The organism is Streptomyces olivaceoviridis, from assembly GCF_014650115.1.
Classification (GTDB): Bacteria; Actinomycetota; Actinomycetes; order Streptomycetales; family Streptomycetaceae; genus Streptomyces; species Streptomyces olivaceoviridis.
Window position 1 is genome coordinate 1 of the sequence record NZ_BMUI01000016.1, and the last position, 57,671, is coordinate 57,671.

49 protein-coding genes, 2 pseudogenes and 1 riboswitch (1 of these 52 running past the window's edge) are annotated in these 57,671 nt (G+C 73.3%); of the genes and pseudogenes, 36 read left to right on the forward strand and 15 right to left on the reverse strand.

Features of this window, described 5'->3' with window-relative positions; translation table 11 throughout:
* From IE273_RS26700 to IE273_RS26765, 14 genes and pseudogenes are all read left to right on the forward strand, one after another.
* The coding region (locus IE273_RS26700; protein ID WP_189817728.1) for a non-ribosomal peptide synthetase at window positions 1-998 on the forward strand (998 nt) is incomplete at its 5' end.
* Entirely contained in the window at window positions 995-8,515 is a 7,521-nt protein-coding gene (locus tag IE273_RS26705; RefSeq protein ID WP_189817729.1) for a non-ribosomal peptide synthetase, read from the forward strand. The genes IE273_RS26700 and IE273_RS26705, both read left to right, overlap by 4 nt.
* 57 nt (window positions 8,516-8,572) lie before the next feature.
* The gene (locus tag IE273_RS26710) at window positions 8,573-8,779 is read left to right on the forward strand and encodes an MbtH family protein (RefSeq protein WP_189817730.1); all 207 of its coding nucleotides are present in this window, start codon (window positions 8,573-8,575) and stop codon (window positions 8,777-8,779) included.
* Between the two features lie 2 nt (window positions 8,780-8,781).
* Window positions 8,782-9,789: pseudogene (locus tag IE273_RS26715) on the forward strand (ATP-binding cassette domain-containing protein); the annotation flags it as partial.
* A gap of 197 nt (window positions 9,790-9,986) precedes the next feature.
* Entirely contained in the window at window positions 9,987-10,850 is an 864-nt protein-coding gene (locus IE273_RS26720; protein ID WP_189817732.1) for an ABC transporter permease, read from the forward strand.
* A 172-nt stretch (window positions 10,851-11,022) separates the two neighbouring features.
* On the forward strand, window positions 11,023-11,274 hold the full coding sequence (locus IE273_RS26725) for an acyl carrier protein (protein ID WP_189817733.1): 252 nt from the start codon (window positions 11,023-11,025) through the stop codon (window positions 11,272-11,274).
* A gap of 5 nt (window positions 11,275-11,279) precedes the next feature.
* Complete coding sequence (locus IE273_RS26730) at window positions 11,280-12,536, forward strand: beta-ketoacyl-[acyl-carrier-protein] synthase family protein (RefSeq protein WP_189817734.1); 1,257 nt, start codon at window positions 11,280-11,282, stop codon at window positions 12,534-12,536.
* A complete protein-coding gene (locus IE273_RS26735; RefSeq protein WP_189817735.1) occupies window positions 12,533-13,660 on the forward strand; it encodes a beta-ketoacyl synthase N-terminal-like domain-containing protein in 1,128 nt (375 codons plus the stop codon). The genes IE273_RS26730 and IE273_RS26735 overlap by 4 nt, the downstream gene beginning before the upstream one ends.
* Window positions 13,657-14,385 (forward strand): 3-oxoacyl-ACP reductase FabG, encoded by a 729-nt coding sequence (gene fabG / locus IE273_RS26740; RefSeq protein ID WP_189817736.1) that lies wholly within the window; start codon window positions 13,657-13,659, stop codon window positions 14,383-14,385. The genes IE273_RS26735 and fabG overlap by 4 nt, the downstream gene beginning before the upstream one ends.
* An 11-nt stretch (window positions 14,386-14,396) precedes the next feature.
* Window positions 14,397-16,088, forward strand: a complete 1,692-nt coding sequence (locus IE273_RS26745) for a phytoene desaturase family protein (RefSeq protein ID WP_229887581.1) — start codon at window positions 14,397-14,399, stop codon at window positions 16,086-16,088.
* A gap of 54 nt (window positions 16,089-16,142) precedes the next feature.
* A complete protein-coding gene (gene sbnB, locus IE273_RS26750) occupies window positions 16,143-17,186 on the forward strand; it encodes a 2,3-diaminopropionate biosynthesis protein SbnB (protein ID WP_189817738.1) in 1,044 nt (347 codons plus the stop codon).
* Between the two features lie 130 nt (window positions 17,187-17,316).
* Complete coding sequence (locus IE273_RS26755) at window positions 17,317-17,772, forward strand: MaoC family dehydratase (protein ID WP_189817739.1); 456 nt, start codon at window positions 17,317-17,319, stop codon at window positions 17,770-17,772.
* A gap of 155 nt (window positions 17,773-17,927) precedes the next feature.
* Window positions 17,928-19,250 (forward strand): sensor histidine kinase, encoded by a 1,323-nt coding sequence (locus tag IE273_RS26760; RefSeq protein ID WP_189817740.1) that lies wholly within the window; start codon window positions 17,928-17,930, stop codon window positions 19,248-19,250.
* A complete protein-coding gene (locus IE273_RS26765) occupies window positions 19,214-19,858 on the forward strand; it encodes a LuxR C-terminal-related transcriptional regulator (RefSeq protein WP_058081634.1) in 645 nt (214 codons plus the stop codon). Before IE273_RS26760 ends, IE273_RS26765 begins: the two co-directional genes overlap by 37 nt.
* 102 nt (window positions 19,859-19,960) lie before the next feature.
* Here IE273_RS26765 and IE273_RS26770 read toward each other — a convergent pair whose 3' ends face one another.
* A complete protein-coding gene (locus IE273_RS26770; protein WP_189817741.1) occupies window positions 19,961-20,563 on the reverse strand; it encodes a hypothetical protein in 603 nt (200 codons plus the stop codon).
* Between the two features lie 236 nt (window positions 20,564-20,799).
* On the opposite strand from IE273_RS26770, the gene IE273_RS26775 reads away from it, so the two are divergent.
* From IE273_RS26775 to IE273_RS26800, 6 genes are all read left to right on the forward strand, one after another.
* Complete coding sequence (locus IE273_RS26775; protein ID WP_014674506.1) at window positions 20,800-21,654, forward strand: bifunctional methylenetetrahydrofolate dehydrogenase/methenyltetrahydrofolate cyclohydrolase; 855 nt, start codon at window positions 20,800-20,802, stop codon at window positions 21,652-21,654.
* Complete coding sequence (locus IE273_RS26780) at window positions 21,644-22,117, forward strand: DUF3017 domain-containing protein (RefSeq protein ID WP_189817742.1); 474 nt, start codon at window positions 21,644-21,646, stop codon at window positions 22,115-22,117. Before IE273_RS26775 ends, IE273_RS26780 begins: the two co-directional genes overlap by 11 nt.
* 147 nt (window positions 22,118-22,264) lie before the next feature.
* Window positions 22,265-23,434, forward strand: coding sequence for a sensor histidine kinase (locus IE273_RS26785; protein WP_189817743.1), 1,170 nt, complete (start codon window positions 22,265-22,267; stop codon window positions 23,432-23,434).
* A 35-nt stretch (window positions 23,435-23,469) separates the two neighbouring features.
* The gene (locus tag IE273_RS26790; protein ID WP_189817744.1) at window positions 23,470-24,135 is read left to right on the forward strand and encodes a response regulator; all 666 of its coding nucleotides are present in this window, start codon (window positions 23,470-23,472) and stop codon (window positions 24,133-24,135) included.
* 83 nt (window positions 24,136-24,218) lie between these two features.
* Entirely contained in the window at window positions 24,219-26,066 is a 1,848-nt protein-coding gene (locus tag IE273_RS26795) for an XRE family transcriptional regulator (protein ID WP_189817745.1), read from the forward strand.
* A gap of 373 nt (window positions 26,067-26,439) precedes the next feature.
* Window positions 26,440-27,429, forward strand: coding sequence for a malate dehydrogenase (locus IE273_RS26800; protein ID WP_189817746.1), 990 nt, complete (start codon window positions 26,440-26,442; stop codon window positions 27,427-27,429).
* 249 nt (window positions 27,430-27,678) lie between these two features.
* Here IE273_RS26800 and IE273_RS26805 read toward each other — a convergent pair whose 3' ends face one another.
* Complete coding sequence (locus IE273_RS26805; protein ID WP_189817747.1) at window positions 27,679-28,524, reverse strand: LolA-like protein; 846 nt, start codon at window positions 28,522-28,524, stop codon at window positions 27,679-27,681.
* 190 nt (window positions 28,525-28,714) lie between these two features.
* Between IE273_RS26805 and IE273_RS26810 the strand changes: the two genes are divergently transcribed.
* The 5 genes from IE273_RS26810 to IE273_RS26830 are packed head-to-tail and all read left to right on the forward strand — an operon-like array spanning window position 28,715 to window position 35,907.
* Window positions 28,715-30,235, forward strand: coding sequence for an aldehyde dehydrogenase family protein (locus IE273_RS26810; protein WP_189817748.1), 1,521 nt, complete (start codon window positions 28,715-28,717; stop codon window positions 30,233-30,235).
* A 45-nt stretch (window positions 30,236-30,280) separates the two neighbouring features.
* Window positions 30,281-31,810 (forward strand): GMC family oxidoreductase, encoded by a 1,530-nt coding sequence (locus IE273_RS26815; RefSeq protein ID WP_189817749.1) that lies wholly within the window; start codon window positions 30,281-30,283, stop codon window positions 31,808-31,810.
* Window positions 31,807-33,018 carry a quaternary amine ABC transporter ATP-binding protein gene (locus IE273_RS26820; RefSeq protein ID WP_189817750.1) on the forward strand — a complete coding sequence of 404 codons (1,212 nt, stop codon included), beginning with the start codon at window positions 31,807-31,809 and terminating at the stop codon, window positions 33,016-33,018. The genes IE273_RS26815 and IE273_RS26820 overlap by 4 nt, the downstream gene beginning before the upstream one ends.
* Entirely contained in the window at window positions 33,018-34,952 is a 1,935-nt protein-coding gene (locus IE273_RS26825; RefSeq protein WP_189817751.1) for an ABC transporter permease, read from the forward strand. The genes IE273_RS26820 and IE273_RS26825 overlap by 1 nt, the downstream gene beginning before the upstream one ends.
* 1 nt (window position 34,953) lies before the next feature.
* Window positions 34,954-35,907 carry an ABC transporter substrate-binding protein gene (locus IE273_RS26830; RefSeq protein WP_189817752.1) on the forward strand — a complete coding sequence of 318 codons (954 nt, stop codon included), beginning with the start codon at window positions 34,954-34,956 and terminating at the stop codon, window positions 35,905-35,907.
* 6 nt (window positions 35,908-35,913) lie between these two features.
* Here the strand turns inward: IE273_RS26830 and IE273_RS26835 are convergent, their stop codons facing one another.
* A complete protein-coding gene (locus IE273_RS26835) occupies window positions 35,914-36,654 on the reverse strand; it encodes an isocitrate lyase/PEP mutase family protein (protein ID WP_189817753.1) in 741 nt (246 codons plus the stop codon).
* Complete coding sequence (locus IE273_RS26840) at window positions 36,651-37,151, reverse strand: carboxymuconolactone decarboxylase family protein (protein WP_189817754.1); 501 nt, start codon at window positions 37,149-37,151, stop codon at window positions 36,651-36,653. Before IE273_RS26840 ends, IE273_RS26835 begins: the two co-directional genes overlap by 4 nt.
* Before the next feature lie 46 nt (window positions 37,152-37,197).
* Between IE273_RS26840 and pdxR the strand changes: the two genes are divergently transcribed.
* Window positions 37,198-38,634, forward strand: a complete 1,437-nt coding sequence (pdxR, locus tag IE273_RS26845) for a MocR-like pyridoxine biosynthesis transcription factor PdxR (protein ID WP_189817755.1) — start codon at window positions 37,198-37,200, stop codon at window positions 38,632-38,634.
* Window positions 38,635-38,719: 85 nt separating this feature from the next.
* Here pdxR and IE273_RS26850 read toward each other — a convergent pair whose 3' ends face one another.
* Window positions 38,720-39,541, reverse strand: coding sequence for a DMT family transporter (locus IE273_RS26850; RefSeq protein ID WP_189817882.1), 822 nt, complete (start codon window positions 39,539-39,541; stop codon window positions 38,720-38,722).
* Between the two features lie 161 nt (window positions 39,542-39,702).
* Between IE273_RS26850 and IE273_RS26855 the strand changes: the two genes are divergently transcribed.
* Together IE273_RS26855 and IE273_RS26860 are read left to right on the forward strand one after the other, a co-directional pair.
* Window positions 39,703-40,110: a hypothetical protein gene (locus IE273_RS26855; RefSeq protein ID WP_189817756.1), complete on the forward strand. Its 408-nt coding sequence runs from the start codon at window positions 39,703-39,705 to the stop codon at window positions 40,108-40,110.
* A gap of 13 nt (window positions 40,111-40,123) precedes the next feature.
* Window positions 40,124-41,308 (forward strand): glutathionylspermidine synthase family protein, encoded by a 1,185-nt coding sequence (locus tag IE273_RS26860; protein ID WP_189817757.1) that lies wholly within the window; start codon window positions 40,124-40,126, stop codon window positions 41,306-41,308.
* Window positions 41,309-41,548: 240 nt separating this feature from the next.
* On the opposite strand, the pseudogene IE273_RS26865 reads toward IE273_RS26860, so the two are convergent.
* A pseudogene (locus tag IE273_RS26865) lies at window positions 41,549-42,120 on the reverse strand (TetR/AcrR family transcriptional regulator); the annotation flags it as partial.
* 80 nt (window positions 42,121-42,200) lie between these two features.
* Between IE273_RS26865 and IE273_RS26870 the strand changes: the two are divergent.
* Window positions 42,201-42,662, forward strand: a complete 462-nt coding sequence (locus IE273_RS26870) for a nuclear transport factor 2 family protein (RefSeq protein WP_189817759.1) — start codon at window positions 42,201-42,203, stop codon at window positions 42,660-42,662.
* Window positions 42,663-42,679: 17 nt separating this feature from the next.
* Here IE273_RS26870 and rocD read toward each other — a convergent pair whose 3' ends face one another.
* Window positions 42,680-43,888, reverse strand: a complete 1,209-nt coding sequence (gene rocD, locus IE273_RS26875) for an ornithine--oxo-acid transaminase (protein ID WP_189817760.1) — start codon at window positions 43,886-43,888, stop codon at window positions 42,680-42,682.
* 103 nt (window positions 43,889-43,991) lie between these two features.
* Window positions 43,992-44,080: riboswitch (ZMP/ZTP riboswitch) on the forward strand.
* Between the two features lie 34 nt (window positions 44,081-44,114).
* Here rocD and IE273_RS26880 point away from each other — a divergent pair.
* The 3 genes from IE273_RS26880 (at window position 44,115) to IE273_RS26890 (ending at window position 47,415) form a co-directional block, all read left to right on the forward strand.
* Window positions 44,115-45,569 (forward strand): glycine hydroxymethyltransferase, encoded by a 1,455-nt coding sequence (locus IE273_RS26880; protein WP_189817761.1) that lies wholly within the window; start codon window positions 44,115-44,117, stop codon window positions 45,567-45,569.
* Between the two features lie 101 nt (window positions 45,570-45,670).
* Window positions 45,671-46,681, forward strand: coding sequence for a tryptophan--tRNA ligase (trpS, locus tag IE273_RS26885; RefSeq protein WP_189817762.1), 1,011 nt, complete (start codon window positions 45,671-45,673; stop codon window positions 46,679-46,681).
* Between the two features lie 149 nt (window positions 46,682-46,830).
* Complete coding sequence (locus tag IE273_RS26890; RefSeq protein ID WP_189817883.1) at window positions 46,831-47,415, forward strand: 2'-5' RNA ligase family protein; 585 nt, start codon at window positions 46,831-46,833, stop codon at window positions 47,413-47,415.
* Here the strand turns inward: IE273_RS26890 and dprE2 are convergent.
* The gene (dprE2, locus tag IE273_RS26895) at window positions 47,412-48,167 is read right to left on the reverse strand and encodes a decaprenylphospho-beta-D-erythro-pentofuranosid-2-ulose 2-reductase (protein WP_189817763.1); all 756 of its coding nucleotides are present in this window, start codon (window positions 48,165-48,167) and stop codon (window positions 47,412-47,414) included. The genes IE273_RS26890 and dprE2 overlap by 4 nt on opposite strands.
* Before the next feature lie 85 nt (window positions 48,168-48,252).
* Between dprE2 and IE273_RS26900 the strand changes: the two genes are divergently transcribed.
* Window positions 48,253-49,164, forward strand: coding sequence for a YihY/virulence factor BrkB family protein (locus IE273_RS26900; RefSeq protein WP_189817764.1), 912 nt, complete (start codon window positions 48,253-48,255; stop codon window positions 49,162-49,164).
* Here the strand turns inward: IE273_RS26900 and IE273_RS26905 are convergent.
* Entirely contained in the window at window positions 49,112-50,359 is a 1,248-nt protein-coding gene (locus tag IE273_RS26905; protein WP_229887583.1) for a D-alanyl-D-alanine carboxypeptidase family protein, read from the reverse strand. The two genes, IE273_RS26900 and IE273_RS26905, sit on opposite strands and share 53 nt — an antisense overlap.
* 91 nt (window positions 50,360-50,450) lie before the next feature.
* Between IE273_RS26905 and IE273_RS26910 the strand changes: the two genes are divergently transcribed.
* The 3 genes from IE273_RS26910 (at window position 50,451) to IE273_RS26920 (ending at window position 54,276) form a co-directional block, all read left to right on the forward strand.
* Window positions 50,451-50,690, forward strand: coding sequence for an SCO4848 family membrane protein (locus IE273_RS26910; protein WP_014674532.1), 240 nt, complete (start codon window positions 50,451-50,453; stop codon window positions 50,688-50,690).
* 445 nt (window positions 50,691-51,135) lie between these two features.
* Window positions 51,136-52,485, forward strand: a complete 1,350-nt coding sequence (locus IE273_RS26915; protein WP_444545926.1) for a metallophosphoesterase — start codon at window positions 51,136-51,138, stop codon at window positions 52,483-52,485.
* 246 nt (window positions 52,486-52,731) lie between these two features.
* The gene (locus IE273_RS26920) at window positions 52,732-54,276 is read left to right on the forward strand and encodes an ABC transporter substrate-binding protein (RefSeq protein ID WP_229887584.1); all 1,545 of its coding nucleotides are present in this window, start codon (window positions 52,732-52,734) and stop codon (window positions 54,274-54,276) included.
* Here IE273_RS26920 and IE273_RS26925 read toward each other — a convergent pair whose 3' ends face one another.
* From IE273_RS26925 to IE273_RS26950, 6 genes are all read right to left on the reverse strand, one after another.
* On the reverse strand, window positions 54,277-54,894 hold the full coding sequence (locus tag IE273_RS26925; RefSeq protein WP_189817768.1) for a Uma2 family endonuclease: 618 nt from the start codon (window positions 54,892-54,894) through the stop codon (window positions 54,277-54,279). It abuts the gene before it with no gap.
* A 90-nt stretch (window positions 54,895-54,984) separates the two neighbouring features.
* Window positions 54,985-55,731 carry a TetR/AcrR family transcriptional regulator gene (locus IE273_RS26930; RefSeq protein ID WP_189817769.1) on the reverse strand — a complete coding sequence of 249 codons (747 nt, stop codon included), beginning with the start codon at window positions 55,729-55,731 and terminating at the stop codon, window positions 54,985-54,987.
* 9 nt (window positions 55,732-55,740) lie between these two features.
* The gene (locus IE273_RS26935; protein WP_189817884.1) at window positions 55,741-56,259 is read right to left on the reverse strand and encodes a thiol-disulfide oxidoreductase DCC family protein; all 519 of its coding nucleotides are present in this window, start codon (window positions 56,257-56,259) and stop codon (window positions 55,741-55,743) included.
* Window positions 56,260-56,264: 5 nt separating this feature from the next.
* A complete protein-coding gene (locus IE273_RS26940; protein WP_189817770.1) occupies window positions 56,265-56,672 on the reverse strand; it encodes a hypothetical protein in 408 nt (135 codons plus the stop codon).
* A gap of 95 nt (window positions 56,673-56,767) precedes the next feature.
* Window positions 56,768-57,178 carry a VOC family protein gene (locus tag IE273_RS26945; protein ID WP_189817771.1) on the reverse strand — a complete coding sequence of 137 codons (411 nt, stop codon included), beginning with the start codon at window positions 57,176-57,178 and terminating at the stop codon, window positions 56,768-56,770.
* A 243-nt stretch (window positions 57,179-57,421) separates the two neighbouring features.
* Window positions 57,422-57,671: the 3' portion of a hypothetical protein gene (locus IE273_RS26950; protein ID WP_189817772.1), read on the reverse strand. 113 nt of this gene lie beyond the right edge of the window; 250 of the gene's 363 nt are visible here — the last part of the coding sequence; the start codon falls outside the window, past its right edge; its stop codon occupies window positions 57,422-57,424.

Here is a 57,671-nt window from a genome sequence, read left to right on the forward strand (position 1 = left end):
GGTATCCGCATGTGCCGGTGATGAACGCGTATGGGCCGACCGAGTGCTCGGACGATGTCACCCATGCCGTCATCCGGGCCGGTGACCCGCTGGGCGCCCGTGTCCCGATCGGCTCGGCCGTCCGCAACACGTGCCTGTATGTGCTGTCGGACGAGTTGCAGCCGGTGCCGGTGGGTGTGCCGGGTGAGTTGTATGTCGGTGGGGCGGGCGTCGGCCGGGGGTACCTGGACGATCCGGCACGTACGGCCGGGACCTTCGTTGCGGACCCCTTCGGGCCTGCCGGGACGCGGATGTACCGCACCGGGGACCGGGTGGTGCAGCGGGCGGACGGTCAGCTGGAGTTCATCGAGCGGCGTGACCACCAGGTCAAGATCCGGGGGCGCCGGGTGGAGACGGGTGAGATCGAGGCGGTCATCCGTTCCCTGGAGGGTGTGACGGACGTGGCGGTGGCCGTGCTGCCCGACGCTTCCGGCAACCCCCGCCTGGTCGGCTACCTCACCGGACCGGGCGTCGATGCCGACCAGGTGCGCTCGGAACTCGTCCGGCTGCTCCCGTCGTACATGATCCCGGCGTCCTGGCTGGTGCTGGAGGCGCTGCCGCTGACGGCCAACGGCAAGCTGGACCGCAAGGCGCTGCCCCGGCCGGCCCTGGCCGGGCAGGAGGCCAAGCGGGCGGCGGGCAACGACCGTGAGCGGGTTCTGTCCGGGATCTTCGCCGATGTCCTCGGGGTCACCGAAGTGGGCGTGGACGAGGACTTCTTCGCGCTCGGCGGTGACAGCATCCGCTCCATCCAGCTGGTCAGCCGGGCCCGCGCCGCCGGGCTCGCCCTGACCACCCGCGACGTCTTCGAACGGCGCACGGTCACCGACCTCGCCCGCGCCGCCACCGAGGCGCCCGCCGAAGAGGCCGCAGCGCCGGAGCCCGCCGACCCGCTCATCACCCTGTCCGCCGAAGAACTCGCCGACCTCGAACTTGAGTTGAGTGAGGACCTGACGTGACCGAATCCAGCACCGGGTCGAAGATCAGCGCAGTGCTTCCGCTCTCGCCGCTGCAACAGGGGCTGCTCTTCCTGTCCTCGTACGACCGCGCGGCGACCGACCACTACGTCCTCCAGTTCACCGCGGACATCGAGGGCGACGGCACCGAACTGGAACGCAGGCTGCGGGCCGCCTCGGCCGCGCTGCTGCGCCGGCACCCGAACCTGCGGGCCTGCTTCCGGCACCGCAAGAACGGCGAGCCGGTGCAGATCGTGCTCCGCGAGGACGACGTGACGCCCGAGTGGGCCGTGCACGACCTCACCCGGCTGCCCGCCGGGGAGCGGTCCGCCGCGGCGGACCGGCTGGCGCGGGAGGACCGCGGGCGCCGGATCGACCCGGCCCGCCCGCCGCTCATGCGGTTCAGCCTCGTCCGGCTCGGTGAGCGCAGCCACCGGCTGGTGTGGTCGGTGCACCACATCCTGGTCGACGGCTGGTCACTGCCCCTGGCGGTACGCGAACTCACCCTGCTCGCCGGCCGGTCCGGGGAACCGCCGGCGCCCGCGCCGTTCAGCTCCTACCTCGCCTGGCTCGGCACCCGCGACAAGAACGCGGCGCGCGGTGCCTGGGCCGACCTGCTGCGCGGGCTCGACGGTCCCGTCCGGGTCGCCCCCGACGCCACCGGCGCCGGGGAGCCGCCCGTCGAGGCCGAGGCGGTCCTGCCGCGCGAGCACACCGGCGCGCTGCTGGCGTGGAGCCGGGCACAGGGACTCACCCTCAACTCCGTGGTGCAGGGCTGCTGGGCGCTGCTGCTCGGCCGGCTCACCGGCCGTGACGACGTCGTCTTCGGCGCCGTCACGTCCGGGCGGCCCGCCGAGGTGCCGGACGTCGAGTCGATGATCGGGCTGTTCGCCAACACCCTGCCCGTGCGGGCCGACGTACGGCCCGGGCGGCCGGCCGGTGAACTCTTCCGGGACCTGGCCCGGCAGCAGGTCGCGATGATGCCGCACGAGCACCTGCCACTGGCCGAGGTGCAGGCCGCCTGCGGCATCCAGGGCGAACTCTTCGACACCGTCCTCGCCTTCCAGAACTATCCGCTGGACGAGGAGGAACTGCACCGCGGCACCGGCGGCACGGTCTCCGCCGCGCGGGTGCACGCGGCCACGCACTACCCACTCCACCTGACCGTGCTGCCAGGCGAGAGCCTCGGGCTGCGGCTGTCGTACCGGGCGTCGGCGCTGGGGGAGGGCGCCGAGGCCGCGCATCGGCTGCTGGACCGGCTGGTCCGCACCCTCGCCGAGGTGGCCACCACCCCGGACGCCCCCCTCGCCCACCTCGGCGCCCTGGACCCGGCGGAAGAACACCGCATCCTCACGGAGTGGAGCACCACGCCGGTCCCTGTCGGGCTGTCTGTCGCCGGCGCCGCCGGGACTGCCGAGACCGTCGAGGCCGTCGAGGCCGTCGAGGTCGGCACCCCCGGGACGACCCTTGCCGCCCGGTTCGCCGCCCAGGCCGCCCGTACCCCCGATGCCGTTGCCGTCACCGATCACACCGGGGTGCGGCTCACCTACCGTGAGCTGGACGAGCGGTCGAACCGGCTGGCCCACCTGATCGCGGCTCGCGGGGCCGGTCCGGAGGACTTCGTCGCCGTGGCCCTGCCACGCGGGTCCGAGCTGATCGTCGCCGTGCTCGCGGTGCTCAAGGCGGGCGCCGCCTACCTGCCGCTCGAACCCACGCACCCGGCCGAGCGCGTCGCCCACACCCTGCGGGACGCCCGCCCCGCGCTGCTGCTGACCACCACCGGGACCGCGCTGCCCGGCCCGGCGGACGTGCTCGGCCCGGTCCGCGTCGACCTCGACACGGACGCCGTCGGCGCCGAGGCCGCCGCCCACCCGGTCACCGCGCCCGAGCCCGCCGCCCTCACCCCGGACCACCCCGCCTACGTCATCTACACCTCCGGCTCCACCGGCCGGCCCAAGGGCGTGGTCGTACCCCACCGGAACGTGATCCGGCTGCTGGACGCCACCGACGGCTGGTTCGGCTTCGGCCCGGACGACGTGTGGACCCTCTTCCACTCCATCGCCTTCGACTTCACCGTCTGGGAGCTGTGGGGCGCGCTGCTGTACGGCGGGCGCCTGGTCGTCGTACAGCACGACGTGGCCCGCTCGCCCGACGCCTTCCTGGACCTCCTCGCGGCCGAGCGGGTCACCGTCCTCAACCAGACGCCGTCGGCCTTCTACCAGCTGATGCGCGCCGACGCCGACCGGCCGCGCGACCTCGCCCTGCGCCACGTGGTGTTCGGCGGCGAGGCGCTCGACCTCGGCCGGCTCGCCGACTGGTACGCCCGGCACCCGGACGGCCCGCGCCTGGTCAACATGTACGGCATCACCGAGACCACCGTGCACGTGTCGTACCAGGAGCTGGACCGGGACCTCGCGGCGGCCGGCCGGGGCAGCGTCATCGGGCGCGGCATCCCGGACCTGCGGGTGTACGTCCTGGACAGCGCGCTGCGGCCGGTGCCGGCCGGTGTGCCCGGCGAGCTGTACGTGGCCGGCCCCGGGCTGGCCCGCGGCTATCTGGGCCGGCCCGCGCTGACCGCCGGACGGTTCGTGGCCTGCCCGTACGGCGAGCCCGGCGCGCGCATGTACCGCACCGGCGACCTCGGCCGCCGGCGGTCCGACGGCACCCTCGAATACCTGGGCCGCGCCGACGAACAGGTGCAGCTGCGCGGGTTCCGCATCGAACTCGGCGAGATCGCCACCGTGCTGGGCCGGCACCCCCGGCTGGCCGAGGTGGCCGTCGTGGCCCGCGAGGACCGGCCCGGCGACCCGCGCCTGGTCGCCTACGCCGTCCCGCACGACCCGGACGGCGGCCCCTCGGACCGCGAACTGGCCGCCGAGCTGCGGGCGTTCGCCGCCGAGCGGCTGCCCGACCACATGGTGCCCGCGGCCGTCGTACGGCTGCCCGCGCTGCCGCTGACCGCGAACGGCAAGCTCGACCGGCGGGCCCTGCCCGCGCCCGTCTACACCACCTCCGACCGCGCCCCGCGCACCCGCGAGGAGGCCGTCCTCTGCACGGTCTTCGCCGCGGTCCTCGGGCTCGAACGCGTCGGCGTGGACGACGACTTCTTCGCCCTCGGCGGTCACTCGCTGCTCGCCACCCGCATCGTCAACCGGGTCCGCGCCGAACTCGACGCGCGACTGGAACTGCGGGACCTGTTCGAGGCCCCGAGCCCCGCCGCGCTCGCCGCCCGGCTGACCGGCGCCGCGCCCGGCCGGCCCGCGCTGACCCCCCGGCCGCGCCCGGCGGTCGTCCCCCTGTCCCACGCCCAGCAGCGGCTGTGGTTCATCGAGCGGCTCGGCGCGCCCGGCGGGCTCTACGCCATCCCGCTCGCGGTCCGGCTCACCGGCCCGCTCGACGTCCCCGCGCTCCACGCGGCGCTGCGCGACCTCGTCGCCCGTCACGAGGCACTGCGGACCGTGTTCCCGGCGCGCACCGCCACCCGTGCCGCCACCGGCCCCGGTGCCGGGCACCCCCCCGTCCCCGGCACCGGTCCGGCGGACGGCGTCGGCCCGGCCGAACAGCGGGTGCTCGCGCCGGCCGACGCCTGCGTGCCGCTGCCCACGAGCGCCGTCGACGAGGCCGGGCTGCCCGCCGCGCTGGCCGCGGAGGCCGCCCGCGGCTTCGACCTGGAGACCGGGATCCCGCTGCGCGCCCGGCTGTTCGCGCTCGGCCCCGACGAGCACGTCCTGCTGCTCGTCCTGCACCACATCGCCGGCGACCGCTGGTCCCTCACCCCGCTGCTGCGGGACCTGACCGCCGCCTACGCGGCACGCGGCGCCGGGCACGCGCCCGAACTGCCGCCGCTGCCGGTGACGTACACCGACTTCACGCTGTGGCAGCGCGACCTGCTCGGCGACGCGGACCAGCCGGACAGCGAACTCGCCCGCCAGCTCTCCTACTGGACGACGGCCCTCGCCGGCCTGCCCGAGGAACTGCCGCTGCCCCGCGACTTCCCGCGCGGCGTCCGCGCCGGCCACCGGGGCGGCACCGAGCGCGCCGTCCTGCCGGAGGAGCCGGCCGCCCGGCTGCGGGAGCGGGCGGCCGAGTGGAACGTCAGCCCGTTCATGGTGCTCCAGGCGGCCCTCGCCGCCCTGCTCACCCGGCTCGGCGCGGGCACCGACATCCCGCTCGGCACCCCCGTGGCGGGCCGCGCCGACGAACGCCTCGACGACGTGGTCGGCATGTTCGTCAACACCCTGGTGCTGCGTACCGACACCGCCGGCGACCCCGGCCTGCGCGCGCTCGTCGACCGGGTGCGCGCGTGGGACCTGGCGGCCTTCCGGCACCAGGACGTGCCGTTCGAGAAGCTGGTGGAGGTCCTCAGGCCCGAGCGGTCGCCGGCCCGGCACCCGCTGTTCCAGGTGATGTTCGCCTTCCAGCAGCAGGCCTTCCGGCAGCCGGAGACGGTCACCGGCCCCGCCGGGTCGGCCGGGCTCGCGGTACGGCCCGAGGAGGTGCCGTCGGCCACCGCCAAGTGGGACCTGTTCTTCCAGTTCACCGAGGCGGGGCCCGGCATCGAGCTGGCCCTGGAGTACAGCGCCGACCTGTTCGGACCCGGCACCGCCCGGAGCATCGCCGACGCCTGCGTACGGCTGCTCGGTGCCGCGCTGGCCGACCCGGACCGCCCGCTGTCCCGGCTGGACCTCCTCGGCGCCGAGGAACGCGCCGCGCTGCTGGCCCACGGCACGCGCCGCACCGGCACGCCCGCGGCCACCCTCACCGAACCGGTCGCCCGGCGGGCCGCCGCGACCCCGGACGCGGTCGCCCTCGTCCACCGGGACCCGGCAGGCCGGATCGTCCACACCGGCTACGGAGAGCTGTGGGACGCCGCCGGCCGTCTGGCCCGGCTGCTGACCGACCGGGGCATCGGCCGCGGCGACCTGGTCGCGCTGTGCCTGGAACGCGGCCCGGCCACGGTGACCGCGCTGCTCGGCATCGCCCGCTCCGGCGCCGCCTACCTGCCGCTCGACCCCGCCTACCCGGCCGACCGGATACGGGACACGCTCACCGACGCCGGGGCCCGCCTGCTGCTCACCGAGGCATCCCTGACCGCCCACTGCACACGGGCCGCCACACCCGGCGCCGAGGAGCACGCGCGGGGCGCCGCATCCGGCGTCGGGGAGTCCGTCGCCGAGGAGCACGCACGGGCCGCCGCCTCCGGCGACCGGGACTCCTCTGCCGGCCAGGGCGCGCGGGCCGCCGGTTCCGGTGTCGAGGTCGTCGTCCTCGACGCGCCCTGCACCCGGGAGGCCCTGGCCGCGCTGCCCGGTGACGGGCCGGACGTGCCCGCGCCGCACCCCGACGACCTGCTGTACGTCATCTACACCTCGGGCTCCACCGGCCGCCCCAAGGGCGTGGCCGTCTCCCACCGGGCCGCCGCACGCCTGGTGCACGGGCTGCCCGAGCTGCGGTTCACCGCCGACGACACGTTCCTGTACTTCGCGCCGGTCGCCTTCGACGCCTCCACGTTCGAGATCTGGGCCCCGCTCGCGCACGGCGCCCGGCTCGCGGTCTGTCCGCCGGGACCCGCGGACCCCGAGGCGCTCGGCACGTTCCTGCGGCAGGCCGGGGTGACCGTCGCCTTCCTCACCACCCAGTTCGTCAACGCCGTCGCCGACACCCGGCCGCGCGCCCTCGCTCCGCTGCGCGCCCTGCTCACCGGCGGTGAGGCCCACTCCCGCGACCACCTGGACCGGCTGCGGGCCGCGCTGCCGGACACGGCGGTGTACAACGTGTACGGCCCCACCGAGACCACCACGTTCGCCACCCTCCAGGACACCGCGGACGCGGTCGACGCCCCGGCCGGCGTGCCCATCGGCCTGCCGGTCGGGGACACCGGCGCCTACGTCCTGGACGAGGCACTGCGACCGGTGCCGCGGGGGGTGGTCGGCGAGCTGTACCTGACCGGCCCCGGGCTGGCCCGCGGCTATCTGGGCCGGCCCGCGCCGACCGCCGGACGGTTCGTGGCCTGCCCGTACGGCGAGCCCGGCGCGCGCATGTACCGCACCGGCGACCTGGTGCGCTGGGACGCCCGTGGCCGGATCGACTACGTGGGCCGCGCCGACCACCAGGTCAAGATCCGCGGCTACCGCATCGAACCCGGCGAGATCGAACGCCGGTTGACGGCGCACCCGGCCGTCGCCCGGGCCGCCGTCCTCGCCCCCGCCGACCCCCTGGGGCGGCGGCAACTGGTCGCCTACGTCGTCCCCGCCGCCGGCGGGCCCGCGCCCGAGCCGGACGACCTGCGCCGGCACCTGGCCCGCGCGCTGCCCGACTACATGGTGCCGGGCGCCTATGTGCCGCTGCCGGAGCTGCCGATGACCGTCAACGGCAAGCTCGACGTCGCCGCCCTGCCGCCCGCCCCGGCCCGTCCCGCCGGCTCCGGCGCCGTGCGTCCGCCCCGCACCGACGCCGAGCGGCGGCTGTGCGCGGCCGTCACGGAGGTGCTCGGCGTGCCGGCGGGCCCCGACGACTCGTTCTTCGCGCTCGGCGGCGACAGCCTGAAGGTGATCCGCCTGGTCAACACGGCCACCGCGGCCGGCCTGCGCGTCACACTGGCGTCCGTCTTCGAACACCGCACGCTGGAGGCGCTGGCGGCGAGCGCCGTGACCGGGGGCGGGACCGCCGGCCGGCACCCCGCCCCGGAGACCGCCGGCGCACTCGCCGGCCAGGGTGCCGTCGACCTGCTCGGGCCCGTGCTGCCCATCCGCTCCGCCGGTACTCTGCCGCCGCTGTTCTGCGTGCACGGCGGGCTCGGCTTCGGCATCCCGTTCGCCGCGCTCGCCGAGCACCTCCACCCCGAGCGGCCCGTGTACGCCCTCCAGGCCCGTGGTCTCGGCGACGACGGCCCGCTGCCCGGCAGCGTCGGCGAGGTCGCGGCCGACTACCTGGCGCGGATCAGGGCCGTACAGCCGCACGGCCCGTACCACCTGCTCGGCTGGTCCTACGGCGGCATCGTCGCCCACGAGATCGCGGCCCTGCTGCACGCGTCCGGCGAGCAGGTCGCCCACCTCGCCAACCTGGACGCCTACCCCGACGACGGGCGCGGCGTCCACCCCACCGACGCGGAGTTCCTCGCCGACTTCCTCGCCGAGGCCGGCGTCGACAGCACGGGCCTGGACCGGCTCGACCCGGCCGCCGTCGCCGCCCACCTGGCCCGCACCGGCGGCCCGCTCGCCGGGCTCGGCCAGGCCACCCTGGAACGGCTGCTCGTGGTCATGCGCAACCATCTCGACCTGGTCCAGCGGCACACCCCGACCCGTTTCGACGGCTGCCCGACGACGCTGTTCCGGGCCGCCGACGGGCTCTCCGCGGAGGAACGCGCGCTGAAGACCAAGAGCTGGGAGCCGTACCTGGGCCGGCCCGTCGAGACGCACGACGTGCCCTGCGGCCACCAGCAGATGCTGCGGCCCGTCCCGGCGGCGCTCATCGGCGCCGCCGTGGAGCGCCGGCTGGGCGCCGTCGCCGCCGCCCGCTGACCCGACGCCGTACCACCCACCGACCGTCCACCACCGTCCGAGATCTGGAGACCCGCCATGGCCAATCCCTTCGACAACGAAGACGGCACCTTCCTCGTCCTCGTCAACGACGAGGGGCAGCACTCCCTGTGGCCGTCCTTCGCCGCCGTGCCCGACGGCTGGCGCGTGGTCCTCGACGCCACCGACCGCGCCTCCGCCGTCGCCTACGTGGAGAGCAACTGGACCGACCTGCGCCCGCTGAGCCTCCAGCGGCAGGCGGGCTGACCGTGGCCGCGTCCGACACGGCGATCCTCGCCGAGGGGCTGGGCAAGAGCTACCGCTCCCACACCGCGCTGCACGGCATCGACCTGGCGGTGCCGGCCGGCACCGTCCTCGGGGTCCTCGGCCCCAACGGCGCCGGCAAGACCACCACCGTGCGCATCCTCGCCACCCTGGTGCGGCCGACCGGCGGCCGGGCCATCGTCGCCGGGTACGACGTGGTCCGCGAGGGCCGGGAGGTGCGCCGGCGCATCGGCCTGGCCGGGCAGTACGCCGCCGTGGACGAACTCCTCACCGGGCGCGAGAACCTGGTCCTGCTGGCCCGGCTACTCCGGTTCGGCCGGCGCGGTGCCGCCCGCCGGGCCGCCGAACTGCTGGACCGGTTCGAGCTGACCGAGGCCGCCGACCGGCCCGCGGGCACCTACTCCGGCGGGATGCGCCGCCGGCTCGACCTCGCCACGTGTGTCATCGGCGACCCCGAGGTGCTGTTCCTGGACGAGCCCACCACCGGTCTGGACCCGGCCAGCCGCAACGTGCTGTGGGACGTGGTGCGGGACCTGGCCGCCGGCGGCGTGACCATCCTGCTCACCACCCAGTACCTGGAGGAGGCCGACCAGCTCGCCGACCGCGTCGCCGTCATCGACGCCGGCCGGGTCATCGCCGAGGGCACCCCGGACTCCCTCAAGCGGCAGGTCGGCAGCGACCGGCTGGAGGTGACCGTGGCCGGCCCCGAGGACCTCGCCGACGCGGTCGCCGCGCTGGCCGTGCTCGGCGGTCCGGCCCCCGTCACCGACGAGGCCGCCCGCCGGGTGTCCGTCCAGCTCGGCCCGGACGGCCTGGACGACCTGGCCCGCGCCGCGCAGGCCCTGCGCGACAAGGGCGTACCCACCGTCGATATCGACCTGCGCAAGCCCACGCTCGACGACGTCTTCTTCGACCTCACGGGCACGAACGCCAAACAGCCCCCGCAAGACCCCGCGGAACCGGTGCCGGTCGCGGAGGAGCGACCCGCGCGGGCCGCGCGGGCCGCGCGAGAAGAGTCCCTGACGGTCGTGGAAGAACCCCTTGTGCCGGTCGTGGAAGAAGCCCTCGTGCCGGCCGCGGAAGGAGGGCCCGTGCGGGCCGTGGAAGAAGCCCCCGCGCCGGCCGCGGAAGCGGAGCCCCCGGCGGTCGCGGGCCCGCAGTCCCTGACGGTCACGAAAGAGGAGTCCCAGTGACGGCCACGGCCACCGCTCCGACCGCCCCGTCCCGGGCCGCCGCCCGTCCCGGTCCGGGCGGGCCCGTGCGCGGTCACCTCGGTGACACGTTCGCCCTGGCCGGGCGCCATCTGACCCATCTGCGCCGCTCACCGGGCCGGCTGGTGCTGGTCACCATGAACCCGCTGGTGATGCTGATCGCCGTCGGCTACCTCTTCCGCGGCTCCATGCACATCCCGGGCGGCGTGGCCTACGAGGACTTCATCATGGCCGGCATCGCCATCCAGGTCGGCCTGACCGGCGTAGGCCCCACCGCCATCGGCGTCGCCCTGGACCTGCGGCACGGACTGGTCGACCGGTTCCGCTCGCTGCCGATCTCCCCGTCCTCCGTGCTGCTCGGACGCACCCTGTCCGACCTGGTCGTCGGCGCGGTCAGCCTCACCGCGGTCAGCCTCGTCGGCCTGGGCGTGGGCTGGCGCCCGCACGAGGGCGTGCTGCGCACCGCCGCCGGCTTCGGGGTGCTGCTCGCCTTCGTCTACGTGATGACCTGGGTCGGCATCCTGCTCGGCACCACCCAGCGCAACATCGAGGCCATCGACGGCACCGGCGCGCTGGTGCTGGTCATCCTCAGCTTCCTGTCCAACGCCTACGTCCCCGTCAGCGGCCTGCCCGGCTGGCTGCGCCCGGTCGCCGAGTGGAACCCCGTCACGTCGGTCGTCACGACCTGCCGGCGGCTGTGGGGCAACGACCCGGGCGTGGCGGCCTCCGGCGGCTTCCCGGCCCACCATCCGGGCCTGGTGACCGCCGTGACGCTCACGGCGCTGCTGCTCGCCGCGGTGTGGGGCGGCGTCCGCGGGTTCCGCCGCGCGGGCGGCCACTGACCGCCGTCAGTGGTCCGTCAGTTGACGGTCACTGGGCAGTCATCGCAGCTGTCTAGGTTTTTGCCGAGCCCCATCGCTGCCCATTTCCCGCAGCTTTCCCGCTCTTTTCGAATTCTCCTCGCAGGTCTTCCGCGAATCACCCACCGGCCATCCGAAAACGGAGGAACGAGCCATGACGACGGCCGCTCCCGAGCGCCTCACCCGTATCCGGGAAATCATCGCCGAGAACATCGACGTGGACCTGGAGCGCCTTTCCGACACGGCGCTCTTCATCGACGAACTGGGCGCGGACTCCCTGAAGCTGATCGATGTCCTCAGCGCGCTGGAAATGGAGTACTCCATCGTCATCGACATGAACGAGCTGCCGAAGATGGTCAACGTGGAGGCCACCTACGAGGTGGCCGCCACGGCCGCCGGCTGGTGACGCCCATGACCACCACGGCACCCACCGACCGGGCCGGTCAGCGACGGGTCGTCGTCACCGGCTTCGGGGTGATCTCCAGCATCGGCACCGGGGTCGAGGAGTACACCGCGGGCCTGAAGGCCGGCCGCTCCGGCGCCCGGCCGATCACCCGCTTCGACACCGAGGGCTTCGGGCAGAACACCGCCTGCGAGGTCCCCGACTTCGAGCCGGAGCGCTGGATCCGCAACCTGCCGTCCGGACACGTGGGCCGCGCCGGCCAGTTCGCCGTCGCCGCGGCCCGCATGGCCGTCGAGGACGCCGGGCTGACCGAGACCGACCTGGCCGACCGGCCCGCCGTCATCACCGTCGGCACCACCGACGGCGAGTCCCACGACATCGCCGTCCTGCTGGAGCAGGAGCTGGCCGCCGGGGACCCCGAGGCGATGGACCCGGTCCTCGCCCGCCGGGTCTACGCCGGCCGGCTCTCCACCGCCATCGCCCGCGAACTGCGCATGCCGAACGTGGAGGCGACCACCGTCACCACGGCCTGCGCGGCCGGCAACTACTCGATCGGCTACGGCCTGGACGCCATCCGCTCCGGCGAGGTCGACCTGGCGCTGTGCGGCGGCGCCGACGCCGTCTGCCGCAAGGCGTTCGCCCTCTTCAAGCGGTTCGGCGCGCTCAGCCCGGACGTGGTGCGCCCCTTCGACAAGGACCGCGAGGGCATCCTGACCGGCGAGGGCGCCGGCATCCTCGTCCTGGAGAGCCTGGAGTCGGCCCTGGCCCGTGGCGCGCGCATCCACGCCGAGGTCCTCGGCTACGGCCTGAGCTGCGACGCCGCCCACCCCACCGCCCCCAACCGGGACGGCATCGCCCGGGGCATCCGGCTCGCCCTGGACGACGCCGGCGTCAAGCGGCAGGAGGTCGACTTCATCTCCGCGCACGGCACCGGCACCAAGGCCAACGACAGCACGGAGACGGCCGCCATCCTGGACGTGTACGGGGACGCGCCGCCGCGCACGGTCGCCGTGAAGTCGATGCTGGGCCACTCGATGGGCGCGGCCAGCGCGCTCGGCGCCATCGCCTGCGGTCTCGCCATCGAGCACGGGTTCATCCCGCCCACCATCAACCACCGCGAGACCGACCCGGAGTGCCCGCTCGACGTCGTACCCAACGAGGCCGTCGCGGCGGACGTGCGGATCGTGCAGAACAACTCCAGCGCCTTCGCCGGCAACAACGCCGTGCTGATCCTGGGCACCTACGGGGAGAAGGTCCGAGCATGAGCAACGCAACTGCCGTCCCGCGGGCCGCGCTGCCCCCGGACACGCCCGTCATCACCGGCTGGTCGGCGGTGTCGCCGTACGGCATCGGACGCGAGGCGTTCACCGCCGGCGTGCGCGCCGGCGCGAAGACGGCCGTGATGGCGGACGCCGCTTACGGCACCCTGCCGTCGCCGGAGGTGTGCACCGTGCCCGGCTTCGACGTCCAGGAGCTCCTCGGCAAGCGGGGCACCGCGAAGATGGACCGGCTCACCGCGCTCACCCTGGTCGCCTCCGACGGGCTGCTGCGGGACGCCGACGGCGAGCCGGCCGTCACCACCGACGACCTGACCGGCGTCGTCCTCGGCATCACCATGGGCAGCCTGGAGAACGTCACCGACTTCCTGCGCCAGTCCTACACCAACGAGCGCCCCTTCTACGTCGACGCCGGCCGCATCCCGTTCGGCAGCCTCAACCACGCCGCCGGCGCCACCGCCATCCGGCACGGCCTGAAGGGCCCCAACACCACGGTCGCCGGCGGCCGGGCCGCCGGGCTGCTCGCCCTGAACTACGCCCGCCGGCTGCTGGGGCAGGGCCGGGCGACCAGGTACGTGGCCGGTTCGGCCGAGGAGTTCTCCGCCGCGCACGCCTGGTACGAGGCCACCGCCGCCCAGCCGGGCGATCCCGCGCCGCTGCTCGGCGAGGGCTGCGGGCTGTTCCTGCTGGAGCCCGCCGGGACGGCCGGACGCCCGCCGCTGGCCGCCGTGCTGAGCATCGAGACCCGCGTCGACATCGACGACGACCCGTGCGCGACGGCCGACGCCTGCGCCCGCCGCGCCCTGGAGCGGGCCGGGGTCACCGCCGACGACGTCTGGGCGGCCGTACCCAGCGCGGCGCCGAGCGACGCGGGCCGCGCCGAGTACGAGGCGCTCGCCGCGCTGGTGCCGGCCGAGGCGCTGCGCCGGGTGCCGTCGATGGAACTGCTCGGCGACACCAGTGCCGCCGCCGCGTCCTTCCAGATCGCCGCGGTGCTCTCCGTCGCCGCGGCCGACCCGGACTCCCGGGGCCGGGCCGCGCTGGTGACCGCCGTGGACCGGGACGGCGCCGTCGCCGCCGCCGTACTGCGACTGCTCGGGGAGGACGCGTGATCGCGCTGGTCAGCGGCGGTTCCCGGGGCATCGGCCGGGCCGTGGTACGACGGCTCGCGCGGGACGGCTTCGACGTGTCGTTCTGCTACCGCTCGAACCAGGACGCCGCCGAGGAACTCGCCAAGGAGGCCGCCGAGCACGGCACCCGGGTGCTCGCCGTCCGCTGCGACGTCGCCGACCCCGAGGACGTGCGCGAGTGGTACGCGCGCACCGAAGGCGAACTCGGCCCCGTCGACGCGGTGGTCACCTCGGCGGGCATCACCCGCGACCGGCCGCTGGTGCTGATGGGCCAGGACGACTGGGACGGGGTGCTGCGCACCAACCTGGACGGCGTCTACCACGTCTGCCGGGCCGCCGCGTTCTCCATGAGCAAGCGCCGCACCGGCGTCATCGTCAACCTGTCCTCCGTGGCGGGCCTCTACGGCAACACCGGCCAGGCCAACTACGCCGCCTCCAAGGCCGGGATCATCGGCTTCACCAAGTCCCTCGCCAAGGAGCTGGGCCCGCGGGGCGTGCGCGCCAACGTCGTCGCACCCGGGCTGATCGAGACCGACATGGTCGGCGGCATGCCGGCCGCGGCCCTGGAACGCCAGCTCAAGGGCGTGCCGCTGGGCCGGCTGGGCCGCGCCGGGGAAGTGGCCGACCTGGTGGCGTTCCTGGTGTCCGACCAGGCCGCGTACATCACCGGAGCGGTCGTGGAGATCCACGGGGGCGGCGTCTTCTGATGGGGGACCAGATGCAGGGTACGGGGGAGCGGTACGACGCGATCGTGGTCGGCAGCGGCGTCGGCGGCCTGGTGACGGCCGGCTATCTCGCCGCCGACGGCCGCCGGGTCCTCGTCCTGGAACAGCACGACGTCGCCGGCGGCAACGCCCATGTCTTCCGGCGCCGGCGCAAGTACGAGTTCGACGTCGGCACCCACTACCTCGGCGACTGCGGCCCGGACGGGATGCTGCCCGCCGTCCTGTCCGGGCTGGGCGTCGCCGACCGGGTGCGGTTCCGGCCGATGGACAACGACGGCGGCTTCGACCGCGTCATCACACCCACCGCGCAGGTCGACGTACCGGCCGGCTGGGACCGCTACCGCGACCGGATCAAGACGGCCCTGCCCGCCGAGACCGAGGCCGTGGACCGCTTCCTCGACCTCGCCACGGCCGTCGCCGGGGCCGGCCGGGCCAGTCTGCTCGGCACCCCGATGGTGGAGCTGTTCCGCCGGTCGCCGGAGACCATGCGCTGGAACCGGCGCACCCTCGGCCAGGCCCTGGACCACTGCGGGCTGTCCGCCAAGGGCCGCACCCTGCTCGCCGCGCAGGCCGGCAACTACGGCGCCCTGCCCGCCGACGTCGGCTTCGCCGAGCACGTCACGATGATGGACCACTACCTGCGCGGCGCCTACTACCCGGAGGGCGGCGGCCAGGCCCTGGTCGCCGCGTTCGTGGAGGCCCTGGAGGCGTACGGCGGCGAGCTGCGCACCCGCTGCGAGGTGCGCCGCATCCTGGTCGAGCGGGGCCGCGCCACCGGCGTCGAACTCACCGACGGCACCCGGGTCTCCGCCCCGCTGGTCGTCTCCAACGCCGACTACCGCCGTACCGTCCTGGACCTGTGCGGCGGCGAGGAGACCTTCCCCGCCGACCTGGTCGCCCGCACCCGCGCGGCCCGGATGCGGGACGCGGTGGTCGCGGTGTACGTCGCCCTCGACACCGAGCTGCCCGGCCTGCCCAACGCCAACATCTGGTGGCACGACAGCGACGACATGGAGGGCGCGCAGGCCGGGATGCTGGACCGCTGGGCCCGCACCGGCACCCTGGACCGGATCCCCCAGCTCGCCTTCTCCTTCGCCTCCGTGAAGGACGCCGGGTCCCCGGCCGTGTGCCCGCCGGGCCACAGCAACTTCCAGCTGCTGACGATCCTCCCGCCCGGACACGCCTTCTGGGGTGCGGACGGCGGCCCGCTCACGGGCGAGCCGTACCGCCGCCGGCCCGCGTACCTGGCCCGCAAGCGGGAGGTCACCGAGCTGGTCCTGGACACCGCCGAGCGGGTCCTCGGCCCGTTCCGGGACCGGATCACCCATGTGGAGGCCGCCACCCCGCTCACCCACGAGCGCTACATCCGCGCCAGCGGCGGCACCCCGTACGGCATGGCCGCCTGGGGCCCGCGCGGTCAGCGGCCCGATGTGCGCACCGACGTCGAGGGGCTCTACGTGGTCGGGCAGAACACCCGGCACGGCAGCGGGATGGCCGGGGTCGCCGCCGGCGGCATGGCCGCGGTCTCCCACATCCTGGGGCGCCCCCTGCTGCCCGAGGTGATGTCCGGCACGGTGCTCGGCGACCCCGCCCGGCTGCCCCGGCGCGCGGCCGGCTGGGACCCGTTGCAGGTGTCGCGCGGACGCGCCCGGCGGCACGCCAAGGGCCTGGCCCGCATCGGCTGACCGGCTCGCCGGCCCGCCCCCTTCGCCAAACGAACTCCCTGGAGCAGTGTTCCCATGACCTCACAGGTGTCCCAGGTCCCGTCCTTCTCCGTGATCTCCGGTGCCCAGGTGCACCAGGTGCTCGCCGGCGCCGAGGACGAGGTCGTCTCGACCGTCGAGGCCGCCTACCGGCTGCACGGCGAGGCACGGACGGTCAACCCCGACTCGTACTTCCTGCGCTTCCCCGACCGCCCGTCCTCCCGGATCATCGCGCTGCCCGCCTCGGTGGGCGGTGACGTGGACGTGCACGGCATCAAGTGGATCTCCAGCTTCCCGGAGAACGTGGCCGCCGGCCTGCCGCGCGCCTCGGCCGTCCTCGTCCTCAACGACGCGCGGACGGGCTACCCGTTCGCCTGCCTGGAGTCCTCCATCATCAGCGCCGCCCGCACCGCCGCCTCGGCGGCCCTCGCGGCCGACCGGATCAGCCGGGCGCGCGGCACCCGGCCCACCCGGGTCGGCTTCATCGGCACCGGCCTGATCGCCCGCTACCTGCACACCTACCTGGCGGCCACCGGCTTCGCCTTCGACGCCCTCGGCGTGCACGACCTGTCCGCCGAGCACGCCGAGGGCTTCACGGGCCATCTGCGGCGCACGGCCGGGGACGGCGCGGAGATCACCGTGCACGACAAGCCGGAGGACCTGATCCGCGCCAGCGACCTCGTCGTCTTCGCGACCGTCGCGGGCGAGCCGCACGTGACCGACCCGGAGTGGTTCACGCACAACCCGCTGGTGCTGCACGTGTCGCTGCGCGACCTGTCCCCGCAGATCATCCTCTCCGCCTGGAACGCGGTCGACGACGTCGACCACTGCCTCAAGGCCGACACCTCACCCCACCTGGCCGAACAGCTCACCGGCAACCGGGACTTCGTCGCCGGCACCCTCCACGACGTGCTGACCGGCGCGATCACCCCGCCCGCCGACCGGCCGGTGGTCTTCTCGCCGTTCGGCCTGGGCGTGCTCGACCTGGCGGTCGCGAAGTACGTGTACGACCGGGTCCGGGACGCCGACCAACTGCACACCGTGCCCGGCTTCTTCCACGAGCTGAAGCGGTACGGCTGACCCCGTGCGCGCCGCGGCCGGCCCGGCCCGGCGCGCACACTGACCAACGGATGACGGCTCGCTGACCGAACGGCCGAGCGGCGGACGACCGCCTTGTCCGGCCGTCCGGCAGCCGCACAGAATCGACGCCATGAGATCTTTCGCCAGCCTGGACGAGTTCTCCGCCGCCGTCGGCGAACACCTCGGCCACAGCGAGTGGCTGCGGGTGACGCAGGAGCAGGTGGACCAGTTCGCGGGGGCGACCGGCGACTCGCAGTGGATCCACACGGATCCGGAGCGGGCCGCGACCGGCCCGTTCGGCGGCACCATCCTGCACGGCTACATGACCCTGGCCCTGCTGCCCGCCATGATGCGGGCCATCTTCGACATCGAGAAGGTGGAGCTGGGCGTCAACTTCGGCCTGGACAAGGTCCGTTTCCCGCGCCCGGTGCCGGTCGGCTCCCGGGTGCGCGGCGGCGCGAAGCTCACCGGTGTGCGCGAGACGCCCGCCGGCCACCTGGCCGCCGTCCGCATGACGGTGGAGGTCGAGGGGGAGCCCCGGGCCGCCTGCGTGGCCGACACGCTCTCGCTGTTCGTCGCCCCCTGACGGGAGTTGGCCGAGAAGGGCCGCAAGAGGGGGGTTTTTACCACCGATTTCCCGGCCCCTCGGCCACCACAATGAGTGCGGGCCCCTCGGACCACGACAGACGTACGGCACCGGCGCCGCGCACGGCGTTGCAAGGCCAGGAAGGAGCGTGTCGCATGGACGACCGCACGATGCAGCTCGGCGGGATCCGCCCGCCGGAGGCGATCAGGGGATTCTCGGTGTCGGCCGGACTGACGGGTCTGCGCCGGGTGGTGACCCTGTGCTGGATGTCGATGGCGGCCTTCGGCCGTTCGCTCGCCGTGTCCGGCGCGATCAGCCTGGTCGGCCCCGGCCTCGGCATGGTGCCGCGGGCCATGGAGGGCGTGCGCAACCTGGCCGCGCAGCAGCGGGAACTCGCCCGGCGCTGGGCGGGCGTGGAGATCCCCGGCCCGCCCGGACCGCTGCCGCCCGCGCCCGCCGGGGCCTCCGGTGCCGTCGCCCGCTACCGCTGGATCATGAGCGACCCGCAGACCCGGCGGGAGTACGTCTGGGTGCTCACGGACCCGATCGCCGGCGGCTTCCTCGGCTTCTTCCCGCTGGCCCTGATCCTCAGCGGCCTCTGGGGCGTCTTCCTCGCCTTCTTCGGGGTGCCGCTGTCCACAGAGTGGGACGGGCTGTGGTACCAGTTCATCCCGATCGAGGGCCAGGCCACGGCGGTGCTCGCCGGCGTCCTCGGGCTGCTGCAACTGCCGCTGGCCCTGTGGGCGGCCCCGCGCGCGGTGCGCCGGCACGCCCTCTACACCAGGGCGATGCTGGCGCCGAGCGAGAGCGAGATGATGGCCAGCCGGATCCAGCACCTGGCCGCCACCCGCTCCGACGCCGTGGACACGCAGATGGCCGAGATCCGCCGGATCGAGCGCGACCTGCACGACGGCGCCCAGGCCCGTCTGGTCGCCATGGGCATGACCCTGGACGCGGCCGAGCACCTGCTGGAGACCAACCCGGAGGCCGTCCGCGCCCTGCTCATCGAGGCCCGGCAGTCGTCCTCGGCGGCGCTGGAGGAACTGCGCAACCTGGTCCGCGGCATCCACCCGCCGGTCCTCGCCGACCGCGGACTCGCCGACGCCGTACGGGCGTTGGCGATGACCTGCCCGGTGCGCACCGAGGTCCAGGTCGACCTGCCCGGCCGCCCCGAGATGCCCGTCGAGTCCGCCGCGTACTTCGCCATCTCCGAGATCCTCACCAATGTCGCGAAGCACGCGGGTGCCGCCCGTGCCTGGATCGACCTTCGTTACGATCGCGGGATGCTGCACATCACCGTGACCGACGACGGCCACGGCGGCGCCGACGCCTCCCGCGGCACCGGCCTGCGCGGCATCGAGCGCCGGCTCGCCACCTTCGACGGCGTGCTGGCCGTGAGCAGTCCCGTGGGCGGGCCGACGATGGTGACGATGGAGATCCCGTGCGTATTGTCCTCGCCGAAGACCACTTCCTCCTGAGGGACGGGCTGATCCGCCTGCTCGGGGCCTACGGCCACGACGTGGTGGCCGCCGTGGACAACGGCACCGACCTGCTCGAAGCCCTGGACCGGGAACAGCCGGACGTCGCGGTCGTCGACGTCCGGCTGCCGCCGAACTTCACCGACGAGGGCCTGCGCGCCGTCCTCGCCGCGCGCAAGCGGAACCCGGACCTTCCGGTGCTCCTGCTCTCCCAGTACGTCGAACCGCTCTACGCCCGCGAACTGCTCACCAGCGGCGGCCGGGGGGTCGGCTACATGCTCAAGGACCGCGTCACCAACGGCGGCCAGTTCCTGGACTCCATCCAGCGGGTGGCCGCGGGCGGCACCGCCATGGACCCCGAGGTCATCTCCCAGCTGCTCGTCCGCAAGGAGCGCGACGAATCCGTCGGCAGCCTCTCCGAACGCGAACGAGAGGTCCTCGAACTCGTCGCCCAGGGCCGCTCCAACGCTGGCATCGCCCAAGCCCTGTTCGTCACCGAGAAGGCCGTCGCCAAGCACATCAGCAACATCTTCACCAAGCTCGGCCTGCTCCCGACGGACGGCGACAACCGCCGCGTCCTGGCCGTGCTGGCCTACCTGGACCAGTGAGCCGACCGCACCGGTGCGCCCGGTGGCCGGAAACGACACCGGGCCGCGCCCCGTCCGGACGGACGGGACACGGCCCTGGAGCGGTGCCGGGCGCCGGGCGGCTCAGTACCGCGGGCGGTTGAACCAGGCCGAGGCGGAGCCGTTGACCATGGACGCGAGGATGATGCCGCCGAAGGCCAGGGAGATGACCCCGCCGAAGGTCGCCGAACCGCCACCGCCGTTGACGATGTTCACCAGGCTGCCGAGCAGCATCAGCGACGCGTACACGATCGTCGTGACGCGGATGCCGCCGCCGCCCTTCTTGAACTTCACGCCCAGGAAGATCGACAGGGTGCCCAGCGCCAGCATCAGCAGCGCGAACGCGATCAGCACACCGGTGGCCGTGCTGGTGTCGTCACCGGAGCCGATGCCGTTGGAGACGTCCTGCGCGGCACCGGCGGCGATGCCGAGGAACAGACCGGCCAGGTACTGGAAGCCCGCCAGGATGAACAGCAGCACCCGAGCCGTCTTGATCAGGCCCGGCATCTCCATCGGCACACCGTAGCCGTACGGCTGCTGCACCGGCGGCGCGGCCGGGTAGCCGTAGCCGGGCTGGCCCTGCGGGGCCGCGGGGTAGCCGTAGCCGGGCTGCTGGCCCTGCTGCGGGTAGCCGCCCTGCTGGCCCTGCGGCGGGCCGTACGGGTTGTTGGGGTCGCCAAAGCTCATGGCGGTCTTCCTCCGTTTGCTCAAGTGCGGGGACGACGCGCGGCACGGTTCGGAGGAAGTTCTACAGATGCGGTCCGTCCCCCCGGTACTGCCCGCGGCACTGTCCGCTCATCGTTCTTTAACAGGCTCTTACTTGTCCAGCCGGAGGCGTCAGGTGTTGTGCAAGTGCAACATCGCTGATCATGCCGTGACACCCGGATTGGAACCGGGGCCGGGTCATCCGCGAGGATGGGACCATGACCGCCCAGATTCTCGATGGCAAGGCCACCGCAGCCGAGATCAAGTCCGATCTGACCGCCCGCGTGGCGGCGCTGAAGGAGAAGGGCGTCACGCCCGGCCTCGGCACGATCCTGGTCGGGGACGACCCCGGCAGCCAGAAGTACGTCGCCGGCAAGCACCGCGACTGCGCCCAGGTGGGCATCGCCTCCATCCAGCGCGAGCTGCCGGCCACCGCCACCCAGGAGGAGATCGAGGCGGTCGTCCGCGAGCTGAACGAGGACCCGGCCTGCACCGGCTACATCGTCCAGCTGCCGCTGCCCAAGGGCATCGACGAGAACCGCGTCCTGGAACTGATGGACCCGGCCAAGGACGCCGACGGCCTGCACCCGATGAACCTCGGCCGCCTCGTCCTGAACGAGCCGGCCCCGCTGCCCTGCACCCCCAACGGCATCCTCACCCTGCTCCGCCGCCACGGCGTGGAGATCAAGGGCGCCGAGGTCGTGGTCGTCGGCCGCGGTGTCACCATCGGCCGCCCGATGCCGCTGCTGCTCACCCGGCGCAGCGAGAACGCCACCGTCACCCAGTGCCACACCGGCACCCGTGACCTCTCCGCCCACCTGAAGCGGGCCGACATCATCATCGCCGCGGCCGGCTCCCCGCACCTGATCCGCGCCGAGGACGTCAAGCCGGGCGCGGCCGTCCTGGACGTCGGCGTCTCCCGCAACGCCGAGGGCAAGATCGTCGGCGACGTCCACCCGGACGTGACCGAGGTGGCCGGCTGGATCTCCCCGAACCCCGGCGGCGTCGGACCGATGACCCGGGCCCTGCTGCTGGTCAACGTGGTCGAGGCGGCGGAGCGCAGTGCCGGCTGAGGACACCCGCGGGCCCGCGGAGCCGACCGCGCGCGACGCGATCAGCGCCCCTGACGCCGAGGGGCGCCCGCGCCGCGTCACCCGCCGCTTCCCGCTGTTCACCAGGGACACCGCACGCCCCGAGGGCGGCGGCCGTGCCGCGGCCGGCGACGCCCCGGCGCCCGCCCGGCAGTGGCCCCTGCTCGTCGTGCTGTCGACGGTGGCGCTCGGCCTGCTGCTGACCGCGCTCGACGTGTTCCGCTACGGCACCCTGCTGGTCGGCGCCGCCCTGCTGGCCGGCGCGGTCATGCGCTGGATGCTGCCCGGCGTCGGCATGCTCGCCGTCCGCTCCCGCTTCACCGACATCGTCACCTACGGCGTCCTCGGCCTGGCCATCGTGCTGCTCGCGATGATGGCCCAGCCCTCGCCGTGGCTCCAGATCCCCTTCCTCAAGGACATCCTGCACTTCACGCTCGACAAGTAGCGCGGACGGTACGACAGGCGGACCGCGTCTCCCCGGGGACGCGGGCCGCCTGCCGTGTCCGGGGGGTACGGCGGCCGGGAGCCGCGACGTCCGCGGTACCGCGCGCGGTTGACTCCCGGACCCGGCCGTGCGCGTTACCCTGCGGCGATGCGACCGAGGACTCCCCGCCCGCTCGTCGTGGACACGTTGATCGCGGTGGCCATGGCCGTGGTGGCCGTCCTGGTCGCGCAGGAGTCACGGGCGCAGGGATGGCCGGAACTCGACGCGCGCGCCTACGTCCTCGTCGCCTTCGCCCACCTCCCGGTCGCCCTGCGCGGGCGCCACCCCCTCGCCGTCTTCGCGGTCGTCGAGACCGCCGCGGCCGGCTACATCAGCCTCGGCCACTGGCCGGTGGTGTGCACCTTCGGCGTCATGCTCGCCCTGTACACCGTGGCCTCCGTGAGCCCGCTGCGCACCGCTCTGGCCTGCGCCGCCTGCACCTCCGCGGTGTGGGTGTACGCCGGTGTGGTCAGCCACAGCCCCTCCATGGCGTCCGTGGTCGGCCAGGCCCTGCTCTACAGCTCGGTGCTCGTCTGGTTCGGGTACCTGGCCCGCCGCAGCGCCGAACTCACCCGGCGGCTGCACGCCGAACACGCCGAGCGGGCCCGGCGCGCGGTCGCCGAGGAACGCGGCCGGATCGCCCGCGAACTGCACGACGTCGTCGCCCACCACATGTCGGTCATCTCCGTGCAGGCCGGCCTCGCCCGGTTCGTCTTCGACTCCGACCCCGCCAAGGCGCGCGGCGCGCTGGGCACCATAGCCGACACCAGCCGCGAGGCCCTGGAGGAACTGCGCCGCATGCTCCAGGTGCTGCGCGAGGAGGACCCCGAGGCCCCGCGGCGGGCGCCCATGCCCACCCTGGCCCGGCTCGGCGAACTCGTGGACCGGGTCCGGGCCGGCGGCCTGCCCGTGGACCTCGACGTGGAGGGCACCGCCCGCCCGCTGCCGCCCGGTGTCGAACTGTGCGCCTACCGCGTCGTCCAGGAAGCCCTCACCAACGCCCTCAAACACGCCGGTCCCGCGCACGCGCGCGTCGAACTCCGGTACGGGGCCCACGAACTGACCGTCCGCGTCACCGACGACGGCGAGGGGGCAGATCCGGACAGAATGCCCACAAGTGGGGGTCATGGCTTGATTGGCATGCGGGAGCGGGCCACGCTCTACGGCGGGACGATCAGCGTCGGCCCACGCACCGGGGGCGGCTACGAGGTCCGGCTGACCCTGCCGACCTCGGCCGCCGAACGCGACCGCGGGGGTGCGCGAGAAGCGGAGCGGTAGGGGACGGCGCACGGCCGGGGGGACGACCGTACGGAATGATCAGAGTGCTCGTCGTGGACGACCAGTTCCTCATCCGCGCCGGACTCGTCGGCCTGCTCGACGCGGCGCCCGGCTTCGAGGTGGTGGGCGAGGCGGGGGACGGTGAGCAGGCCGTGCGGCTCGCCGCCGAGACCCGGCCCGACGTCGTCCTCATGGACATCCGGATGCCCGGCGTCAACGGCATCGAGGCCACCGAACGGATCCTCGCCGAGGCCGCCGACCGGCCGCCCCGGGTCCTGGTGCTGACCACCTTCGACCTGGACGAGTACGTGTACGGCGCGCTGCGCGCCGGCGCCTCCGGTTTCCTCCTGAAGGACTCCGGCCCCGAGCGGCTGCTGGCGGCGGTCACGGCGGTCGACGGCGGCGACGCCCTGTTCGCCCCCAGCGTCACCCGGCGCCTGGTGGAGTCCTTCGCCCGCCGGCAGGAGCCCGTCCACACCGCGCCGCCGCCCGACCTGGGCGTGCTCACCTCCCGCGAGGTGGAGGTCCTCAGACTCACCGCCCGCGGCCTGTCCAACCTGGAGATCGCCGACCGCCTCTACATCAGTGAGGCCACCGTCAAGACCCACCTCAACCGCACCATGAGCAAACTCGACCTCGGTAGCCGGGCGCAGGCGGTGGTGCTGGCGTACGAGACGGGACTGGTGACCCCTGGCGGTTGACCGCCGCCCTGGCATCCTTTTGGTCGGCGCGTACCGCGCGACCTGCACGGAAGACGGGGGAAGAGGGGAAGAGGGGGTAGGCGATGCCTCGGTGGAAAGCCCTGCCGGAGGATCTGGACCCGCAGCTGAGGGAGCTCACCGTCCAGTTGCGGCAACTGGCCGACCGCGGCGGCCTGAACACGGCGGCGCTGGCCGACCGCACGGGCTACGGCAGGACGTCCTGGGAGCGCTATCTGGGCGGCCGGCTCCTCGCCCCCAAGGGCGCGGTCATCGCCCTCGCCGAGGCCACGGGCACCGACCCCGGCCCCCTGACCGCCCTGTGGGAACGGGCCGAACGGTCCTGGACCCGAGCGGAGTCGAACGACGACCACACGCTCCAGGCCATCAACATCACCGAATCCCAAGCGGCCTTGGGCGCCCTCGCCCGCCCGGCGGAGGAGTCCGGCCGTGTGCCTGGGACAAGGCCGGCGGGACGGGCCGGGGTTACCTCTGCGGGGCTGTCCGGTGGAACGGCCGGGAGCAGGTCCGCGGGGTCGGCTGGTGGTGCGGTCGGGCGTAGGTCCGCGGGGTCGGCTGGTGGTGCCGCTGGGGGTACGTCCGCGGGTGTGGCCGGGGGCACGTCCGTGAGGTCGGACGGCCGGAAGGGTGCCGGTGCGGGCGAGGGCGGTGGTCTCGCGGCCGCGCTGGGGATCGCCGGTCCCGCCGGTGTCTCGCCGAAGATCCCGGCCCAGCCGACGGACTCGAAGCCCGCCGACGTCCGCGACAGCGTGCCGGACGGTGCCGGGGTCGGCGACGACTCGGGCACCGGCAGCGGTGACGGCTCGGGCGCGGCGGGGAGCGGTGACCGGGGTGCGGCGCCGGGCGCCGGCTCGGGCGCGGATGTCGGTGACGGTACCGGCACTGCGTCCCCCGCCGGCTCCCGTACCACCGCCGGCGATGACGATTCGCCCGTCAAGAACTCCTGGGGTGTGGCCGGTTACCGGGGCCCGTCGAAGGCGAGCGTCCGCCCTGGCACCCGGCCCGGCCCGGCGCGGACTCCGTCCTCCTCCCCCCTGAGCCCGGACACGCCCGCCCGGACCGCGGGCTCCCCGGCCGGAGCACCGGGCGCGTCCGCTCAGCTCCCGGACGCCCCCGGCGGAGGCCCGAGCACCTCCGCCTGGCCCCCGGGGCTCACCGTGGGAACCCCGGGGGCCTCCCCCCGCACCCCGGGCCGCGCGGCGGGAACCCCGGGCGCGGCTGCTCAGTTCCCGGACGCCCCCGGCGGAGGCCCGAGCACCTCCGCCTGGCCCCCGGGCCTCACCGTGGGAACCCCGGCCGCCTCCCCGCGCACCCCGGACCGCGCGGCGGGAACCCCGGCCACCCCTGCCCACACCCCAGGCGCACCCGGCGGAGACGTCGGCGGGCAATCCGTGGTTCCCCTCGGGCGGTGGTCCGTGCATCGGCAGCAGGTGCTGATGTTCTTCGCGGGGCTGGTCGGTGTCGGCGTGCTCATCGCCGGGGCCCTCTTCTTCATCCACCGGGGTGGGGACGGGGACCCGGACGCGGGTGCCCGCACGTCACCCTCCCCGTCCGCCCCGGCACGGACGAGCCCGCCCCCCGGCGTGAAGTGCGCCGGCGCCGCCTGTACCGGCAAGGACGCGGAGGCCATGGGGTGCAGCGGTGACCTGGTGAGCACCGCGAAGACCGCCACCGTCGGCACCACCACCCTGGAGGTCCGCTACAGCAAGGCGTGCGGCACGGCCTGGGGCCGGATCACCAGCGGCGCGCCGGGCGACACCGTACGGGTGACCGTGGGCAAGGTCCGCCAGACGGGTGACATCAGCGCCGCCGGGGACACCATCGGCTACACCCCGATGGTCGCCGTACACGACCCGGCACAGGCCACGGCCTGCGCCACGCTCGCCTCGGGCGAGACCGGCTGCACGAACTAGCCGCGGCACCCGCGCGCAGCCGGGCGGAAGAAACGGAGGGGGATTTTCCAGAAGAAGGTGCATACGGAGCCGGATCCTGGGCACGCGAACGGTATCCCCCCACGGGAGTCCGGTACGCCGGCACCCCCACCGGCGGCCGTCTCCGTCCCCCCCTCTCCCGGACGGACGGCCGCCTCTTCCGTACCCCCTCCGGCACCCCTCCCGGCAGGCGTTACATCCCCCTGATCCCCTTGTGGGGTGAGCCACACGGCCCCGGACGTCTCACCTGGCGGATGCGCGATAGCCTGACCGCTGGATCTCTCTTGACGCCAAGAGATCGATCATCCGCCCGGGGCAGGGACGCCCCACCGCCAGCTGTCATACGGAGAACGCCATGACCCGCACTCCCGTGAACGTCACCGTCACCGGCGCGGCCGGCCAGATCGGTTACGCCCTGCTCTTCCGCATCGCCTCGGGCCAGCTGCTCGGCGCGGACGTGCCGGTCCGCTTGCGCCTCCTGGAGATCACCCCGGCCCTGAAGGCCGCCGAGGGCACGGCCATGGAGCTGGACGACTGCGCCTTCCCGCTGCTCCAGGGCATCGACATCACCGACGACCCGAACGTCGCGTTCGACGGCACCAACGTGGCCCTGCTGGTGGGCGCCCGTCCGCGCACCAAGGGCATGGAGCGCGGTGACCTGCTGGAGGCCAACGGCGGCATCTTCAAGCCGCAGGGCAAGGCCATCAACGACCACGCGGCGGACGACATCAGGGTCCTCGTCGTCGGCAACCCGGCCAACACCAACGCGCTCATCGCGCAGGCCGCCGCCCCGGACGTCCCGACCGAGCGCTTCACCGCGATGACCCGCCTGGACCACAACCGTGCGCTGACCCAGCTGGCGAAGAAGACGGGCAGCAGCGTCTCCGACATCAAGCGGCTCACCATCTGGGGCAACCACTCCGCCACCCAGTACCCGGACATCTTCCACGCCACGGTCGCCGGCAAGAACGCCGCCGAGGTCGTGAACGACGAGAAGTGGCTGGCCGAAGACTTCATCCCGACCGTCGCCAAGCGCGGTGCGGCGATCATCGAGGCCCGTGGCGCGTCCTCCGCCGCCTCCGCCGCCAACGCGGCGATCGACCACGTCCACACCTGGGTCAACGGCACCGCCGAGGGTGACTGGACCTCCATGGGCATCCCGTCGGACGGCTCCTACGGCGTCCCGGAGGGCCTGATCTCCTCCTTCCCGGTCACCTGCAAGGACGGCAAGTACGAGATCGTCCAGGGCCTGGACGTCAACGAGTTCTCCCGCGCCCGCATCGACGCCTCCGTCAAGGAGCTGGAGGAGGAGCGCGAGGCGGTCCGCGGCCTCGGCCTCATCTGATCCGACGTGGTGTCACCCGGCGCCGGTGCGCTATAGTTGATCACGCACCGGCCGCCGGAAACCCGGCACCAGGTGATGCGTTGGTGGTCCAAGGAAAGACGCCCCGCTTCCTGCGGGGAGATGCAGGTGCAAGGCCTGCCCGGCGCTCCATGTACGAGGTCCCCTTCCGCGGTGGCGGAAGGGGACCTCGTTCGTTGTGCGCCGGTCCACGCCCCTCACGGCCGCGCACGGGAACTGATGCCCCGTGAGTCAGGTCCGCTCCAGTTCGCGCTGGAGCTCGGAGATGTCCACGGACTGCGCCGGGGCCGGGGTGGCGGACGGGACCGGCTTGTCGTACCCCGTGAAGGTCAGGTCCTGGTCGGTGCCGGCTCCCTGCCGCGTGGCCCGGACCAGGCGGTGCGGACCGGCCGAGGTGACGTAGAGGGTGATCTTCTTACCGTCGTGCTCGGTGCCGGTCAGCGGGATCACCTTCGTGCCGTCGACCTTGGTCTCCTTGCCCTTGGTCAGCGCGGTGCGGGGGGAGGACTCGGCGGCGGCGATCCGCTGGAAGGCGCTCAGGTCGCAGGTGCCGGACATGCCCCGGAGCACGCCGGCCTTCGTGGAGCCGTGCAGATAGCGGTTCTTCAGGCGTGCGGCCACGGCATCGCCCCGGCGGTCCGGCAGCTGCGCCTTCCAGAACGCGGCGTCCGGCTTCATCCACACCTGGTCGCCCCGCTTGACCAGGGCGACGCTGCCGCCGTCGTCGCCCATGACCAGCTTGCCCACGCAGTTGCCGCCGCGGTCGAGCGTCAGCTCCAGCGAGGCCGGGGCGGTCCGGTCGCCGCCCGCGCGGTGATCCGTGAACCCGAGGTGCACCGAACGCGCCCTGAGCAGCTGGGTGCGCGCCTCGCGCGCGAGGGCGCGGGCGCTCGGACCGTCGTCGGGGGTCTTCGGGGCGCCGGAAGCGGAGCGTGCCGGGGCCGGGGGAGCGGGTGCCACGGCGGCCGGAGCGGGGGCCGCGGCGGGGGCGGCGGGGGCCGTACCGGGCAGGGCGAACGGGGTCAGCAGGGCCGCGGTGATGCTTGCCCCCGCACAGAGTCGCGATCCACGAGCCATCGCGCCACCTCCCGACGCCCCTCCCTCACCCTACTTTTGCCCCTTTTCGACCGCATTTTCAGTGACGCGGCGCACTTTCGGCCATCGATTGCGCATGCGATGCGAGGCCCTGGGCAGGTGGCGACGGTCCCCAGCCGAGGCAGCTCTGTCACGCAGGGGAACGGATCCAAAACGGAAGGCGACACCGATCATGGTGGACAGAACGGAACGACACGCCCGGGCGACCATCCACGCGGGCGGTGAGTGGCTGGCGGCGATCTCCGGCGCGACCCGGGAGATCCTCGACCCCGCGGACGCCCGGCCGTTCGCCGTGGTCGCCGAGGGCGACGAGAAGGACGCCGAGCGCGCGGTGGCCGCCGCCCGGCACGCGTTCGACCGGGGCCCCTGGCCGCACACCCCGGTCGCCGAGCGCGCCGCCCTGCTGCGCCGCGTCGCCGACCTGCTGGTGCGCGACCGCGAGGAGCTCGGCCTGCTGGAGAGCCGGGACGCGGGCAAGACCGTCGAGGAGGGCCGCGTCGACATCGACTGCGTCGCCGACGCCTTCCGCTACTTCGCCGACCTGGTCGCCGCCGAGGCCCCGGGCCGGGTCGTCGACGCGGGCTCGCCCGACATCCACAGCGTGGTCGTCCACGAACCGGTCGGCGTCTGCGCGCTGATCACCCCCTGGAACTACCCGCTCCTCCAGGCCAGCTGGAAGATCGCCCCGGCGCTCGCCGCCGGCAACACCTTCGTGATCAAGCCCAGCGAGATCACCCCGATGACCACCATCGCCCTGATCGAGCTGCTGGCCGAGGCCGGTCTGCCCGCGGGCGTGGCCAACCTCGTCACCGGCCCCGGTCACACGGTCGGCGCCCGGCTCGCCGAGCACCCCGATGTCGACCTGGTCTCCTTCACCGGCGGTCTGGCCAGCGGCACCAAGGTCGCCCAGGCCGCCGCGCCCACCGTCAAGAAGGTGGCCCTCGAACTCGGCGGCAAGAACCCCAACGTGGTCTTCGCCGACGCCTGCGCCACCGAGGAGGGCTTCGACACCGCCGTCGACCAGGCCCTCAACGCGGCCTTCATCCACAGCGGCCAGGTCTGCTCGGCCGGCGCCCGCCTCATCGTCGAGGAGTCGGCGCGCGAGCGCTTCGTCGCCGAACTCGCCCGCCGGGCCCAGCGGATCAGGCTCGGCCGCGGCACGGCCGACGGCGTCGAGTGCGGCCCGCTCGTCTCCGAGCAGCAGCGCGCCAAGGTCGAGGCGTACGTCGCCTCCGCGCTCGAAGAGGGTGCCGTGCTGCGCTGTGGCGGCAAACGGCCGGAGCCGTCGCCCCAGCGCCCCGAGGAGGGCTGGTTCTACGAGCCGACCGTCCTCGACGCCTGCCACCGCGAGATGCAGGTCGTCCGCGAGGAGGTCTTCGGTCCGGTCCTCACCGTCGAGACCTTCCGCACCGAGGAAGAGGCCGTCTTCCTCGCCAACGACACCGAGTACGGCCTCGCGGGCGCCGTCTGGACCTCCGACGCCGGCCGCGCCCGCAGGGTCGCCGCCCGGCTGCGCCACGGCACCGTCTGGATCAACGACTTCCACCCCTACCTGCCGCAGGCGGAGTGGGGCGGCTTCGGCAGGAGCGGCACCGGCCGCGAGCTGGGGCCCGCCGGCCTCGCCGAGTACCGCGAGACCAAGCACGTCTACCAGAACCTCGCGCCGAAGCCGGTGCGCTGGTTCGCCGGCTGAGCCCCGCCCCGCACGCCGTCCGTCCCCACCTGGAGCAGCACCCCCATGTCCCACACCACCCACGTCTACGACTACGTCGTCATCGGCGGCGGCACGGCGGGCTCCGTCATCGCCTCCCGCCTCACCGAGAACCCCGACGTCACCGTCGCCGTCATCGAGGGCGGCCCGAGCGACGTCGGCCGCGACGACGTCCTCACCCTGCGCCGCTGGATGGGCCTGCTCGGCGGCGAACTCGACTACGACTACCCGACGGTGGAGCAGCCCCGCGGCAACTCCCACATCCGGCACAGCCGCGCCCGCGTCCTCGGCGGCTGCTCCTCGCACAACACCCTCATCTCGTTCAAGCCCCTGCCCTCCGACTGGGACGAGTGGGAGGAGGCCGGCGCCAAGGGCTGGGGCGCCGTCCCCATGGAGGCCTACTTCGCCCGCCTCAAGAACAACATCGTCTCCGTCGACGAGAAGGACCGGAACGCCATCGCCCGCGACTTCGTCGACGCGGCCCGGTCGGCGCTCGGGGTACCCCGGGTCGAGGGCTTCAACCGCGAGCCGTTCACCGAGGGCGTCGGCTTCTTCGACCTCGCCTACCACCCCGAGGACAACAAGCGCTCCTCGGCGTCGGTGGCGTACCTGCACCCGGTGATGGACGAGCGGCCCAACCTCCGCCTCTTCCTGGAGACCTGGGCGTACCAGCTGGAACTGGACGGCACCCGCGCCGAGGGCGTCCACGTGCGCACCAAGGACGGCGAGGAACTGCTGATCCGGGCCCGCGAGGAGGTCGTCCTGTGCGCGGGCGCCGTCGACTCCCCGCGCCTGCTGCTCCACTCGGGCATCGGCCCCGCCGAGGACCTCCGGGCGCTCGGCATCCCCGTCGTCCACGACCTGCCGGGCGTCGGCGAGAACCTGCTCGACCACCCCGAGTCGGTCATCGTCTGGGAGACCCACGGCCCGATCCCGGAGAACTCCGCGATGGACTCCGACGCGGGCCTGTTCGTCCGCCGCGACCCCGCACACGCGGGCCCGGACCTGATGTTCCACTTCTACCAGATCCCGTTCACGGACAACCCGGAGCGCCTGGGCTACGAACGCCCGCGGTACGGCGTCTCGATGACCCCCAACATCCCCAAGCCGAAGAGCCGTGGCCGCCTCTACCTGACCAGCGCCGACCCCGCCGTCAAGCCGGCGCTCGACTTCCGCTACTTCACCGACGAGGACGACTACGACGCGCGGACCCTCGTCGACGGCATCCGCATCGCCCGGGAGATCGCCAAGGCCGAGCCGCTGGCCGGCTGGCTCAAGCGCGAGGTCTGCCCCGGCCCCGAGATCCTCGGCGACGCCGAGCTGAGCGAGTACGCACGCAAGGTAGCGCACACCGTCTACCACCCGGCCGGCACCTGCAAGATGGGCGCCGCCGACGACGAACTCGCCGTGGTCGACCCGGAGTTGAGGATCCGGGGCCTCGACGGCATTCGCATCGCCGACGCGTCCGTCTTCCCGACCATGACCGCCGTGAACCCGATGATCGGGGTGCTCATGGTCGGGGAGAAGGCCGTCGACCTGATCGGAGGTGACCGATGAGTCTCACCGTCCCCACCCGCAAGCCGCCCACCACGACCGAGCCCGTCTTCTCGGTGTCCGGACTGTGGAAGGTGTTCGGCCCCAAGCCCGAGCGCGTCCCCGAGGACCCGGAACTCGGCACGCTGACCCCCGCCGAACTGCGCTCCCGCACCGGCTGCACGGCCGCCGTCCGGGACGTCTCCTTCGACGTCCGCAAGGGCGAGGTCTTCGTCGTGATGGGCCTGTCCGGCTCCGGCAAGTCCACCCTCGTCCGCTGCCTGACCCGCCTGATCGAGCCGACGGCGGGCACGATCGCCATCGACGGCGAGGACGTCCGCGCGATGGACAAGGCCCGCCTGCGCGAGCTGCGCCGGCACCGGGCCGCGATGGTCTTCCAGCACTTCGGCCTCCTCCCGCACCGCACGGTCCTCGACAACGTCGCCTACGGCCTGGAGATCCAGGGCGTCGGCAAGTCCGAACGCCGCGAGCGCGCCGCCGGGTTCATCGCCAAGGTCGGCCTCGAAGGCATGGAGAAGCGCCGCCCCGGCCAGCTCTCCGGCGGCCAGCGCCAGCGGGTGGGCCTCGCCCGGGCACTGGCGGTGGACCCCGAGGTGCTGCTCTTCGACGAGCCGTTCAGCGCCCTCGACCCGCTCATCCGGCGCGACATGCAGGACGAGGTGGCCCGCCTGCACCGCGAGGAGGGCCGCACGATGGTCTTCATCACCCACGACCTCACCGAGGCCCTCAAACTCGGCGACCGCATCGCCCTGATGCGCGACGGCCAGGTGGTCCAGCTGGGCACCCCCGAGGAGATCGTCGGCAGCCCGGCCGACGACTACGTCCGCGAGTTCGTCCGGGACGTGCCGCGCGAACAGGTGATGACGGCACGCAGGGCGATGCGCCCGGCCTCCGCCGCGGAAACGGCCGAGGGCCCCGCGGTACGCCCCGAGGCCACGGTGGCCGAGGCCATCGAGGCGGTGGCCCGCGCGGGCACCCCGGCCCGCGTCATGGACAAGGGCCGCTGCCTCGGCGTGATCGACCACGAGCGACTGCTCGGCGTGGTGGCGGGCGTGGACACGACGACGGCCACGCCGGCGAGGGACGACGATGCCGCCGTAGCCGCGGGCGGCCGGGCCGCCGGGGCGGCGCCCGCCCCGAAGAAGGCGGCACCCGGCCGGCGCCGGCAAGCGACCGCGCCCGGCCCCCGCACCAGCCCGGAGGCCGTCTGATGGCAACGCTCACCATCCCGACCTCCGGCACGGGCGAACCCCGCGTCCTCAGAAGCCGGGCCGCGGGCAAACTCCTCCTGCTCGCCCTCCTCACCGCGGTCCTCCTGCCGCTCCTCGACCGCTGGGGCAACGGCTCCTGGCCGCACGCGCTGACGGTCCGCCTCGACACACCCCTCACCACCGCCAGCGACTGGGTCATAGACAACCGGGACAGCCACCCGCTGTTCCTGTACTTCTTCGGCTACGTCAGCAACGCCGTCATCTGGGCCGTCCGAGCCGTCTACCTCACCCTCCTCGCCGCCGGCTGGGCAGGCGTCACGGCCTTCGCCGCCCTGCTCGCCTGGCGCGTGGCCGGTGTCCGGCTGGCCGCCGGCACGGCCGTCGCCTTCCTCGCCTGCGGCGCCCTCGGCATGTGGGTCCCGACCATGCAGACCCTCGCGCTGATGGTCGTGGCGGTCCTCGCCTCCGTCGTCGTGGGCGCGCTCCTCGGCCTGGCCGCCGGCCTCTCCGACCGCCTGGACCGCGCCCTGCGCCCGGTCCTGGACACCATGCAGGTGCTCCCGGCCTTCGCCTACCTCCTCCCCGTCGTCCTGGTCTTCGGCATCGGCGTCCCCGCGGCCGTCCTCGCCACTGTCGTCTACGCCGCCCCGCCGATGGCCCGCCTCACCGCGCTCGGCCTGCGCGGCGCCGACCCCGAAGTCCTGGAGGCCGTGGAGTCGCTCGGCGCCACCCGGCGCCAGCGGCTGCTGACCGCCCGCATCCCGCTGGCCCGCAAGGAACTCCTCCTCGGCCTCAACCAGACGATCATGATGGCCCTGTCCATGGCCGTGATCGCCGCCGTCATCGGCGCGGGCGGCCTCGGCGACCGCGTCTACCAGGCCCTCGCCTCCGTCGACGTCGGCGCGGCCCTCGCGGCCGGCATCCCCATCGTGCTGCTCGCGGTGGTCCTGGACCGCGTGACCGCCGCCGCCGGGGACGGCACCACCCGCCCCCGCACGATCGGCTGGCCGTACGCCCTCGCCGTCACCGTGGCCGTCGCCCTCGCCGCCCGCCTGCTCGGCGCGCCGGACTGGCCCGGCGGCTGGACCCTGGGCATCGCCGAACCGGTCAACCGGGCCGTCGACTGGATGACCGCCCACCTGTACTCCGGCGTCCCGGTCGTCGGCGGCACCGCCGACTGGGCGGGCCACTTCACCACCTGGGTCCTGGACCCCGTACGCGACGGCCTCCAGTGGCTGCCCTGGTGGTCGGTGCTGCTCGTCGTCGCCGCCCTGGCCTGGCTGATCGGCACCTGGCGCACCGCACTGACCGCCGTCCTCGCCATGGCCGCGATCGGTGTCCTCGGCGTGTGGGAGCCGTCGCTCGACACCCTCTCCCAGGTGCTGGCCGCCGTCGCCGTCACCCTCGTCCTGGGCTTCGCGACCGGCATCGCCGCCGCCCGCAGCGACCGCGTCGAACGCGCCCTGCGACCGGTCCTGGACGTCTTCCAGACCATGCCGCAGTTCGTGTACCTGATCCCGGTCGTCGCGCTGTTCGGCGTGGGCCGCGCGCCCGCCGTCGCCGCGGCCGTCGTCTACGCGCTGCCGGCCGTCGTCCGGATCACCGCGCAGGGCCTGCGCCAGGTCGACCAGGCCGCGCTGGAGTCCGCGCGCTCGCTGGGCGCGACCGGCCGCCAGCAGCTCTGGCAGGTCCAGCTCCCGCTGGCCCGGCGCGCGCTGCTGCTCGCCGTCAACCAGGGCGTGGTGCTGGTCCTCGCCGTCGTCATCATCGGCGGCCTGGTCGGCGGCGGCGCCCTCGGCTACGACGTCGCGTTCGGCCTCGCCCAGGGCGACCTGGCGACCGGTCTGGTCGCCGGTGCCGCCATCGTCTGCCTGGGCCTGATGCTGGACCGGGTGACCCAGCCGACCGAGCGGCGCGCGAAGAAGGGAGCCTGACATGCGACGTCGTACGACCGCCCTGGTGGGCTCGCTGGTGCTGCTGACCGCGACCGGCTGCGGCGCCGCCGACATGACCAAGCAGGCCTCGCCCTTCGCGAACGCCGGGGGCGCGAAGTCGGTCACCCTGTCCGTGCAGTCCTGGGTGGGCGCGCAGTCCAACGTGGCCGTCGCCCAGTACATCCTCCAGCACAAGCTCGGCTACCGCGTGGACACCGTCCAGGTCGACGAGGTGCCCGCCTGGGACGCGCTCAGCCAGGGCCGGGTCGACGCCCTCCTGGAGGACTGGGGCCACCCGGACCAGGAGAAGCGGTACGTCCAGGACAAGAAGACGATCGCGCACGGCGGCGACCTCGGGGTGACCGGGCACATCGGCTGGTTCGTGCCGACGTACCTCGCCAAGGAGCACCCGGACATCACCGACTGGCGGAACCTGAACAAGTACGCCTCGCTCTTCCGCACCGCGGAGAGCGGCGGCAAGGGCCAGCTGATGGACGGCTCCCCGTCCTACGTCACCAACGACAAGGCGCTGGTGAAGAACCTGAAGCTGGACTACCAGGTGGTCTTCGCCGGTTCCGAGGCGGCCCAGATCACCCAGATGAAGCAGTTCGCCAAGGAGAAGAAGCCCTTCCTGACCTACTGGTACTCGCCCCAGTGGCTGTTCGAGAAGGTGCCGATGACGGAGGTGAGGCTGCCGCCGTACAAGGAGGGCTGCGACGCGGACGCGGCCAAGGTGGCCTGCTCCTACCCGCACACCCCGCTCCAGAAGTACCTCAACGCCGACTTCGCGCGGTCCGGCGGGAAGGCCGCGGCCTTCCTGAAGAAGTTCCGGTGGACGACGCGGGACCAGAACGAGGTCTCCCTGATGATCGCCGACCAGAAGCTGGACCCGCAGGAGGCGGCGAAGAAGTGGGTGGACAGCCACCCCGCCGTGTGGAAGAAGTGGCTGTCCTGACCGGCGTCAGGCCGTGAGGCCGCCGGCGGTCTCCCGCAGCGCGGCCTCGGCCCGCCGCTGGAGGCCCGGCCCGAAGGTGATCCGGGTGGCCCCGAGTCCGCCGAGCACGGCGGGCCCGGGGCCGTCCCCGTCCAGCCCGGCCAGAACGTTCAGCGGGCCCTTGATCCCGGCCCGCAGCAGGGGCAGGACCTCCACGGGGGCGAGGATCGGGTACACGCAGTCCGCGCCCGCCGCGACGTACGAGGCGGCCCGCTCGACGGCCCGTCCGGGATCGCCGTCGCCGTGGACGAAGGTGTCCACGCGGGCGTTCACGAACAGCCTGCCGGCCGCCGCTTCCCGGACCTCGGCGAGGAACCCGGCGTGCTCGTGCGGGTCCTTGAGGACGCCCTGCTCGGAGTCCTCCAGGTTGCAGCCGACGGCCCCCGCCTCCAGCAGCCGTTCGACCAGTTCCGCCGCGCCGAGCCCGTACCCTCCCTCGACGTCCGCCGAGACCGGCACGTCCACGGCCCGCGTGATCCGCGCGACCGCCGCGAACATCTCGTCGGCCGGAGTGGTCCCGTCCGCGTACCCGAGGGACGCGGCGATCCCGGCGCTCGGTGTGGCCAGCGCCGGGAACCCGGCGGCCTCCAGCACCCGCGCGCTCGCCGCGTCCCACGGCCCGGGCAGCACCAGCGGGTCCCCCGGGGCGCGCCCCTGGTGGAGCGCGCGGAGCCGCTCGGCCCTGTCCCGCGCCGGGCTACGGCTCACCCGTGCTGACCGGGCTGGTAGTGGCCCGGGGTCATCCGGAAGGCGACACCGAACCGGTTCCAGGCGTTGATCACCGCGATGGCGGCGACCAGCTGGGCCAGCTCGGCCTCCTCGAAGTGCTTGGCGGCCCGCTCGTACACCTCGTCCGGCACGAAGCCGTCCGTGAGCACGGTGACGGCCTCGGTCAGCTCGATCGCGGCCAGTTCCTTCTCGGTGTAGAAGTGCCGGGACTCCTGCCAGGCGCTGAGCTGCACGATCCGCTCGACGCTCTCACCGGCGGCGAGGGCGTCCTTGGTGTGCATGTCGAGGCAGAACGCGCAGTGGTTGAGCTGCGAGGCGCGGATCTTCACCAGCTCGCGCAGCTTGGGGTCCAGGCCCCGCCTGGCGGCGCCGTCCAGGCGGACCATGGCCTTGTAGACGTCGGGGGCGTGCTCGGTCCAGGGCAGGCGCGGGGCTTCTTCGGGGGCGTACGCGGCGGATTCCTGTGCAGTGGTCATGCCTCGACCCTAGGAGTGGGGCTGCCCAGGAGTATGGTCCATTTCCATGGTGGAATCGTGGGCCACTCTGGGCGTCGACCTGCACCTCGAACCGAGCGGCTCGGGGGGTCTGCGCCGGGGCCTGACCGACGCCCTGCGCGACGCGGTCCGCTCCGGCCGGCTCGCTCCCGGCACCCGGCTGCCGTCCTCCCGCTCCCTCGCCGTCGACCTCGGCATCGCCCGCAACACCGTCGCCGAGGCCTACGCCGACCTGGTCGCCGAGGGCTGGCTCACCGCCCGTCAGGGCTCCGGCACCCGAGTGGCACCGGGCACGCCCGGCACCGGTGCGCCCTCCGGCACCCGCACCCGCCCCGCCCGTGGAACGCCCCGCGCCACCACCCCGGCGACCTCGCACCGCGCCCCCGCCCGCCCGCTCCACGACCTCGTCCCCGGCACCCCCGACCTCGCCGCCTTCCCGCGCACCGAGTGGCTGAAGGCCGCCCGCCGGGCCCTGGCCACGGCCCCCTTCCACGCCCTCGGCTACGGCGACCCGCGCGGCCGTCCCGAACTGCGCACCGCCCTCGCCGGCTACCTCGCGCGGGCCCGCGGCGTGCGCACCGACCCCGACGCGATCCTGATCACCGCGGGCTTCTCGCACGCCCTGACCATCCTCGGCAAGGTGCTGCGGGCCCGCGGGGTGCGGACGGTGGCCGTGGAGTCGTACGGCCTGGACGTCCACTGGGCGCTGCTGCGCCGGGCGGGCCTGGCCACGCCCGCGCTGCCGTACGACACACGGGGCACCGATCCCGCCGAGCCGGGGACCGCCGGCGCGGTGCTGCTGACCCCGGCGCACCAGTTCCCCATGGGCACCGCCCTGCACCCCGACCGGCGGGCCGCCGTGGTCGCCTGGGCCCGGCGCACCGGCGGGCTGGTCCTGGAGGACGACTACGACGGCGAGTTCCGCTACGACCGCCAGCCCGTCGGCGCGTTGCAGGGCCTCGCCCCCGACCGGGTCGTCTACCTCGGCACGGCCAGCAAGTCGCTCGCGCCCGGACTGCGGCTGGGCTGGATGGTGCTCCCGCCGGCCCTCGCGGCGGAGGCGGCCTCGGCCAAGGGCCACGCCGACACCGTCGGCGTGCTGGAGCAGCTCACCCTCGCGGAGTTCCTCACCTCCGGCGCGTACGACCGCCACGTCCGCTCCTCCCGCCTGCGCTACCGGCGCCGCCGCGACGCCCTCGCCACCGCCGTCACCGAGCGGGCACCGGAGGTGGAGGTCACGGGGATCGCGGCCGGCCTGCACGCGGTCCTGCGGCTCCCGCCCGGCACGGAGGAGTCGGTGGTCCAGGCGGCGGCATGGCAGGGCCTGGCCCTGCACGGCCTCTCCTACCACCGCCACCCCCAGGCCGTCACCGACCCGGTGGACGCCCTGGTCGTCGGCTACGGCACCCCACCGGACAGCGCGTGGGCGGGGGCGCTGGAGGCGCTGTGCCGGGTGCTGCCGTGAGGAAGGCGAGGCGACAGCGGGGGCGCGGGGAACCGCGCGACCAGCCGCACACGACCCGCACGCGCGGGACGGGTGCGAGGCGGTCCTACTCCGCCGGCGCTTCCCCGAACCGCGCCAGCGCCAACGCCCCCACCACGGCCACCGCGAACCCCAGCGCCGCGAGCCATCCCAGCCCCTCGCGCGTACGGTCCCCGAGCCAGACCACCCCCACCGCGGCCGGCCCGATCGTCTCGCCGAGCACCATCCCGGCCGTCGCGGTCGTCACCGATCCCCGCTGGAGGGCCGAGGTGAGCAGCAGGAACGCGGCACCGCCACCGAGCAGCAGCGCGTAGGTGGCCGGGTTGGCCAGCAGATCCCCCACCCGCAGCGAGTCGATCAGCCGTACCGCGACCTCCACCACCCCGAACCCGAACCCGGCGCCGAGCCCCAGCAGCAGCGCCCGGGTCCGGCCGGACAGGCGCCCGCCGACCCCGCCGAGCAGCAGCACGCCCACCGCCGCGGCGACCATCGCGTACCGCAGCCAGTCCGGCCCGCTCCGGTCGCCCTCGGTGCCCGAGGCCAGCCCCAGCATGGCGAGCCCCGCGCACACCACCCCCACGGCGGCCCACTCCACCCCGCTCAGCCGGACCCGCAGCAGCCGCGCCGCCACCACCGCCGTCACCGCGAGGCTCGCCGCCAGCGCCGCGCCGACCGCGTAGATCGGCACCGAGCGCAGGGCCGCGATCTGGAGCAGGAAGCCCAGCCCGTCCAGCGCGAGACCGGCGAGATACCGCCACTGCCGCAGCGCCCGCAGCAGCAGCGCCGCGTCCCCGCCACCACCCTCCTCGGCGCCCGCCGCCCGCGCGGCCACCGCCTGCAACACCGTCGCCGTACCGAAGCAGACCGCCGCGCCAAGGGCGCACACCATTCCAAACAGCACGAAGTGACTCTAGGGGAGCGGCAGATGAAGGACCCGCCGGGGGGAATACTCACACCGATCTCTAGGCTGGCCGCCGAACACGGCGACCGGATCCGGGCGACTGGATCCAGCCGATCACGACATCCGAATCCGACGGGGGAGACACCACCATGGACCGCACGCGCCGACCACTCCGCTCCGGCACGGTCGTCCTCGGCGGCGTGGGCCTGCTGGCCGCCGCGCTCACCGCCTGCTCGTCCGAACCGGACAAGCGCTGCGTCGACCGGGACAGCTACAACCTCGCCAAGGGGTACAAGGTCGTCTCGGACAAGAACTGCAAGACCGCCGGCGCGTCCGGGAAGACGCCGGGCAGGAAGACGACCGTCAAGAAGAAGGTCGACGCCGCCTGGTACTACGAGGGCGACGAGAAGAACGGCTGGGTCGACGGCGGCTCCTTCACCAAGCCCGGCAAGGGCTCGGGCAGCGGCTCGTACGACGATGACGACGACCACCACAGCGGAAGCGGCGGCGTCCACCGCGGCGGCTTCGGCGGCGGCAAGGGCAGCTCCGGCGGCTGACCGGAACACGCGCATGGAACGCCGTACCACCACCCCCCGCCCCGGCTGGCAGCAGACCGTGGAGGCGCAGGGCCTCGTCTACCCGCTCACCCGCCATCCCGACGGCTCGCTGCGCCCCTACTGGGACGAGAGCGCCTACTACGTCTTCACCCTGGACGAGGTGGAGGCGCTGGAGGAGACCGTCGAGGAACTCCACCGCATGTGCCTGGCCGCCGCCGGGCACATCGTGTCCGAGAACCGCCTCGCGGACCTCGGCATCACGGACCCGCGGGTGGCCGCCGCGGTCACCGAGGCCTGGCAGCGCCGTGCCGAACTGCCCTCCGTCTACGGCCGTTTCGACCTGCGCTACGACGGCACGGGACCGGCGAAGCTGCTGGAGTACAACGCCGACACCCCGACCTCGCTGGTGGAGGCCGCCTCCCCGCAGTGGTTCTGGATGGAGGACCGTTTCCCCGGCGCGGACCAGTGGAACTCCCTGCACGAACGCCTGGTCGAAGCCTGGCGCTCCCAGTCGGCGCTGCTGCCCCCGGGCAGCGCGCTGCACTTCGCGCACTCCTCGGCCGACGAACTCGGCGAGGACCTGATGACGGTCGCCTACCTGAAGGAGACCGCCGAGCAGGCCGGCCTCACCACCGACTGGCTGGCCATGGAGGAGATCGGCTGGGACGCCCTCTCCGGCCGCTTCGTCGACAACCGGCTCCGCTTCATCCGCGGCATCTTCAAGCTCTACCCCTGGGAGTGGCTCACCACCGACGCCTTCGGCGGACACGTCCTGGACACCCTGGACAACGGCGGCGGCACCGGCAGCACCCTGTGGATCGAACCGGCCTGGAAGATGCTCCTGAGCAACAAGGCCCTCCTGGCGATCCTGTGGGAGCTGTACCCCGGCCACCCGAACCTCCTGCCCGCCTACCTGGACGGCCCCCGCAAGCTGACCGGCACGACCGGCTACGTGGCCAAGCCCCTCCTCGGCCGCGAGGGCGAGGGCGTCACGATCCACGAGCCGGGACCGCCGGGCGCCCCGCGTGACGAGCCCTGCTGCTACCAGCAGTTGGCGCCCCTCCCCGCCTTCGACGGCAACCACGTGGTCCTGGGCGCCTGGGTGGTCCAGGACGAACCCGCGGGCCTCGGCATCCGCGAGTCCACCGGCCTGATCACCGACGAGTACGCCCGCTTCCTGCCCCACGTGATCCTCTAGGCCCTGTCGTCAAACTCCCGTCTGCCACGCGACGCCATGCACGCTCCCCCACTGCCTCAACGGCGTGGGAGGTGCCCCCACTCGCCGCACCGGGCCCCGACCCAAGTACATCCAGTACGAGGGCCAGGGCCCGGCACTCCCCCAGCCTTCGGCCGGGGGGACCCCCAGAGCACGCACCTGACGCCGCGCGGCCCGCCCTCCGGGCGGACGACGGGAGTTTGACGACAGGACCCAGCCGGCCGTCACCGCGGCGCCCCCGAGCAGCGTCTCCACCGCCGCCCGCGCGTGCCCCGCCGGGGCCGGTCGCCGGTGACGGCCGCGGTGACGATGGCTCCCTCGGCGAGCAGGAAGACGGGTTCGGCCACCGGTGCGCCGGTGGCGCGGACCCAGGTCGCCAGCTGGTCGTGGAAGGCGCGCTTGTGGGCGCGGACCTCCGCCAGGACCGGTTCCGACGACGAGCCGAGCTCGCCGTGGGCGTTGATCCAGGCGCAGCCGCGGAAGCCGGGTTCGGCGAACCACGCGGCGAGCCAGTCGAAGACCGCGAGCACCCGTGCGCGGGGGTCCCGGACGCTCTCCACGTGGGCGGCGAGGTTCGCGCGCCAGCGCCGGTCGCGGTGCCTGAGCATGGCGACGACCAGGTCCTCCTTGGTCGCGAAGAGCCGGTAGATGCGCTTCAGGGGCAGGCCGGAGGCATCGCGGACCCGGTCCATGCCGACGGCCTGGATGCCGTGCGCGTAGAAGAGCGCCTCCGCCGCGTCCAGGAGCGCTTCGCGGTCCAGGCGGTTCTGTTCCTCGGTGGCGGCGGCGGGCATCGGGTCTCCGTAAGTTGTTGGGTGGCCCGGGAGGGTCCCGACGCCGTTCCCCACCTCGCCCCCGACCCGAGGAGGTCGCCGTGCCCGAAGACCGCCCGCCCTACCCGCCGTTCACCCTGGAGACCGCCCGCCGGAAGGTGCAGGCGGCCGAGGACGCCTGGAACACCCGCGACCCCCACCGGGTGGCCCTCGCCTACACCCCGGACTCCGTCTGGCGGAACCGGGACCGGTTCGTCACCGGCCGCGAGGAGATCGTCGCCTTCCTGACCGAGAAGTGGGAGCGCGAGCGGGACTACGCGCTGCGCAAGGGCCTGTGGAGCTTCCACGAGAACCGCATCGCCGTCCGCTTCCAGTACGAGTGTCGCGACGCCGACGGCCAGTGGTGGCGCTCCTACGGCAACGAGCTGTGGGAGTTCGACGAGCACGGCCTGATGCTCCGCCGCGAGGCCAGCATCAACGACGTGGCCATCGAGGAGTCCGACCGGCGCATCTTCGGGCCCCGGCCCGCCGACGAGCACGGCGCCGACTTCCCCCTCCACTGACCGGGCCCCGTCCCTGATCACGCCCCGGACAGCACCGCCCGGAGCTGCTCCACCCCCCAGTCCAGGTCGTCCTCGCCGATCACCAGCGGAGGCGCGATCCGGACGGTCGACCCGTGGGTGTCCTTGACCAGGACCCCACGGGCCAGCAGCCGCTCGGAGACCTCCCGCCCGGTGCCCACCGCCGGGGAGACGTCCACCCCGGCCCACAGCCCCCGGCCCCGCACCGCCGTCACCCGGCCCGTGCCCAGCAGCCCGCCCAGCCGTCCGTGCAGCCGCTCGCCCAGCCGCGCCGCCCGCTCCTGGTACTCACCGGTCCGCAACATCGCGATCACCTCCAGGGCCACCGCGCAGGCCAGCGGGTTCCCGCCGAACGTCGACCCGTGCTCGCCCGGCCGGTACACCCCGAGCACCGCCGCGCTCGACACCACGGCCGACACCGGCAGGATCCCGCCGCCCAGCGCCTTGCCCAGCACGTACACGTCCGGGACCACCCCCTCGTGCTCGCACGCGAAGGTCCGCCCGGTGCGCCCCAGGCCCGACTGGATCTCGTCGGCGACGAAGAGGACGTTCCGCTCGCGGGTCAGCTCCCGCACCCCGGCCAGATAACCGGACGGCGGCACGATCACCCCCGACTCGCCCTGGATCGGCTCCAGCAGCACCGCCACCGTGTTCTCCGTCAGCGCCGACCGCATCGCGGTCAGGTCCCCGTACGGCACGATCTCGAAGCCCGGGGTGTACGGCCCGAAGTCCGCACGGGCCTCCGGATCGGTGGAGAAGCTGATGAGAGTCGTCGTACGGCCGTGGAAGTTGCCGCCCGCCACGACGACCTTCGCCATCTCCCCGGGCACCCCCTTCACCCGGTACCCCCACTTCCGGGCCGTCTTCACCGCGCTCTCCACCGCCTCCGCGCCCGTGTTCATGGGCAGCACCATCTCCATCCCGCACAGCTCGGCGAGCTCCGTGCAGAACGCGGCGAACCGGTCGTGGTGGAAGGCGCGGGAGGTCAGCGTCACCCGGTCCAGCTGCCGCCGGGCCGCCTCGGCCAGCCGCCGGTTGCCGTGCCCGAAGTTCAGCGCCGAGTAACCGGCCAGCAGATCCAGGTAGCGCCGCCCCGCCACGTCCGTCAGCCACGCCCCCTCACCCGTGGCGATCACCACCGGCAGCGGGTCGTAGGTGGGCGCGCAGTGCGCGCCGGCGGCGGCGATGAGGTCTTGCGCAGCGGTCACGGCCTCTCCCGGAGACGACTCGGACTCGACGGTGACCTCCTTCTTATCCTCGCTCGCATGGTGGACGCGGGACCTGCCCCGCGCGGCGCGCCCGGTAGGCTGACGAGCGGGCCGTGACTGGCGCGCTGGGATGGGACGGACCATCAGGGAGCGGCCCGAGCGGGAAGAGTGCCGTGCGCCTGGGCCGAACGTGAACGCTGTACGCACACCGTCCGGAGGTCCCCCGATGCCCGAGAATTCCGCCTCCCTCTCCGCCGAGTCGACCGCCTTCCGTGCCGCCCTCGACGTGATCCGCGCCGTCGAGCCGCGCGTCGCCGACGCCATCGGCCAGGAGGTCACCGACCAACGCGAGATGCTCAAGCTGATCGCCTCGGAGAACTACGCCTCCCCGGCGACCCTGCTCGCGATGGGCAACTGGTTCAGCGACAAGTACGCCGAGGGCACCGTCGGCCGCCGCTTCTACGCCGGCTGCCGCAACGTCGACACCGTCGAGTCCCTCGCCGCCGAGCACGCCCGTGAACTCTTCGGCGCCCGCCACGCCTACGTCCAGCCGCACTCCGGCATCGACGCCAACCTGGTCGCCTTCTGGGCCGTCCTCGCCGACCGCGTCGAGGCGCCCTTCCTGGAGAAGGCCGGCGCCCGCCAGGTCAACGACCTGACCGAGGCCGACTGGGCCGAGCTCCGCCAGGCCTTCGGCAACCAGCGCATGCTCGGCATGTCCCTGGACGCCGGCGGCCACCTCACCCACGGCTTCCGCCCGAACATCTCCGGCAAGATGTTCGACCAGCGCTCCTACGGCACCGACCCGGCCACCGGCCTCATCGACTACGAGGCCCTGCGTGCCCAGGCCCGCGAGTTCAAGCCGCTGATCATCGTCGCCGGCTACTCCGCGTACCCCCGGCTGGTGAACTTCCGGATCATGCGGGAGATCGCCGACGAGGTCGGCGCCACCCTCATGGTCGACATGGCGCACTTCGCCGGCCTGGTCGCGGGCAAGGTCCTCACCGGCGACTTCGACCCGGTCCCGCACGCCCAGATCGTCACCACGACCACCCACAAGTCGCTGCGCGGCCCGCGCGGCGGCATGGTCCTGTGCGACGACTCCCTCAAGGACCAGGTGGACCGCGGCTGCCCGATGGTCCTCGGCGGCCCGCTCCCGCACGTCATGGCCGCCAAGGCCGTAGCCCTGGCCGAGGCCCGGCAGCCCGCCTTCCAGGACTACGCCCAGCGCATCGTGGACAACTCCCGCGCCCTGGCCGAGGGCCTGATGCGCCGCGGCGCCACCCTCGTCACCGGCGGCACCGACAACCACCTCTGCCTGATCGACGTCGCCACCTCCTACGGCCTCACCGGCCGCCAGGCCGAGGCCGCGCTGCTCGATTCCGGCATCGTCACCAACCGCAACGCCATCCCGGCCGACCCGAACGGCGCCTGGTACACCTCCGGCATCCGCATCGGCACCCCGGCGCTCACCACCCGCGGCCTCGGCACGGCGGAGATGGACGAGGTGGCGGGCCTGATCGACCGCGTCCTCAGCACCACCGAGCCGGGCACCACCAAGTCCGGCGCCCCCTCCAAGGCGGCCCACGTCCTGGACGAGAAGGTCGCCCAGGAGATCTCCCGGCGGGCGACGGACCTGGTGGCGGGTTTCCCGCTGTACCCGCAGGTCGACCTCGGCTGAAACGCCCCCGGAAGAGGCGCGGGGAACCGCGCGAGCCACCACAGGCGGCCCGCGGTTCCCCACGCACCGAACCCGTCAAACTCTCTGCGACAATAAAAAGCATGGCTGACCGACCTCGCGTGCTCTCCGGCATCCAGCCCACGGCTGGCTCGTTCCACCTCGGCAACTACCTCGGCGCCGTCCGCCAGTGGGTGGCCCTCCAGGAGTCCCACGACGCGTTCTACATGGTCGTCGACCTGCACGCGATCACGGTCCCGCAGGACCCGAAGGAGCTGCGCGCCAACACCCGGCTCGCCGCCGCCCAGCTGCTGGCCGCCGGACTGGACCCGGACCGCTGCACGCTCTTCGTGCAGAGCCACGTCCCCGAGCACGCCCAGCTCGCCTGGATCATGAACTGCCTCACCGGCTTCGGCGAGGCCAGCCGCATGACCCAGTTCAAGGACAAGTCCGCCAAGCAGGGGGCCGACCGCGCCTCCGTCGGCCTCTTCACGTACCCGATCCTCCAGGTCGCGGACATCCTGCTGTACCAGGCGGGCGAGGTGCCCGTGGGCGAGGACCAGCGCCAGCACATCGAGCTGACCCGCGACCTCGCCGAGCGCTTCAACGGCCGCTTCGGCGACACCTTCACGATCCCGAAGCCGTACATCCTCAAGGAGACGGCGAAGATCTACGACCTCCAGGACCCGACGGTCAAGATGAGCAAGTCGGCGTCCACGCCGAAGGGCCTCATCAACCTCCTCGACGAGCCGAAGACCACGGCCAAGAAGGTCAAGAGCGCGGTCACCGACACGGACACGGTGATCCGCTACGACGTCGAGACCAAGCCGGGCGTCTCCAACCTCCTCACCATCTACTCCACGCTCACCGGCAAGACCGTCGCGGAGCTGGAGCAGGAGTACGAGGGCAAGATGTACGGCGCGCTCAAGACGGACCTCGCCGACGTCATGGTCGAGTTCGTCACGCCGTTCCGCGAGCGCACCCAGCAGTACCTGGACGACTCCGAGACGCTGGACGCGGTCCTCGCCAAGGGCGCCGAGAAGGCGCGCGCCGTCGCCGCCGAGACCCTCGCGCAGGCGTACGACCGCGTGGGCTTCCTCCCGGCCAAGCACTGAGGCGTACGACCGCACGGGTCCGCGCGGGCAGAGCGCTGCACATCACTTCCGCCGCGCCTGCCCGAAGGACATCCGTGGCCGTACAGTCGATAGCCGACGGCCGGGACGAGACGGCCGAGAAGACGACAGACGCGACGACAGGAGATGACGTGGGGACCGTAACGATCGGCGTGTCGATCGCGGTCCCGGAGCCTCACGGCAGCCTGCTCCAGGAGCGGCGCGCGGGCTTCGGCGACGCCGCGGCTCACGGCATCCCCACGCACGTCACGCTGCTGCCGCCGACCGAGGTGGACGAGGCCGACCTGCCGGCGATCGACGCACACCTGTCCGAGGTCGCCACCGCGGGCCGGCCGTTCCCGATGCGGCTGTCCGGCACCGGCACCTTCCGGCCCCTGTCACCGGTGGTCTACGTGCGGGTCGTCGAGGGCGCCGACGCGTGCGCCTGGCTCCAGCAGCACATCCGGGACGCCTCCGGGCCGGTGGCGCGCGAGTTGCAGTTCCCCTACCACCCGCACGTCACCGTCGCGCACGGCATCGACGACGCGGCCATGGACCGCGCCTTCGAGGAACTGGCTCGGTTCGAGGCCGAGTGGCCGTGCACCGGTTTCGCGCTGTACGAGCAGGGCGCCGACGGCGTCTGGCGCAAGCTGCGCGAGTACGCCTTCGGGGGGCCCGTGGTACCGCCGCAGCCGGGCCACGCGGAAGTGGAACGGGGCACGATCGCCAGCCGTTAGGCCATCAACCAGCGGTACACCGCGCGGGGCGCATGCCGCAGGGCCGTCATCAGCGGGCGGAGCGCACCCGGCACCCACACCGTCTCCGAGCGGCGGCGCAGGCCCAGTTCGATGGCCGTGGCGACCGCCTCCGGTGTGCTGGCGAGCGGTGTCCGCGTCCCGGCGGCCGGATGTCCCGTCCGCACGGACCCGGGACGTACGACCATGACGTGGACGCCGGTGCCGTGCAGGGCGTCGCCGAGGCCCTGGGCGAAGACGTCGAGACCGGCCTTGCTGGAGCCGTAGATGAAGTCGGCGCGGCGGGCGCGTTCGGCGGCGGCGGAGGACAGCACGACGAGGGAGCCGTGGCCCTGGCCCTGCAAGGCGCGCCCGGCGACCAGGCCGGCCGAGACGGCCCCGGTGTAGTTGGTCTGGGCGACCCGCACCGCCCGCACCGGGTCGCGCTCGTCGTGTGCCTGGTCGCCGAGGATGCCGAAGGCGAGCAGCACCATGTCGACGGGCCCGTCGGTGAACACCTTGCCGAGGACGGCCTCGTGGGACTCGGGATCGAGCGCGTCGAAGGCGACGGTGTGCACGTCCGCGCCGAGCGCGCGCAGGCTCCCGGCGGCGTTCTCCAGCGCCAGGGAGGGGCGGCCCGCCAGCCACACCGTGCGGGTGCGGCGGGCGATCAGCCGGCGCGCGGTGGCCAGCGCGATCTCGGACGTGCCGCCGAGGACGAGCAGGGACTGGGGAAGAGCGGTGGCGTCCTTCATGACAGCCGACCGTATCGCCCGTATATGACCGTTCTGCCGGAGAAACGCGGTGTTGACGTCCATGGGCAGCGGGCACAGTCGGATCATGGACTGGCTGAAGAGGCTCCCCGGCATCGGGCCGATCGTCACCCGGCTGATGCTCACGCACGCGTGGCGGTGCTACGAGCGGCTGGACCGGGTGAAGTGGGCCAGGCTCGCCGCCGCCATGACGTTCGTCAGCTTCGTGGCGCTGTTCCCGCTGCTGACCGTGGCCGCCGCGATCACCGCCGCCACGCTCGGCCCGTCCCGCCAGAAGACCGTGGAGCACCGGATCGCCGACCAGTTCCCGGGTCTCGCCGACCAGTTGGACCTCACCTCCCTGGTGCAGAACGCGGGCACGGTCGGTGTCATCGCGGGCGCGGTCCTGCTGTTCACGGGCATCGGCTGGGTCGGTCAGGTGCGGGACTGCCTGCGCGCGGTGTGGGAGCTGCCGGACCGCGAGGAGAACCCGGTCGTCACCAAGGCCAAGGACGCGGTCATCCTGCTGGGCTTCGGCGGCGCCCTGCTGGTCACCCTCGCCGCGTCCACCCTCGCCTCGGCCGCCGTCGGCCTGGTCTCCCGGCAGATCGGCCTGGACGAACACAGCTGGGGCAGCGTCCTGTTGCGGATCGCCGCGTTCGCCGTCGCCGTGCTCGCCGACTTCCTCGTCCTGCTCTACGTCCTGACCCTGCTGCCCGGGGTCGAGCCGACGCGCCGCCGCCTGCTGGTCGCCGCGCTGCTCGGCGCGATCGGCTTCGAACTGCTGAAGCTGCTCCTCAGCGGCTACATCCAGGGGGTCGCCGCGAAGAGCATGTACGGCGCGTTCGGCGTCCCCGTGGCACTGCTGCTGTGGATCAACTTCACGGCCAAACTGGTCCTGTTCTGCGCCTCCTGGACGGCGACGCCGAGCAAGGAGGCGGCGGGGCTCAGGGACGCGCCCGACGGCGCATCAGGTCCGGCAGCGGCCACCGGCGGTTGACCAGGAACGCCCCGCCCCCGAGCAGCACCAGCAGCCCGCCCGCGACGGCCAGGGCGATCCCGACCCCGCTGGAGCCGGACGCGGCGGTGGCGCTCGCCACGGGCTTCGACCCCGGCCCGCCGGACCCGGCCGCCTGCCCCGGGTCCTGCGCGGCGGACGTGCTCGGGCCGGGCTGCGGGGCCGTCGAGGAGGCGCTCTTCGGCGGCACCAGTTCGCCCACCGCGTTGACCTTGCCGACGGCCTGGAAGCCCCAGTCGAACAGCTTGGCGGTCTCCTTGTAGACCTCGTTGTGCTCGTGCTTCTCCGGGTTCATCACCGTGACGAGCAGCACCTTGCCGTTCCGCTCGGCGACCCCGGTGAAGGTGGCGCCCGCGTGCGTGGTGTTGCCGTTCTTCACGCCCGCGATGCCCTGGTAGACGGGGACGTCGGTGTCGCCGCTCAGCAGCCGGTTGGTGTTCCGGATCTCGGCGGAGCCGAACGTCGCGCTCACCGTCGAGCAGTAGTCGCGGAAGTCCTTCTTCTGCAACCCGGAGCGGGCGAACAGCGTCAGGTCGTACGCCGACGACACCTGTCCCGGCGCGTCGTAGCCGTCCGGCGAGACCACGTTCGTGTCCAGGGCCTGGAGTTCCTCGGCGTGGTCCTGCATGTCCTGGACGGTCTGCTTGACGCCGCCGTTCATCTGGGACAGCACGTGCACGGCGTCGTTGCCCGAGCGCAGGAAGACCCCGAGCCACAGGTCGTGGACGGAGTAGGTGGCGCCCTCCTTTATCCCGACCACGCTGGAGCCGACGCCCACGCCCTTGAGGTCCGACGCCGCCACCTTGTGCTCGGTGCTCTGGGGGAACCGGGGCAGCACGGTGTCCGCGAACAGCATCTTCAGCGTGCTCGCCGGGGGCAGCCGCCAGTGCGCGTTGTGCGCGGCGAGGACCTCCCCGGACTCGGCGTCGGAGACGATCCAGGAACGGGCGGTGAGGTCCTTGGGCAGGACCGGCACACCGGGGGCGAGGTTGACCTGAGTGCCGGGCATGCCGAGCCGGGCGCCGCCCACGGTGGACATCCGGGCCGGGGGCGTGGCCGTCGGACTCGTCGAGGGGGTCGGCGCGGCGAGGGCGGCGGGCGCGGTGACGGACAGGGACAGCAGGGTGGCGGAGGTGACCAGCAGGGATCGCCTGACGGTCGTGTTCGGTGCGGGCACGAGCGAGAACGTACCCGTACCCGAGCGCGAAGTCCCACGTCCCCTCCCACCCCCGACAAGGAACCGGACACGGGACGGCGATACTGGACCCATGAAGCTCAGCCGCCCGGTGTCCTGGTTCCTGCTCGTGTTCGGGGTGTGGTCCTGGGTCATCTGGGTCACTTTCGTCAAGAACCTGGTCAAGGACAGCAGCGGGCTCGCCTTCGACGACGGTCACCCGACCGCGTACTTCTGGGTGCATCTGCTGCTGGCGGTCGTCTCCTTCGTATGGGGGACGGCCATCGGGGTCATCGGGTTGCGCGGTCTGCGCGCACTGCGCCGGAATTCATAGCGGGGGACCGGTCGGGGTGGTCATCGTCTTCGCGCTCGTCGCACTGGCCGTCCCGGCCGTCGTGGCGGGCCTGCACTGGTACGTGTGGCGGCGCCTGGTCCGCGACACCACGCGGGGTCCGGGCCCCGCCCGCCGCGCCGGCACCGCGGTGTTCGTCGCCGGCCCGGTCCTGATGGTCGGAGCCCTGGTCGCCGAACGCGCGGGCGCCCCCTTCTGGCTCCAGCGCACCCTGGCCTGGCCGGGCTTCCTGTGGATGGCCCTCGCGCTGTACCTGCTCCTGGCGGTCCTGGCGACCGAGGTCGCACGCCCCCTCCTCACCCGCCTGCCCCGACGCCCCACGGCTCCGCCCACAACCGGCCCCACCCGGGCCGGAGCGGCTTCGCCTGCGGCCGGTTCGAACCGGGCCGCGGCGACTTCGCCCGTCACCGGTTCGAGCCCGGACTCCGTGGCTTCGCCTGTGGCCGGTTCGAGCCCGGACGCCGACGCGTCTCCTGCCGGCGGTTCGAACCGGGCCGCGGCGACTTCGCCCGTCACCGGTTCGAGCCCGGACTCCGTGGCTTCGCCTGTGGCCGGTTCGAGCCCGGACCCCGGCGCGTCTCCTGTCTGCGGTTCGAGCCCGGATGCCGTGGGCTCGCTTGTCGGCGGTTCGAGCGGGGACGCGGTGGGCTCGCCTCCCAGCGGTCCGAGCCCGGACTCCGTGGCTTCGCCTGTGGCCGGTTCGAGCCCGGACCCCGGCACGTCTCCTGTCGGCGGTTCGAGCCCGGATGCCGTGGGCTCGCTTGTCGGCGGTTCGAGCGGGGACGCGGTGGGCTCGCCTCCCACCCACCCGAGCCCCGACCCCGTGGCCTCGCCTCCCACCCACCCGAGCCCCGACCCCGTGGCCTCGGCTCCCGGCCGTCCGAGTCGGGGGACGGGGGTCCAGGCGGCGGAGTCCCCTGGGACGGCCGGCGCGGCACCGGGCGGCCGGGAACCCACCCGGCGCCTCGTCGTCTCCCGCCTCCTCGCCGGCGCGGCCACCACCGCCGCCGTGGCGACAGTCGGCCACGGAACCTACGGAGTCCTCAAGGGCCCCCGGGTCAAACGTGTCACCGTACCGCTGGCCAAACTCCCGCGAGCAGCCCACGGCTTCCGCATAGCCGTCGTCAGCGACATCCACCTCGGCCCCGTCCTCGGCCGAGGCTTCGCACAGCGGGTCGTCGACACGGTCAACGCCACCCGGCCGGACCTGATCGCGGTCGTCGGCGACCTGGTCGACGGCAGCGTCAAGGACCTCGGCCCGGCCGCCGCCCCCCTCGCCCGGCTCAGCGCCCGCCACGGCGCGTACTTCGTCACGGGCAACCACGAGTACTTCTCCGGCGCCGAGCAGTGGATCGAAGAGGTCCGCGACCTCGGCCTGCACCCGCTCCAGAACGCCCGCACCGAGCTGCCGTACTTCGACCTGGCCGGCGTCAACGACGTCCAGGGCGAGAGCGAGGGCCAGGGCCCGGACTTCGCCAGGGCACTCGACGACCGGGACCCGGCACGCGCGTGCGTGCTGCTCGCCCACCAGCCGGTGCAGATCCACGAGGCCGTACGCCACGGCGTCGACCTCCAGCTCTCCGGCCACACCCACGGCGGCCAGCTCTGGCCCGGCAGCCTCCTCGCCGCCGCGGCCAACCCGACGGTCGCCGGTCTCGACCGCTACGGCGACACGCAGTTGTACGTCAGCAGGGGCGCGGGCGCCTGGGGACCGCCCACGCGCGTGGGGGCGCCGTCGGACGTGACGGTGATCGAACTGGCCGCCAAGCGCGCATGAGCCGCGGAACGCGCCGAGCCGCCCCCCCGTTCGAGCGGGACCGCTCCCACGCCTGTGGAGGAGCTGTGAAACCCGGCGGAAACAACACCTCGGTAAGTTCTTTCACAACTGGTCAGAAAGCCCTTCCCCGCGGTGAAACCGGTGTGATTAGGTGAGCCGCGCCACTTAGGGGAGTGGCCGATTCATGCTGGCCAGGGGTAGGGCCTCGACGGGCCTGGGGAGGGCACCACCATGCGATCTGTTCGCATGCGGATTCTCGTGACGCTGCTCGTGTTGGCGGTCGTGGGGATCGGCGGCTGGCAACTGCTGCCGTCGCAGGAGGACCAGAACAAGACCATCACCGTCGGTACGACGGACGCCGTCACCGCACTCGACCCGGCCGGCGCCTACGACGCCGGTTCCTGGGCGCTGTTCAGCAATGTGTTCCAGTCGTTGCTGACGTTCGAGCCGGGCGGGGTCGAGCCGGTCCCGGATGCGGCACAGAGCTGCGCGTTCGAGGGCAGCGGCCTCAGGACGTACCGGTGCACCCTGCGCTCCGGGATCACCTTCCCGAGCGGGCGCGCCATGACGGCACAGGACGTCAAGTACTCCTTCGACCGGGTCAAGAAGATCAACTCCGATGTCGGCCCGGCGTCCCTGTTCGACACGCTCGCCTCGGTGACCGCCGACGACGCGCACACCGTCACCTTCCACCTGTCGTCCGCGGACGCCACCTTCCCGCTGAAGGTCGCCACCGGCGCCGGCGCGATCGTGGACAAGGACAAGTACCCCGCCGACGCCCTGCGCACGGGCACCGACGTCGACGGCACCGGGCCGTACACGCTGACGGCGTACGCCAAGGACCAGAAGGCCGACCTCGCGCCGAACGGGCACTACAAGGGCTATCTGAGCGGCGTCGGCCGCCCGGTCGAGCTGCGGTACTACACCGACTCCGCGAAGCTGGACCGGGCCTGGAAGGGCCGGGAGGTCGAAGTGGCCACCCGGACCCTGCCGCCGGGCGTGCTCTCCGGGCTGAACCCGAGCGATCCCGAGCAGCGGGTCACCGAGTCCGACAGCGCCGAGACCCGCAACCTGTACCTCAACACCCGCTCCGGCTCCCCGCTGCACGACGTGCGGGTGCGCCGGGCGATGGCCTGGCTGGTCAACCGTGAGCAGCTCGCCACGACGGTGTACGAGGGCACGGTCGACCCGCTGTACTCGCTGATCCCGACGGGCATCACCGGGCACACCACCTCGTTCTTCGACTCCTACCCGACCCAGAGCACCGACAAGGCGCGCCGGCTGCTCACCGAGGCCGGGGTGAGCCTGCCGGTCCGCTTCACCCTCGGCTACGGCATCGGCCGGGGCGCGGGCGCGGAGGAGTCCGCGGAGCTGAAGAAGCAGCTGGAGGCGGGCGGCCTGTTCAAGGTGGACGTCAAGGGCTACGAGTGGACCGACTTCCAGAAGCGCTGGGCCGCCGGGAAGATGGACGCCTGGGGGGTCGGCTGGGTCGCCGACTACCCCGACCCGGACACCTTCGGCGGCCCGCTCGTCGGCACCGGCTCCACCATGAGCACCGGGTACAGCAACAAGCTGGTCGACCACCTCATCCTGGACAGCCAGCAGTACGCCGACCGGACCCGGGCCGCGAAGGACTTCAAGGACATCCAGACGGACGTGGCCGAGGACGTCCCGCTGATCCCGCTCTGGCAGCGCAAGGAGTACGTGGTCAGCACCGAGGACGTGGGCGGCGGCCAGTACCTGTCGGACGGCACGGGCGTGTTCCGCCTGTGGCGCCTGACCTGGATCTGATCAGTCGGCCTTCTTCTGTCCGGCCCTGATGATCTGCTCCACGTCGAGCGCGACCTCGGCACCGATCGAGTCGGGCAGCGTCACCGTCTCGTCGGGGGCGTGGACGCGGTGGTTCGCGTACTCGCTCCCGGCGGGCTCCGTGAGGACGTGGAGGCGCTGGTGCTTGCGGTCGACCACGAGATAGACGGGCACCTTGGCCTCGGCGTACGCGCCGACCTTGGTCTTCAGGTCGTCCCGCCAGTTGCCGGAGGTGACCTCCAGGACCAGGCGGAAGCAGACCGGGTCGTAGGCGTTGTTCTCGATGAAGTGGTCGTCGATGTCGGCGTCCACGACGACCAGGTCGGGGATGCAGTAGTCCTCGGCCCCGGTGGGGAGCTTGATCGCGACGCTCTGGAGCACCTCGGTCTCGCCGTCGTCCAGGCCCGCGGCGATGAAGGGGCGCATGAGCTTGGTCAGGGCGCGGGCGTGGGGGGCATCCGGTGAAGGGGTCACGAGGAGATGGCCTCCGATGATCTCGACGCGGTAGCCCGGATGGCGCTCCATGATCTCGTCGGCGATGGCCGTGAGGGAGAACGGCTCGTCGGCGTCGAAGGGCTGCTCGACGGATGCAGCGGACATCGCGTGCCTCCTAGGGGCTGGTGTCGAGAACATCATCGTAGGCAGCCAGGGCCCCGGACGTCGTGTTCCCGCGCCTTCACCCGAAAGTGATCACTCGCCCTCCCGGCTCCCCCGCCCCGGGTCCGGCAGGACCTTCGTCATCCCGGGCAGGAAGTCCGTGAACAGCTCGTGGACCTCCAGGACGAGGGGTCGCAGTACCCGGAACCGGGCGAGGGAGACACCGCGGGCGGTCAGACTGGCCCCCCGCCGCGCCAGCCGGTAACTGCGCTCCCGCCCCTCCGTGCGGTCGAAGATCCAGTACAGGACCAGACCCATCTGGGCCAGCCACATCAGCTCCGGGAGCACCTCCCGCAGCTCGGGGGCCACCTTGGACTTCGAACCGGCCAGCACCTCCCGGTGCACGCTGATGGCCTGCTCGCGCGCGTGCTCGCTCTCGGGCGAGAAGGGGCTGAGCGGGCTGTCGGGGTCGGCGGCGTTCTTGAAGAACTGGACCGCGAACTCGTGGTACGGCCGGGCGATGTCCAGCCACGCGGTCAGCACGCCCGCGAGCCGGGCCTCCAGGTCGGTCTCCCGGTCCAGGATCTCCCGGACCGCCGCCTGGTGCTCGGCGGCGATCCGGTCGTAGAAGCCCTGGATCAGGTGTTCCTTGCCCTCGAAGTAGTAGTAGGCGTTGCCGACGGAGACCCCGGCCTCCTTGGCGATGGCCCGCATCGTCGTCTTGTCGTACCCGTGCTCCTGGAACAACCGCATCGCGGTCTCCAGGATCAGCGCACGGGTCTGCTCGGACTTGCTGCTCTGGGGGCCGGCCGCCTCGGGGCCGTCGTTCTTCGCGGGCACGGTAGGAGCCTAACGAGTGGCGGGGGCCGCTTCGGAGCAGGACGGCGGGGAGTACGTCCAGCCCGTGCCCGGATGGTAGGACCAGCCGTCCGCCCGCCGGTACACGTGGCCGCCCCACCGCGTCCCCGGCCCCCGCGCGTCCCGCCACTTCGCCGCTGCGAGCACCGCGCCCCGGGCCAGTTTCGCGCCCGTCGGCCCGGCCAGCTCGTGGGCGAGCGGGCGGTGTTCGCGCAGCGCCCACAGGACGACGATCCAGGCGCGCGAGCCCCGGTAGACCTGCCCGGAGTCACCGACGACGGTGATCTCGTCGAGGGCGGTGGCGTGGTCGAGCCCCGGGAAGCGGCTTCGGGCCTCGGCCGATCCGGCCGGCAGCAGCTCCAGCGGGACCAGCCGGGGCCGGCGGGCCAGCCAGTCGCGCAGATGGGCGCCCAGGGCGCACTCGGCGTCGTACAGGACGGTCAGCCCCCGGACCGGGGTGCCCGCGGCACCCCGGCCCTCCGTCCCGGTCGGGGCGGTCGTGCCGGTCACGGCCGTCACGCCCCGGCCGTCGGGGCGATCCACTCCTGCGGGGCGACCGGGGGCAGTTGCTCCCGCTCCATGACCCCGCGCCGGCGGATCTTGTTGAGCACGTACACGTTCCCCAGGTGCATCACGCCGAGCACCAGCAGGACCACGCCCAGCTTGGTCGACAGGGCCTCGAAGATGCCGCGGGTGTCCTCGATCGTCTCGTCGCCCCCCAGGTACAGCGCCACGAAGCCGAGGTTGACCAGGTAGAAGCCGACGACCAGGAGGTGGTTGACGGCATCCGCGAGCTTCTCGTCGCCGCGCAGCACGTCGGCCAGGAAGATCCGGCCGTTGCGGCTGAGCGTGCGGGCCACCCAGACGGTCAACGCGATGCTGACGACCAGGTAGATGACGTAGGCGATGACGGTGCGGTCCATGCCCCACCCCTTCTTGAACGCGTTCAAAACGCTGACAGGTATGACTGTAGACCTGTTTTTGAACGCGTTCAACTGAAGGGGTGGTGGCAGGGGTCTCAGGCTCTGCGGCCCAGTGCGGGGCGCTTGGTGTAGTCCGTGAAGCCGAGGATGTTCCCCCAGGGATCGGCGATCTCCACCGTCCAGCCGGTGGCCACCGGGAAGACCTCGTCCAGGAGTGCGATGCCGGCGGCGGCCAGCTCCCGCGCCGCCGCCCGCGCGTCCGGCACCTCCAGCCAGACGCGCGGCGAGGGCCAGGGCGGGGTCCGCTGCCGCAGCTCCTCCTCGGTGCGCAGCAGGATGCCGGGCGTCTCCCCGCCGACCTTCAGCTGCGCGATCCCGCCCTCGTCGAACCGGAAGCCCACGGCGAACCCGGCCCGCTCGTAGAAGGCGACGGCCTCGCCGAGGTCGCCGACGGGGAGCAGCACGTTGTCGAAACCGAGCAGTTCGTACGACTCTTCGTCTGACATGTCGTCACATTAGGAGCCTTGCTCCCGGGAAGCGAGGAGCCCCACCGGAGCGGATCTCCGGTGGGGCTCCCAGGGGGCCCGGCAGTGGGCCACGGCCCGGCGTACCGGGCGGCCCGACCGACTCCGAGGCACTCGGCCTGTTCGTCCGGCTGCGGGACTTCGACCGGGACGGCGACGCCGACCTGCTGGTCTCGGGTGACCTCTACCGCACGGATCTGCTGCTGCGCGGGTCCGCCAAGGGCGTCACGACCAGTGGCGCGTCGAAGCCCGACCTCGACCCGGCCTTCCCTCAGTGATCCTGCCGCCCCGCAGGACGTGCACGCCGCCCGCGTTCTCAGCCGGCAGGAGGTGTCCGGCCCGCTCGCGCCGCCGCGCGGCACCAGCACGGAGCCCGCAGCCGTTCTCGTCTAAGTCGGCGATCACGCCGGTCGCGCCGTAGTCCGCCTGCGTGGCGTTGTACGTCGTGTACTTCCCGCGCTTGATCGTGGAGCCG

Bases quoted from the DNA above. Each gene is read 5' to 3' on its own strand.
- IE273_RS26710 (WP_189817730.1), top strand. From the start codon at position 8,573: ATGGCCAATCCCTTCGACAACGAAGACGGCACCTTCCTCGTCCTCGTC.
- IE273_RS26725 (WP_189817733.1), top strand. From the start codon at position 11,023: ATGACGACGGCCGCTCCCGAGCGCCTCACCCGTATCCGGGAAATCATC.
- IE273_RS26730 (WP_189817734.1), top strand. From the start codon at position 11,280: ATGACCACCACGGCACCCACCGACCGGGCCGGTCAGCGACGGGTCGTC.
- IE273_RS26735 (WP_189817735.1), top strand. From the start codon at position 12,533: ATGAGCAACGCAACTGCCGTCCCGCGGGCCGCGCTGCCCCCGGACACG.
- IE273_RS26745 (WP_229887581.1), top strand. From the start codon at position 14,397: ATGCAGGGTACGGGGGAGCGGTACGACGCGATCGTGGTCGGCAGCGGC.
- sbnB (WP_189817738.1), top strand. From the start codon at position 16,143: ATGACCTCACAGGTGTCCCAGGTCCCGTCCTTCTCCGTGATCTCCGGT.
- IE273_RS26755 (WP_189817739.1), top strand. From the start codon at position 17,317: ATGAGATCTTTCGCCAGCCTGGACGAGTTCTCCGCCGCCGTCGGCGAA.
- IE273_RS26760 (WP_189817740.1), top strand. From the start codon at position 17,928: ATGGACGACCGCACGATGCAGCTCGGCGGGATCCGCCCGCCGGAGGCG.
- IE273_RS26770 (WP_189817741.1), bottom strand. From the start codon at position 20,563: ATGAGCTTTGGCGACCCCAACAACCCGTACGGCCCGCCGCAGGGCCAG.
- IE273_RS26775 (WP_014674506.1), top strand. From the start codon at position 20,800: ATGACCGCCCAGATTCTCGATGGCAAGGCCACCGCAGCCGAGATCAAG.
- IE273_RS26785 (WP_189817743.1), top strand. From the start codon at position 22,265: ATGCGACCGAGGACTCCCCGCCCGCTCGTCGTGGACACGTTGATCGCG.
- IE273_RS26790 (WP_189817744.1), top strand. From the start codon at position 23,470: ATGATCAGAGTGCTCGTCGTGGACGACCAGTTCCTCATCCGCGCCGGA.
- IE273_RS26795 (WP_189817745.1), top strand. From the start codon at position 24,219: ATGCCTCGGTGGAAAGCCCTGCCGGAGGATCTGGACCCGCAGCTGAGG.
- IE273_RS26800 (WP_189817746.1), top strand. From the start codon at position 26,440: ATGACCCGCACTCCCGTGAACGTCACCGTCACCGGCGCGGCCGGCCAG.
- IE273_RS26805 (WP_189817747.1), bottom strand. From the start codon at position 28,524: ATGGCTCGTGGATCGCGACTCTGTGCGGGGGCAAGCATCACCGCGGCC.
- IE273_RS26810 (WP_189817748.1), top strand. From the start codon at position 28,715: ATGGTGGACAGAACGGAACGACACGCCCGGGCGACCATCCACGCGGGC.
- IE273_RS26815 (WP_189817749.1), top strand. From the start codon at position 30,281: ATGTCCCACACCACCCACGTCTACGACTACGTCGTCATCGGCGGCGGC.
- IE273_RS26820 (WP_189817750.1), top strand. From the start codon at position 31,807: ATGAGTCTCACCGTCCCCACCCGCAAGCCGCCCACCACGACCGAGCCC.
- IE273_RS26825 (WP_189817751.1), top strand. From the start codon at position 33,018: ATGGCAACGCTCACCATCCCGACCTCCGGCACGGGCGAACCCCGCGTC.
- IE273_RS26830 (WP_189817752.1), top strand. From the start codon at position 34,954: ATGCGACGTCGTACGACCGCCCTGGTGGGCTCGCTGGTGCTGCTGACC.
- IE273_RS26840 (WP_189817754.1), bottom strand. From the start codon at position 37,151: ATGACCACTGCACAGGAATCCGCCGCGTACGCCCCCGAAGAAGCCCCG.
- pdxR (WP_189817755.1), top strand. From the start codon at position 37,198: ATGGTGGAATCGTGGGCCACTCTGGGCGTCGACCTGCACCTCGAACCG.
- IE273_RS26850 (WP_189817882.1), bottom strand. From the start codon at position 39,541: ATGGTGTGCGCCCTTGGCGCGGCGGTCTGCTTCGGTACGGCGACGGTG.
- IE273_RS26855 (WP_189817756.1), top strand. From the start codon at position 39,703: ATGGACCGCACGCGCCGACCACTCCGCTCCGGCACGGTCGTCCTCGGC.
- IE273_RS26860 (WP_189817757.1), top strand. From the start codon at position 40,124: ATGGAACGCCGTACCACCACCCCCCGCCCCGGCTGGCAGCAGACCGTG.
- IE273_RS26880 (WP_189817761.1), top strand. From the start codon at position 44,115: ATGCCCGAGAATTCCGCCTCCCTCTCCGCCGAGTCGACCGCCTTCCGT.
- trpS (WP_189817762.1), top strand. From the start codon at position 45,671: ATGGCTGACCGACCTCGCGTGCTCTCCGGCATCCAGCCCACGGCTGGC.
- dprE2 (WP_189817763.1), bottom strand. From the start codon at position 48,167: ATGAAGGACGCCACCGCTCTTCCCCAGTCCCTGCTCGTCCTCGGCGGC.
- IE273_RS26900 (WP_189817764.1), top strand. From the start codon at position 48,253: ATGGACTGGCTGAAGAGGCTCCCCGGCATCGGGCCGATCGTCACCCGG.
- IE273_RS26910 (WP_014674532.1), top strand. From the start codon at position 50,451: ATGAAGCTCAGCCGCCCGGTGTCCTGGTTCCTGCTCGTGTTCGGGGTG.
- IE273_RS26920 (WP_229887584.1), top strand. From the start codon at position 52,732: ATGCGGATTCTCGTGACGCTGCTCGTGTTGGCGGTCGTGGGGATCGGC.
- IE273_RS26925 (WP_189817768.1), bottom strand. From the start codon at position 54,894: ATGTCCGCTGCATCCGTCGAGCAGCCCTTCGACGCCGACGAGCCGTTC.
- IE273_RS26940 (WP_189817770.1), bottom strand. From the start codon at position 56,672: ATGGACCGCACCGTCATCGCCTACGTCATCTACCTGGTCGTCAGCATC.
- IE273_RS26945 (WP_189817771.1), bottom strand. From the start codon at position 57,178: ATGTCAGACGAAGAGTCGTACGAACTGCTCGGTTTCGACAACGTGCTG.